The organism is Leifsonia sp. 2MCAF36 (assembly GCF_052115525.1).
Lineage (GTDB): Bacteria > Actinomycetota > Actinomycetes > Actinomycetales > Microbacteriaceae > Leifsonia.
Genome location: NZ_JBFRGV010000001.1, coordinates 339,587 through 397,257, shown reverse-complemented (window position 1 = coordinate 397,257; position 57,671 = coordinate 339,587). Strand labels below are relative to the sequence as shown.

The following is a 57,671-nucleotide window of genomic DNA, read 5'->3' as shown; positions in this document are numbered from 1 at the left end:
TTCGACGTGAACCACCGGCCCACGCTGTGGGATGCCGAGACCGCCGGTGCGGTTCTGGAGCCGATCGCGGCGCATTCGGACCTCGTGTTCGTCGGACGCGACGAGGCAGAGCGACTGTGGGGAACGGCCACGCCCGCCGAGGTGCGCGCGCTCCTGCCCGACGTCGGAGAGCTCGTCGTGAAGGACGGCGCGCACGGTGCGACGACGTTCGCGGGCCACGATGCCGTGTTCGAACCGGCGCTGCGGATCGAGGTCGTCGAGGAGGTCGGGGCGGGCGACGCCTTCGCCGGCGGCTACCTCGCGGCCCTGCTCGACGATCTGTCCGAAGGGCACTCATCCATCGACCGACGACTGCGCGCGGGGCATGCCCGTGCGGCCCTGGTCCTCGCCACCACGAGCGACTGGGTCGAAGAGGAGGAACAGGAATGACCGACTGGTTCGAGGAGACCTTCGCCCAGGCACCGCTCATGGCGATCCTGCGCGGGATGGGAGTGGAACGCTCGGTGGCGCTGTCCACGACGGCGTGGGATCTCGGCATCGACGCCGTCGAGGTGCCGCTGCAGACCGCTGCCGACGACGAGGCGCTCCGCGCGGTCGTGCGCCTCGGCGAAGAACGCGGCAAGGTCGTCGGCGCCGGCACGATCCTCACGGTGGAGCAGCTGGATGCGGCGGCCGCCGCCGGTGCGCGCTACGTCGTGTCGCCGGGCCTCGACCCCGCCGTGGTGCGCGCGGCGCAGGAGCGCGGCATCCCGATCCTGCCCGGCGTGGCGACGCCCAGCGAGGTGCAGGCGGCGCTCGCCCTCGGCCTCACCTGGCTCAAGGCGTTCCCGGCGACCTGGCTGGGACCGGGGTGGTTCGCTCACATCCGAGGACCGTTCCCGCAGGTCCGTTTCGTCGCGACCGGCGGTCTGAACGCCGCCAACGTCGGCGACTACCTCGCCGCGGGCGTTCGGGTCGCGGCCGTCGGCTCGGCGCTGGAAGACCCGGCACAGCTCGAGCTCATGGCGCAGTTGCTCGCGCGACGCTGAACCCCGGCGCCGGCGCTGTGACAGCGGAGGCCGTCAGCGGCACCGGCGCCCGCGTCGACGCGCGGGCGTTCAGCTCGGGCAGCACGTACGTGCGCTGCACCGGACGTCGGGCGCCCTCCGTCAGGCGCGCCACCATCGTCTCCACCACGAGCCGTCCGACGTGCTGACGCGGCGGGTGCAGCGCCGTGATGGGCGGCTCGGCGCTCGGCGCGACCTCGTCGTCGTACGCGATGATCGCGAGGTCGTCGGGAATCGACCAGCCGTGATCGAGCGCGTGCTGCTGCAGCAGCACGGCCTGCGGGTCGGAGTGCACGAAGAGCGCCGTCGTCGATGTCTCTCGGCAGCGCTCCAGCAGCCGGGCGATGTAGACCTGCCGGGCGTCGACATCCATCTCCTCCAGCGTTGCGGCGACGTCGACCGCGCACTCGAGCCCGAGTTCGCCGATCGCCCTGTCCCAGCCGCGACGCAGCTGCCATGAGGTGGGCGACCCGGTCGAGGTGAGGATGCCGACGCGCCGGTGACCGAGGCTCGCGAGGTGGCCGACGGCGAGCGACCCGCCGAAGACGTGGTCGGTGGTGACCCACTCCAGGCTCGTGACCGCGAGCGAGGACGGCGCGCGACGCTCGGCGAGCACCACCGGGATCGGGAGCGATTCGAGCCAGCCGAGGAGCGCCCGGCCATCCGCGCCGAGGGTCTCGGGCGCGGCGATCAGGCCGTGGAGGGTTCCGGACTGCACGAGGGTGGCGATCTGCCGTCGCTGGTCGTCGACGGAGTAGCTCGCGCCGCGCAGCACCAGCTGGACGCCCTGCTCCGTCGCTGCCGACCGGGCGCCCACGATGATCTGCGGCCAGTAGTAGCTGAGGGAGGGCACGACCATCCCGACGCGGAACCGAACGGGCGCATCCGTCGACCCGCCGACCGGGACCGTCGTGTCGAGCCGGCTGCGCAGGGTCGCCCCGCCGTGGACGCGCGTGAGGAGACCGCGGTCGGCGAGGTGGCCGATGTCCCGCCGGATGGTGAGCTCGGCGACGTCGAGCTGGCGCGCGAGATCGGAGACCCGGACGGACCCGGAGCGCCGCAGCTCGTCGAGGATGCGTTCGCGCCGCGACACGGCGAAAGCCGGCGGATCGGAGGTGTCCTTCATGGGGCGCCACGTTACCGCGGAAATGTCCGGAACAGAGCGGATAGGTGCGAATCACTGCGATTCAGATCGTTTGTGTTCGATTCGATGTCGCGCCGGTCCACCGCGTTGGAGGATGACACCCGCAGAAGGAGATCGCCTCATCGTGGAGGCGGAGAACGGAGACACAGATGTCGGAGGCGATGACGCTCCGCGCCAGGTCCAGCCGGAAGGTCCGCGGGGCCGTCCTGACCGTTGTGGTGAGCGCCGCGGTGGTCGCATCATCCGTCGGCTTCCCGGCTATCGCGCAGGCAGCGGTGACCGATCCCGTCGCCGTCACGGTGAACGGCGCAGACGTCGCCACAGCCGCCAAGAATGTCAACGGACTCACCTTCAAGGGCTTCGGCCTGCTCTCGGGCAACTCGACCAGCTCGCTGCTGATGGACTACAAGTCGCAGCATCCGGACACGTACTGGCAGCTCATCCAGACGCTCTTCGGCGGGTCCAACCCGATCATGAACACCGTCAAGATCGAGATGGGCAACGACCGCAACACCTCCACCGGCCCCGAGGCCGCGACGATGCGCACCCGCGCCGAGTACCCGAACGTGCAGCGGGAGCCGGGGTTCCAGCTCGCGGCCGACGCCCAGAAGGTCGCCGCGGGCACCGTGCACGTCAGCCTCCTGCGCTGGAGCCGCCCGACGTGGGTGGCGACCGATGCCGACCAGTACATCTGGTTCAAGAACACTGTCCTCGCCGCCTACCGCGAGTACGGCATCATGGTCGACTCGATCAACCCCGACACGAACGAGACCAGCACCCCGAACACCTCGCTGTACGAGTCGTTCTCGGGCTGGCTGCGCAACGACACCAAGGGTTATGAGGGCGCGACGGCCGGCGACCCCAACAACGGATTCGCGAGCGCCGGGGAGGCGCAGCTGTTCCACAGCATCAAGACCATCGCGGCCGACACGGTGGGCACCCCGCCTGTGTCGTTCGGCAACGCGATGACGGCGACGGACCCGGCGCTGCGCAACGCGGTCGACGTGGTCGGCTTCCACTACAGCAGCGCGGACGACTCCAACGGCAACCTGAAGAAGCTCGCGCAGCAGTTCGACAAGGAGGTGTGGAACTCCGAGGGCCAGTCCACCTTCTCGAACTCCGCAGACCGGCCCAACAACAACGCGAGCGACGAAGCAGGCGGCAACGGCACGCAGTTCGGCGGCGGCAACAGCGCGCTCGAGATGGGCAACTGGATCACGACAGGGTTCGCCGCGGCCAACCGCACCTTCAGCATCTTCCAGCCCGCGATCGGGTCGTTCTACGACGGCATGCAGTACTCCTCGAAGGAGCTCGTGAGCGCCCGCGACCCGTGGTCGGGCTGGACGTACTACGACGGCGGCCTGGACGTCCTCGCCCAGTTCACGCAGTTCGCGAAGCTCGGGTGGGAGAACTCGGACAACACCGCCGGCGTCTGGCGGGCGATCCCGCAGGCGTCGGCCAGCCAGCTCGGCACGGGCAACCCGCCGAGCGGCGCCCGCACGGGCGGGGCCTCGTACACGACCCTCGCGGCTCCGGATGCCTCCGACTTCTCGACGGTCATCGTCAACGACAGCAAGTACACGCGCACCTACAAGATCGCGGCCAACGGGCTGAACCTCGGCGACGACAAGACGATGGAGCTGTGGGAGACGCGGGCGGCGGATGCCGGCCAGGCCTACGACGCGAACTACCTGAAGCCGGTCGACGAGATCTCGCCGGCCGACGATGGGTCGTACACGTTCACGGTGAAGCCGTGGTCCACGCTGACCGCGACGACGCTCGACCACGCCACGAAGGCGGCCGACGGCTCCCCGACGCCGAAGGCGGGCTACGGCAACACGCTGCCGACCTCCACCGAGTACACGGCCGCAGACGGTGGTCGTGACGTGCTCGACACGGACTCGTCGGGCAACACGAACGGCGTGACCGACGACGCCTACCTCTACGCCGACGACTTCGACTACGCGAACGAGGGGAACGTCACGACGTACGACTCCGCGACGGGCACGCTCGTCGACAGCGGCGAGTCCTACCTCGACAGCCGAGGCGCCAAGGCGAAGCCGGCCGGAACGCCGGGTGTGTCGACAGCCGACAACGGGGCCACTCCGCGCTACACGAACGACACGAACGGCGCGTTCGAGTCCGTCGCGACGAGCGACTCGGTGCACGGTCGCGTGCTGCGGCAGCAGGTCGGCCCCGGCATGGCCGGCAGCGCCTGGAACGCCGGCGACCCGAAGACCACGATCGGCGACAGTCGTTGGGCCGACTACACCGTGTCGTCCGACGTGCAGTTCGAGGCGACGGCCTCGGGCCAGTACGCAACCATCGGCGCCCGGGAACAGGGCGGCACGGCGAACGCGCAGAGCGTCTCGGCCGCCGAACTGAAGGTCGACCCGACCGGCGCCTGGACTTTCGCGCGCTTCGGCACGACCGTCTCCAGCGGCACCGTGGCGGGCGACGCAGGCGTCGCGTTCAAGGCGGGCGCCGGGGTGTGGAACAACCTGGCGGTGACCGTCGCGGGGTCCGTCTACAGCGCATCCATCAACGGCAAGCAGATCACCACGTACACGGATGCGTCGCCCCAGGCGACCGGCCGCATCCAACTCGGATCGAGCTTCACCTTCGTCGACTTCGACAACCTGAAGGTGACGACCGTTCCCGGCTACACGCAGTACTACACGCAGCTCATCGACGGCATGCACCAGACCAGCTGGGCCAACCGCTCCACGCCGGTCCTGCAGTTCGACAGCGGCTGGAGCAACATCAACGGCCAGGGCATGTTCGAGTACCAGCGCACCGCGTCGAACAGCACGCGCCAGGGCGCCTCGATGACCTACACCTTCACCGGCACCGGACTGGACATCATCGGCACGAACACCGGTAAGCCGACGCTGAACGTCACCGTGGACGGGAAGCAGGTCGTCGCGAACGCGCCGACCGTCGCCTCCGGAAGTGAGCGCACCGCGTTCGAGTTGCGCGGCCTGAAGAACGGCACACACACCGTGGTGTTCTCGACCGCCAACGCCAGCCCCATCAACGTGGACGCGGTGGGCGTCATCACCGCGAATGCGGAATCGGCGAAGGTCGACACGACGGCCCTCGCCGCTGCGGTCGCGAAGGGCGACGCGCTCAATGCGGACGACTGGAGCACGGACTCGTGGTCCCGCGTGAGCGCGGTGCTGACGGATGCCCGAGCCGCCGTCGCCGACCCGTCGGCCTTCGGCCTCGACGCCGAGGGCGCCGCTGCGATCAGTGCCCGGCTGACGACCGCGATCGACGCACTCGTTCCAAAGGATGTCAGCACGGACGTGCGCGATCTCGGTATGACCGCTGTCACGACAGCCGGCCGCTCGTTGCCGAAGACCGTGTCGATCGACGGTTCGAGGGTGGCGGTGACGTGGGATGCCGCATCCCTCGCGAGCGTCGCGTCGACCGCCGAGCTCGGGAGCTTCACGGCGACGGGACGCACGACGGACAAGACCTCTGCCGGCGTGTACCAGCGCTTCAGTGTCGTCATTCTGATGGTGCCCGCGAACCTCGCATACTTCATCGACTCCGGCGCATCGACGTCCACCGCGCCGTCGGCGTACGCAGCGGTCGCAGGACTCGATCCGTACCTGCAGAACGCCGTCGCCGACCAGAAATGGGACGGCACGACCGCGGGCTCCACATGGGGCTACTCCACGGCAGCGACCACCGTCGCCGCCGGCACACCGACCGACTGGGGCTCCTCCTACGTCGGCGCCGACTTCAGCAAGCCGGTCACGTACCACCTCAGCCTGCCCGCTGGCAGCTACAACGTGGTGGGTGTGCAGGCACCGCGCGCCGGCCTGACGACGAACATCTACTCGAAGGTGGGCGTCCACGGAGGAACGGCCACGACGGTGACGGCGTCCTCCACTGGGACGGCGACCCCGATCGCCCAGCGCATTACGCTGGACGCGCCAGCCGTCGTCGACCTGGAGTTCGGCACGAACGGAACGAGCGGTTACAACGCCCGGCTCGCGCTCGCCTACGTCCAGACGCTCCCGCGCGACCTCGGCGTGCAGGGGACGCTTGGCCTGAAGGATGCGCTGCCCGACACGGTGAAGGTCGGCGGCGCGGACACGGCGGTCACCTGGGATGACGCGTCCGTCGCCCAGCAGCGCTCCCTGTACGGCAAGCTCTCCGTCTCGGGGACGATCGGCGCCGACAAGGTGCCTGTGGTCGCCTCGTACGAGGTGATCCCCCAGGGTCTCGTGTACTTCATCGACGCAGGCACGAACGGCGTCGCCTCGCCGGAGTACGCCGCGGTGAAGCAGTCGGTCCCGACCCTCCTCAATGGCACCGTCGACCAGGCGCAGCCGGCTGCCGACCAGTGGGGCTACGACCCCAACGGGATGGTGACGAAGTCGACGACCGATATCAACGACAAGTCCTCAACGGGGCTGTACCAGAACACGACCCGCCTGACCTATCACCTGCCGCTGGAGGCCGGCACGTACACGCTCACCGGCGGCTTCACCGAATGGTGGAACCTGTCCCGGTCGATGTACCAGACGGTGTCGGTGAACGGGACGGAGCTCGCAAAGGGGAGCATCCCGCTGTCGGGCACGAACACGCCGCTCACGGCGGACCTCACCTTCACGCTGGATGCGCCGGCCACTGTGGACTACGTCGTCACCAACGAGGGCGCGGGAAGCGAGAAGCCCGTCATCTCGTGGCTTGCCGTAGCCGACGTCACCAAGCCCGCGGCTCCCGCGGACGTGAAGGCTGTCGCCACCGGCGACACGTCGATCAGGGTCTCGTGGGCCGCGTCGTCGCCGGCGGGCCTCGGGTTCACCGGGTACCGGGTGTACGACGGGGATGCCGGCACCCCGGTGTGCACGACCTCGAAGACCTCGTGCACCATCACGGGCCTCGACCTCGGCTCGACGCACACCTACACCGTGACGGGCGTCAACCAGCTCGGCGAAGGTTCGCCCTCCGCGGCCTCGAACCCGGTGACGATGCCGGAAGTGGTGTCGAACGATGGTGCGACCTCGGCTCCGGGCAAGGCGGTGCTCTCGTCGAACGACGGGTGGGACAACGGCCTGAAGGACGGCACGTTCGACGTCACGATGAACCTGTGGTGGGGCGTCAACGGCCAGCTGCTCAAGCTCTACCAGGACGGCACGCTGGTGAAGTCGGTGCGCCTGAAGATGATGTCGCCGCTCGGCCAGCAGGCGGTCGTGCACATCGACGGCCTCACAAACGGCACCTACACGTTCACCGGCGAACTGGAGAACTCGAAGGGCACGACGGCGACCCAGCCGCTCACGGTGAAGGTGACGGATGCGTCGCCCGGCACACCCGTGCTCTCCGCGAGCGCCCAGCGTGCAGACGGCTCGTTCACTCTCTCGGCGGATCTGTGGTGGGGGACGAACGCGAGCTCCTACACGTTCCGGGAGGGGAGCACGGTGATCGGCTCGGGCAGCCTGACGGCCGCCACGCCGGGCGCCCAGCACGCGTCGGTCGTCGTCACGGGGGCAGCCCCAGGGACCCACACCTACACGGTGACGTTCGCCAACGCGGCCGGCTCCACCACGAGTAGGCAACTCACCGTCAAGGTGCACTGACCCGGAGCTGCGGGAGCTGTGGCGAAATGGGTGAGATTGTGAGACGGCCGATAGAGTTCAGTCCCGCACCTCCGCTCCTGCCAAGAGTGGCGGCGCATTCGACGACGAAGTGAGGGAGACCGATGAAGCGCCGCCTGATCATTGACACGGACGCCAAGAACGAGGCTGACGACCAATTCGCCATCGTCCATGCTCTTCTCTCGCCGTCGATCACGGTCGAGGGGATCATCGCTGCGCACTTCGGAGAGCACCGCACGTTACGGAGTCTGGAGGAGAGTCGAGAGGAGATCGACATGATCCTGAGCCTGCTCCATCTCGCCGACGACGTGATTGTGGTCAACGGGGCGGAACGCGCAATGATAGACGCTGCCACTCCTCAGGACTCCGAAGGTGCACGCTTCATCGTCGAGGAGGCTCGTCGCCCGGGACCCCTGTTCGTGATCTTCTTGGGACCGTTGACGGATATGGCCTCTGCCCTTCTGCTCGACCCGACGATCGCGGATAACTCGGAGTTGACCGTTGTGTGGATCGGTGGCACCCCGTACGACGACATCGTCGGAGCCGAGCACGGCGAGTTCAACCTGTCCAACGACATCGCCGCGGCGAACCTCGTCTTCCGCTCTCGGCTGCGTGTCTGGCAGATTCCGATGAACGTGTACCGCATGGTCTCGGTCGGCTACGCCGAACTCGAAGAGAAGGTGGCTCCCCACGGCGAGCTCGGCTCATATCTGGTCCGGCAACTCAAGGAGTTCAACGCAGAGCATGAAGATCCGGAGATCGAATACCGCTCGCTTGGCGACTCGCCGGCGGTGAGCGTGGTGCTGAACCCGCTCGGCGCTGTCTGGCGAGATCGACCTGCGCGGGTGTTCGATGAGCAGGCCCGGATGACGAACGTCGCCGTCGAAGGGAAATCGGTCCGGGTCGCCGACCACGTGGATGTGCGGTTCCTCCTCGAGGACATGTTCGCCAAGATCAAAGCTCACGCCGAAGCCGGGTCTCGCCCCGGCTCTGTCGGACGCCGATGACCGCCAACGCAATCTTAGGATCGTGAGCTAGAACGTATCCACACTTTCCGAAGTGGCAGCGCACGCCGGCGTTTCGCTTGCGACGGCATCCCGCGCACTCAACGGAAGCTCACGCCGGGTGAACGCCGAACTGTACGAGCGTGTGCTCGCTTCTGCGCGGACCCTCAAGTACAGCACCAACGTCCAGGCGCAGGCGGTCGCGCGAGGGGCAAGCAATCTGGTCGCGCTGGTCGTTGGCGATGACTCGATTCGCTGGGCGCACGCTGCTGGGGCGGCTCTCGCTCGCGGATTCGTTCCCCGAGCCGGGGGCGGAGCAAGACCGTCCCGTCGACGGTGAAGCCGGAGAGCTCGTGGACGAAGGACGTCGCCTCTCGATCGATAGCGACGTCAACGGGTCCGTAATCCGGGTGGAAGCTGTGGCCGCGCATCCACTGCCCGCCGAGGATCTGCTGCCACTCGAGTATCCCTCGGAAAGTGGTGATCGTGGCGTCCGGGTCCGGACAGGATCAAGGCATGCCTCATTCGGACTGCGGCGGCGTTCCGCGCTGTGCTGGGATGCCGTCCTGACTGGAGGAGGCAGGTGGCGGCTCCGCCCGCGGAGGCGCCGTAGCGTCACCGCCGGATGCGTCGGCCGGCTCCTCGTCGCTCGTCAGGGCGTCGCGGATGATGCGGCGGGGGTCGTACTGTCGGGGGTCGAACCTCGCCCAATCGATATCGTCGAACTCCGGGCCCACCTCCTCTCGGATTCGACCCGTTGTGTCCTGCGCGAGGTTTTTGAGAGTTCGTACGAAGCGGCCGAGGCCTGCGGCCGCGGCGGGCAGCCGTTGCGGCCCGAGGAGGAAAGCGGCGATCACAGCGATGATCACCAGTTTGTCGAAGGTGAGACCGAGCATGATGTCCCTACGAGTTCGTGGTCAGGGCCGGCTGAAGGACGGCGTCAAGGCGCCGCTGGCGCCGCCGGTCGTTCAACAGGCTCACCCCGCACGCGGCCACGTACAGCGCAATCATCGGAGCTGCCAGTAGCAGCATCGATAGGACGTCGGCTGCGGGGGTGGCGATGGCGGTGAACAGGCAGATCCCGATGAGAGCCCAACGCCAGGCGTGCGTGACAGCACGACCGGATACGACGCCCGCGAAGTTCAGCACCACCACGAACAGCGGCAGGACGAACGCCACTCCGGTGATCAAGGCCAGCTTGAGCACGAAATCGAAGTAGGCACTCGCGTCGAGGTACGAAGCCGTGAATTGGGGCGCGAAACCCGTCATCAGTTGGACGATGTGTGGCATCACCCAGATACCGGCCGCGCAACCGGAGGCGAAGAGCGGCAGCGCCGACAAGACGAAGCCGTATACGTATCGCTTCTCCTTCTTGTGCAGCGCCGGTACGAAGAATGCGAACAACTGATAGAGCCAGATCGGGCTTGAGGCGACGACCCCGACAATGATGGCGATTTCCACTCGAAGGTCGAACGCCGCTGAGATAGACGGAAAGTTCATCACCACCGCTCGGTCCTGACTCTGGGCGGAGGAGAGAACCGGCCCCCGGAGCAGGCCGAGCACGGGTTCAGCGACGAACCATCCGAAGACGGCTCCCGCTACGACGCCGAGAGCGGCACGGCTGAGCCGGCGGCGCAACTCCGAGATGTGGTCGCCGAGGCCCATCCGACGTTCTGGGTCGGGTGCAGCTGCGCTGTGCATGGTGCTCAGTTGGCGCTGGAGTCGCCTGTTGGCGCCACGTCGCCGGCGGCGACGACCGCGGGCTGAACCGCGGTGTCGCTCTTGTCCTTGCTGTGGACCTCCTTCTGGAGGATCTTCACCGACTGGCCGACACTTCGGGCCAGGGCGGGCAGCTTGGCCGCGCCGAAGATGAGCAGGACGACAGCGAGGATGATCAGGGCGTGCCACCCGGTGAGGTTTGCGAACATTGGTTAACTCCCTTGTTTCCCATGTGGTGTGGAACTAGTTTCATAAGTGTACGTCGGCGATCCCGAATCGCGCCACCGCTTTCGTGAACCCGCGGGCTCAGCGCACGAGTTCGTCGAGGAACCGATCGACGCGAGCATGGAAGATCTCGCGCTGATCCCGCCTGACGAAATGACTGGCTCCGTCGAGAACGTCCACCGCGGCCCCGTGCTCCCGCTGGATCGCCCGGTGGCTCGGCGTATTGCCGATCTTCAGCGTCCCGGTGAGGATCAGCACCGGGATGCCGCGGATCTCGAGGTCGCGAAGGAGCGTAGGCCAGCCGCGTGTCGGAATGACGTCGCCGTTCTCGACGAGTGCCACATCCATCTGCTCCTTGGAGGACGACCAACCTGCCAGTTCGTCGGCCGGCCAGGATGGATGCACGGCTGCGGCTTCGCGTCGGCGTTCCGCGTCGGAGAGGCGCTGCTGCCGCCGCAGCCACGACGCCGCACCAGCCGCAACGTCCCGGTCTTGATGCGCGGTGACGGGAAGCCGCCAGAACGGGTCCTCGAGGACGACCGCGGTGACGACATCGGGACGAGCTGCCGCCACGGCCGCTGCCGCACTTCCCCCTGCGGAGTGCCCGAAGAGGATCAGCGGCTCACCCGGGTCGACGAGATCGTCCAGTGTCTCGATGAGCTCGCCCGCGATCACATCTCCCGGATGGAGCTTCAGAAGCTCCGGTGTCCATCTGGGGGATCGGCCGTGGCCGCGCGGGTCGACCGCGTGAACGCAGAAACCACGGCTTGCCCAATGCGCTGCTGTGACCGCGAGGGACTCGGCCGATTCTGCCAGCCCAGGGATCGCCAGGATCGTTCCGTGGCGTGGTCCGAGCGCCTCTGTGGTGATGGCGTGCAGGACGTTCAACGGAGTGCCTCGGGAAAGGCGAGCGGTTCGCCCCGGGTGATCCGCTCCAGCTCGCTTCCGACTTGCTCGCCCATGCGCCGGATCTCGGCTCCCATCGACCCCGCGATGTGTGGAGTCAAGAAAACGTTCGGCAGCGCGTAGAGCTCATCGTCCGCGGGCAGGACTTCGGGATGGGTCACATCCAGGATCGCCTGGATTCGACCGGTACGCAGTTCGGTCACGAGGGCGCCTTGGTCGACGACCAGCCCACGCGAGGTGTTGATCAGGGTTGCGCCATCGCGCATCGCCGACAGCTCGGTCGCGCCGATGAGGTGGACAGTGGATGAATTCAGCGGCGGGTGCAGGGTCACGACGTCGCTGGAGGCCATCAGCTCGACAAGGCCGACCTGGCGACCGCCGAGCTTCGCGGCATCCGCGGATGATAGGTAGGGGTCGTAGACGAGGACGTCGACATCGAGATCCCCGAGTCGTTCGATCACGATCCGCCCGATCCGGGACGCGCCGACCACGCCGATGGTTTTGCCGACGTTCCCCGCTGCCGGGAACTCGACTTCGCGGTCGATGTACCCCTGGCGGTCCCGGTAGAGCCGTTGCGCCTGGAACGCCTGCTTGTTCGCCAGGATGATCATTGCCAGGGTGAACTCGGCCACAGGGATAGCGTTCACCCACCCGGCGTTCGAAACGTGGATGCCGCGGTCCCGAGCGCTGGGGGGCAGGAGCCCTCCGGCTTGACCGCCGGCGTGGAGCACGAACTTCAGGTTCGGCGCGGCGTTGAGATGATCATCACTGAGTGCGGGGGCGCCCCACCCGGTGATCAGCACATCCGCGCGAGCAAGCGCGGCCCGGGACTCATCGTCGTCGAAGGCCGAGATCGGCCGACTGTTGAGGCGGGTGGCTCCGGGGACCTTCAACGACTCCAGGTCGCGTCCGAAAAGATGCTCGGCGAGGTCGGGCGGGTCGAGGGCGACAACGAAGCAGACTGGGTTAGGCACGACCGCCTCGGCCGCGCTCGAGGTCGGAAGTACGGATGCGCTCGTCATTGAAAACCTCATCGATCGTGGTCCAGCGGCGATCGGTGTTCGGATCGTCTATCTGAAACTAGTTACATTCAATGAGAAAATCAAGATCGTGGTTGCGATGGGGGAGCTGCCGACCCGCGCCGAACGAACGTGGGCTGGAGGAGGATGCTGCGAGCGGGGATCAAACCCAGGGCGATTTCGGCGGCGCGTACGCCCACCTCGTAGAACGGAGGGTGCACCGTTGTCAGGCCAGGGGTCAGATCCCCGACGATCGGAACGTCGTCGAAGCCGACCACCGAGAGGTCCTCGGGCACACGCAGTCCTGCTTGTCGTGCTGCGCGATAGGCTCCGACGGCGATGTTGTCCGTCATCGAGACGATCGCAGTAGCACCGAGGTTCTCGGTGATCAGTTCCGCAACCGCACGTGCGCCGTCGTCCTCGTAGTTGGCCGTCGTCCGGATCAGCCGCGGGTCGACCTCGATGCCGTTGCGATCCAATCCGGAGAGGAAACCGTCGAGTCGCAGATCTGCGGTCGTCATCCCTCGCGGTTCGCCGACATACGCGATCCGGGTGTGTCCGAGTTTCACGAGTTCGTCGACGGCCATCCCGACGCCGGCCCGGTGGTCGTAGTCGACCGCGATGAGCTCGGGATGGTCGGCGACCGGCGGCCTCCCGCACAGGATCAGGGGCGCCTCGACATCGGCCAGGTCCTTTGCATACGTGAGCACTCGCCGGTCGAATTCGGGGCCGGACTCCGTGGTTCCGACCAGCAAGACGGCCCCCACCCGCTGTTCGCGAAGAGTGGCGATGATATCGACTTCGCGTTCGATTAATCCATGAGTGGTCGACATGAAGAGCAGATGGTTGTTCTCCGCGGCGACGCGCTCTGCGCCGGCCGCGAGTGAGGCGAACGTCGGGCCGATCATCGCTCGGACGACGAACGCCATCGTCCGCGGGCCGCGACCCTGCATGGCCCGGGCCAAGCCATTCACCACGTACCCAAGCTCCTCGGCGGATGCGAGCACTTTGGCGCGGGTGTCATCGTGGACTTTCGTGCTGCCCCCGAAGACGCGGGATGCCGTCGCCGGGGACACGCCGGCGTGCGCAGCGACATCCCGCAGATTCACCGCGCCCACGCGGGCGGGCCCGCGGGTGCCAGCACGACCGCGGCCGGTATTGTCGGTCGATCCCATGCTGGGATGGTACAGGTTTGCTTGACTTCCACTTGGAAGGTGGTTTATGTTGCCCGATAATGAAACTAGTTCCACAACGTTTGTGGGACATCATCGAGGAGCTCCTGTGCAACGAAGCGCTGTCGTCGCTGTTCCGAAGCGGCGCAAACCGACATCCCGTGGGACTCTCGGCTTGCTGTTGCTTGCCGTTCCCGGCGTGGTGTGGTTCCTCGTCTTCGCTTACGGACCGATGGTCGGCCTGGTCGTCGCCTTCAAAGACTTCAACATCAGCCAGGGAATCTTCGGGAGCGCCTGGAACGGCCTGGACAACTTCAAGTATTTTCTGGCGAGCGGCGATGCCCCTCGGATCGTCATCAACACCGTGGTCCTCAATACGCTCTTCCTCGGCGCCTCCCTCGCTGCGGGCCTCCTGCTGGCGCTGATGCTGAACGAGATCCGGGGGCACTTCTACCGCCGGTTCATGCAGTCGACGATCTTCTTTCCGTACTTCGTATCGCCGATCATCATCGCGATCATGCTGCAGGTCGTGCTCTCCGGAGTAGGCGGCCGCGGCGGCCTCGTGAACAACCTCCTGAGTGTCGTCGATCTGCCCCAGGTGAACTGGTACACGGAACCGGGCGCTTGGCCGTGGATCCTGACGTTCGTCAAGGTCTGGCAACTCGGCGGGTACACCTCCGTGATCTTCCTCGCCGCCATCACGTCCATCCCGGAGGAAGTGTATGAAGCCGCGGCCCTCGACGGTGCGAGTCGAGCACGAATGGCCCTCTCGGTGACGACGCCGCTCCTGCTTCCCACGGTGGGAATCCTGATCGTGTTGGGCATCGGCCGGATCTTCTTCGGAGACTTCGCCACCATCTACGCGATCGTGGGCGACAACGGCACCCTCTTCCCCACCACGGATGTGATCGACACCTACGTGTTCCGTTCCCTCCGAACCATCGGTGACTTCGGCACAACCGCCGCGATCGGGCTGTTCCAGTCCGTGGTCGGATTCGTGTTCGTCACAGCAGCGGTGCTCGTACAGCGTCGCGTCGACCGAGAAAGCAGCATCCTGTGAGCACCACGATCACCGGTCGCACCCAGACCATCACGGACCTCGACGCAGAGAGCGTGCTGGACGACGACGGTCGCCAGGGCAAGCGGCGAGTGAAGGCGTTGCGAGCCGGACGGCCGAAGAGCCGGAAGGCCGACCCGTTCACGATCGTCAGCTACATCTGCGTCACGCTCTTCGGCCTGTTCTGTCTCATCCCACTGTGGATGATCATCGCCAGCTCATTCACCGACGAGACTGCTCTTGCCAAGAACGGGTACAGCCTCTTTCCCATCCCCTTCTCCCTGACGGCGTACCAGATGCTGTTCAGCGGCGGCGCCCTCCTGACCAGCTATATCGCTTCGCTGTTCATCACCGTCGTCGGTACGGTGCTGTCGCTCTCCTGCACGGCGTCCCTCGCCTGGGTGATCGCCCGCCGGCTTCCTCGGATCAGCCGTCCGCTGACGATCTTCGCGTACATCCCGATGCTGTTCACCGGCGGGCTGGTGCCGCTGTACCTCCTGGTAACGCAGGTGCTCCAGCTGACCAACAGCTGGTTCGCCGTGATCCTTCCGGTCATGCTCGCGCCGTTCCTGATCTTCGTCGCGGTCAGCTTCTTCCGGCAGCTGCCGGAAGACATCCTCGATTCCGCCCGAATCGACGGAGCCGGGGAGCTGCGGATCTTCTTCCGGATCGTCCTCCCGCTGTCGAAACCGATTCTCGCAGTGCTGGGCCTCTTCTACGCCGTCACCTACTGGAACGAGTGGTTCATGGCGCTCCTGTTCATCTCCGAGCCGAGCCTCTATCCACTCCAGTTGACGTTGCAGAACCTGATCGCCAACGTCACGAACGCGGCCAGCCTGCCCGGTGCCACGGCGGCTCAGGCGGCCGCCCCGATCTACCAGCTGCGGTTCGCGATGACCGTCCTCACCATCGCGCCGATCCTGCTGGCCTACCCGTTCGCTCAGCGCTTCTTCGTCAAGGGCCTCACCCTGGGCGCCACGAAGGGCTAGCGAGCCCGCCCCACCCCCATCAAGAGCTGTCCAACAAAGGAGTACTCGGACATGTCAACCAACACCCTCAACCGGCGAGGCTTTCTCGCCCTCAGCGGCGCAGCCGGAATCGGAATCGGCCTCGGCCTCGCCGGCTGCACGCCTGCCGGCACGTCCGGCTCGGTCTCCGGAACGTCCCAGGCCATCCTGCCGTCGACGGCCCCCAGCAACTGGAACACCGTCCTCGCACAGGCGAACAAGCAGCTGCAGAAGGACCACGGCTTCACGCTGAACACCCAGTTCATCAACTGGCAGAACTACGGACAGCAGGCATTGTTGAAGTTCACGGCCGGTGCGAAGTTCGACACCGCCCTGCAGGCGCTCTGGCTGAATATGGCGCAGCTTCAGCAGAGCAAGTCGCTGGCCGATCTCACCAATGAGATCGACAAGTGGCCGAACCTGAAGAAGCAGCTCTCCCGTGAGCTCATCGACGCCAACGCGTGGAGCGGAAAGCTGTGGGGCATCCCCCAGGTCAACAGCGCCGCCCGGCTGCAGCATTTCAGCATCCGCAAGGACCTCGCCGACAAGCTCGGCTTCAGTGAGATCCAGGACTATGACACCCTCGAAAAGTACTTCTACGACGTCAAGCAGAAGGAGGCCGGCGTCACGCCATTCGGTGTCGCCTCCAACATGACTTTCGAACTCGTCCTCGGTACCCCGAGCGGCCTGTTCAACCAGCATTCCTGGCAGAACCCCACCGAAGCGTATGTCGCCCAGTTCGCGGGCTCCGGCCTATGGTTCGTCTTCGACGAGAAGGCCGCCGAGGGAGGCACTGTCAAGCTCGTCCCCATGTGGGAGGACGAGGGAGTGCTCGGGGCGTTCAAGAAGATCCGTCAGTACTACCAGGACGGCATCATCAACGCCGACGGACTCAACGCCGAGAACGCGACCGTCCAGAGCCAGTTCACGGCGGGCAAGTATGCCGGCGCATGGGCCATGACGGATGGGACGGCGAGCAACGCGCTCGTCGCGCTCCGCAAATCCATCCCGAACGCCGACCTCGAAGAAGTTCTGCCGTACGGCGGGTCGATCAGCTCCGTCAAGCCGCTGCAGACGTTCCAGGCGGACAATCTGGTCGTCGTCAACGCCAACGGCGGCAACGTCGAGCGGGCACTGGCCCTGCAGGACTGGCTCTCGATCGAGAAGAACCACGACCTCATCGAGTACGGCATCGAAGGCAAGGACTGGGAGGCGACCTCGGACGGCGGCATCAAGCAACTGAGCGACTACTCCTTCCCCGGTTTCGCCCTGTTGTGGCGCTCCGGCCTCGAGCGGAAGTCGTCGTTCATGACCGACTCTGAAAAGAAGGTCTTCGCTTGGGCGCAGGATTACGCCAACTTCACGAAGTCCGCGTTCGCGTCGTTCATCCCCGATGTCACGCCGGTCAAGCAGGCGGCCGCGCAAATGAACAACGTCATCACGCAGTACGCCAACCCCCTTTTCTACGGCGTCGTGGATGTCAACAGCCAGCTGGACAAGCTCAAGCAGGCCGCGGACGCCGCCGGCATCGACCAGCTGCGGTCCGAGATGGAGAAACAGGCCAACGCCTATCTGAAGGCTCAGAAGAAATAGCCGACCGCACTCCACGCACGACTCAGGCTGCGGGCAGGGAAGACCCGGCCCGCAGCCTGCTTCATTCGCTTCAGAAAGGTCGTCGTGAGCCGCGCTCGCAACCCTGTCGTCCGAGGCTTCGCTCCGGACCCGTCCGTGATCCGCGTCGGCAAGTGGTACTACCTGGCGGTCAGTTCCTTCGAGTGGTTTCCCACGATCCCGCTGTACCGATCGCGCGACTTGGCCACCTGGAGACACATCGGCTCGGTCGAGACCGCTGTGTCTCGGGGCGACCTCTTCGGTGTGCCGGACTCTGCGGGGATCTGGGCGCCATCGCTCAGCTTCGACGGAAACCTGTTCTGGGTGACCTACTCGATCGTCCGTACCTTCCACGGCCGACAGCTGGACGTCGAGACGTATATCGCTACCGCCAGCGACCCGGCTGGAGTGTGGTCCGAGCCGGCCCGTGTCAGCGGCCACGGCTTCGACCCCGCGCTGTTCCACCGTGACGGACGGCACTACCTGCTGAATGTGCAGTCCGACTCCCGACCCGGCGGGAGCAGGTTCTCCGGAATCATCCTCGCCCCACTGAACGAGGCAGGCACGGGGGTCGCCGGCAGGCCGACGGTCCTGCTGCAGCACCCGACTCTGATCGAGGGCCCCAAGATGCTGCACCACGGCGGCTGGTACTACCTGGTGCTGGCGCAAGGCGGCACCGGAGTCGAACATGGTGTGCTCATGGCCCGCAGCCGCACGCTCACCGGGCCGTACGAAGTCGACGACCGTCCGCTGCTCACATCGCGCGACGACCGGTCGCTGCGGTTGCAGAAGGCGGGACATGCAGAGTTGATCGAGGCCCCGGACGGACGGTGGTTCCTCTCGCATCTGGCGAGCCGCTGGCTGGAGACCGCTCAGGGGCGGCAGTTTCCCTGGGGCCGCGAAGTCGGCATCCAGGAGATCACCTGGATCGACGGCTGGCCGCGCCTCGCCGCAGGCGGCTGGCACCCGGCGGACACCTTCCAGACGCCCGCAGAATCCGGAGAGACCGGAGAGACGCCGGACGGGTCCGTCGAGGAGAACGTCGAGTGGTGGCCCTGGCGATCGCTGCGTGAGCCGATAGGCGCCTGGGCTGAGCGCCGCTCCGAGAACCGCGCCATCCGGCTGCGCGGTCGGCACGGAGTCGAGTCGCACTTCGGCGTGAGCATGGTGGCGAAGCCGTTGCAGGAGCGCGCGTGCATCGCCGAAACGGTCGTCCACGCGCGTCCCAACTCATTCACCCAGTCCGCTGGCCTCGCGCTCTGGTACAACAGCACCTCTTACTACTTGCTGGAGCTGACCTGGACAGAGCCGCCAGGGCAGCCCCAAACCGGCCAGCAGTGGCGGGAGGAGGGGCAACTGGTCGTCCAGGTCGTGGCGCGCGACCGTGCGGATGCCCGGGTGATCGCGCGCCGCGGCGTGGTTCCAGGCGTCCCCGTGCGACTGTCCGCCTCCATCTGCGGTCCGATCGTCCAATTCCGCGTGGACGGAGCCGAGCTCGGGCCGCAGCTCGACATCGGCATCCTTTCCGACGACTACGGCGACCTCTTGCGGTTCACCGGCTCGATGGTCGGAATCTATTGCGTGGATACGGTCGACGCCTCGTTCACTGCAGAGTTCGACGGGCTGACAATTCGGTCATCCTGACAACATCCCGTTCCGCTCATCGGTGCGGCTTGAGCGTGCGGCCCTGATTCAGATCTCCAGGTACGTCGCGGCGTGCGCCGCGACCCAGCCAGGTGCGGACGGAACCAGTGCGATCTCGCGGGTTGGGACGAGTGAGCTGATGTCGACAGGGCTGGACCGGTGGTTGACCACAATGAGTTTGTTTCCGAACCGCGCAGTCTCGACGCCCTTCGACGGCCGAAGGGGAGACCGCGGAGAGACGCCGATCGCATCTTCGACCGGCGTCCGCTCGAGAAGGACGACGGGGTGCATCTCTCGTCGCCCGTACTGCGGCGGAACGATCGGCATCGTCTCGCGGGAGTATGCGTATCCGTATTCGAAACCGATCGATAACACCTCGCCTCGACCCACCCGGGTGCGGAGCATTCCGGTTGCGCCTGACTGGATGTATGTGCCGACAGGCTCGCCGGGAGAGGTGAATGCGACGGTCGACCAGCCGTGCGGAATGACCTCCTCGCGCGATGCGATGCAGTCGAAGGGCACGGGTTCCTCCGTGATCGCGAACGCGCGCTGCGCCAGTGTGCAGCCGGCGCCATGCAAGAGGGTGCCACCGCGCTCCACAAACGAACGCACCACTGATTCCAGCTGATCGTTGTCGCCGATGTCGTAAAGCGTGTTCACGGGGACGACGAGATGCTGGTACTGATCGAGCGCTCCTGCGAGCACCTGATCAGGGTGGACGATGTCCACGTGCCAGCCCAGGTCGACGAGCTGCTGGTACCAGCCCAGGAGATCCATACGATGCCGACCGCCTTCGTCCACTTCGAGCGGTTCGAAGAAGCTCATCTCGGCGGGGAACAGCAATGCCACTTCCTTGTCCCGTGGCTGGTCCAGCAGGGGGATCACCTCGGAGGCCCACCGATTGCCGGCGGACAGTGAGCCCTTGAAGACCTCGTCCATCCGGAACATGACGCCGCCGTCATCCAGACCGCTGTAGCCGTAGACATGGAGGCGCTTCGCGCCCCCGGCGACGTGGGTTGCAATCGCCTCCGCTGGTGGCACGACCCGGTAGACATCCGAGTTGATGTGTCGCCCCAGGTACAGGCCACCGGTGTACGGGCGGTCAGCGTTGGCCGTCCGGGCGATCGATGACTCGACGCTCACGACCATTGCATCTGCACGGTTCTCTGCATTGAGGGGTGATGTGATGAAGAGGACGCTGTCGACATGCTCGGCAAGCCGGTACACGTCCAGCGCTCGCTGACCGGTCTGCCAGTCCGCCTCACCCGGCGGATTGAAGAAATAGCCCCACTGATGCAGCACGGGCTCCACGAACAGGGGCGGTTCCGTGCGCCGCCAATGCTCCTTCATGGTTGCGAAGTAGTCCGCCATGACGTCCCCGAGGTAGGACTGGTTGTCGACCCATCGGTAGAAGTCCGGCGTCCGCAGATCGAAGTCTTCGCGAATGGGGCGAGCACAGCCGACCCAGGTGAGCTCCTCGGGGCGCAACCAATACTCCCCGGGGGCGAGCTGATGGAATGTCCGGGCGCGCAGCGCGTACCTACTGTTGAGAAGGGCGACCTCGCCGTTGTACCGCTGGTCCAGCCACCCGAGATAGTTCTCCCGGCCCTCGATGTCGAAGCTCGGCTTCGCTATCGGGTCGAACATCGTCTGCATGAGCACTCGTCCGTCGGGTGTGCGACGCATGCCGGGGCCGTAGAGCCGTAGGAGCCCGTCAACGTGCTCGACCATCGACGCTTGTGCTTTCGGTGACCAGTACTTGTAGGTTCCCATCGGCTCCCCGCTCGGCAAAAGGGCTTCTTCGCCGCGAACGGGAGGGACGTCGCGAATATTCGGGAACAGGTTGTCGCCGCAGAGGTACAGCGCGAGGCATGTGTAGTCCAATCCTGCCCGGGAGGCTGCCTCCATCATCAACTCCTGCATTGCGACATAGGCGCTCGCCGACTCACCCCGGTAGCGGGCGAAGAAGTCTTCCCAGGGTTTGGAGTCGAGGTTGATGGACGTGAACCCCAACTCCGCGATGTCTGCGATTCCGCGTCGGACGGCCTCGGCGTCCGAGTAGAAGGGTTCGAAGAAGTTGCCGAACCACATGCCGATGGTCGGTCGTTCGATTTCTGTGGTCATAGCTTTCGGTTGCTCCTTGACTGCGGCGTCGCTGGCCTGAGACACTCTACAGGCCATGGAACTAGTTTCATAGAAGTCCTTGCCACACCGTCGTGAAGGAGAAACATGTCGCCCGAATTCACCCGCCGCAACCTCTTGGCTGCAGCCGCAGCGACCGCGGGAGTGGTCGCAACCCAAGCAGTGATCTGGGAAGTACCGGCATCCGCGGCCTCTCGCGCCCCCTCCGTGGCGGCGGGTGCCCGCCGGCTGAGCGGGGCCGACTCCGTGCTGGACACCATCGTCTTCGGGGACAGCGCCTCGGAAACAGTCCACGCCTTGATCGCGAGCGAATCCAGTGTCGTGGGTGGCGCCCTCGGCCAAAGCGCGCGCACGTTCATGCCCAAGGCCCAGCCGGGATGGTGGGGTGGATCCGCCCTCTTCACTGTCAACGTCGACCCTGCGAAAACCACCTATGTCACGGCGAAGCTGTGGGGTGGCGACGCAGCCGGCGCGGCCGACGACTCGCAGGATTGGCGGTTGCAGCTCTTCGTCGACGGGAAGGCTGTCGGCTGGTACGACGAGGGGCCGGTGGACAACCTCGACCTCTTGGGGCTCGATCCGCGGAGCCCTGGGCGATTCTTCCTGCATACGCTCCCGCTACCGGAGGCGTACACGCAGGGAAAGTCGAGCCTTCAGATCGAGGTCCGTTCCATGGGCCGGATCTTCGCGTACGGGGGAAGCCCGGACTCGTTCTTCTACGATCAGACAACGCCGTCGCGCCCGATCTACCGGGTCTATACCCATACCGACCCGTACTTCGAGCCGGCGGACGGCGACGAGTTCGGCACGGCGCCGACCGTGCGGACCCGTCCCAACCAGGATCAGTCGACGCTTGCGGATGTCCGGGCGAAGGTGCTCGCCCAGCACGACCAGCTGATCTACGGCGGCGGCGCCTACACCACCGACGCGTGGGGCTTCAACGAACTGGCGGAGGCCTACCAGTGGAAGGACAGCTCGGCATACCAGAACCCTGACGCGCTCGTAGCCGTGTGCGCAGCCATCGACGGCCGGCATAACGCGTGGAAGGCCGACGGGGCAGTCCTCAGCGGGTCGGACCAGCAGTGGCAAGGATTCGGACGAGTCGGCCTGACCTTGGCCTACCTCTGGGACGATCTCCAGAGTGAACTCGACAGGAACGTCTCGGCCGGCTACACGAGCCTGGTGAACGCAGGTTTCGAGCAGGGCGGAACGACGCCGCTCGGCTGGTTCGTTCAAGGCTGGGCCAGTCAGGGAACCATGTCGCGTGATATAAGCGTCTACCGCTCGGGATCCGCGTCCCTGAAAGTGGTGTCCAACGGCGGCAGTGTTGTCGTGTCTCCCAACGGGTACACCCTCGTCGGCTCCGGCGGGTTCTTCCTTTCCGGGTGGATCAAGACCGACGGAACCGCCACGTCCCCGAAACTGGATGTGCTGTTCTTCGACGACGCGAACAAGCTCGTCGGCACCGACCACAACTTCTTCGCTGCAACCGGCACATCCGACTGGCAGCAGGTGGGCGGGGCTTTCAGCGTTCCGACTGGCGCGACACGGTTCCAGATCTGGGCGGTCGTGTCGAGCGGTGAAACCGCATGGTTCGATGACATCACCTTCCAGGCGGCCGGCCCCGGGAATCTCCAAGTGGTCAATGCTGGCTTCGAGGCCGGCGGCGCCACTCCGTTCGCCTGGGCGCCGCAACCCTGGGCAAACAACGGAACCCTTGCCCGTGACACCACCCAAGCGCACAGCGGCACGGCATCGGCTCGGCTCACCTCCACCGGTGGAAGCATCGTGGTCGGACCCGCTGGACGGACGAAGGTGGCGGCGGGACAGTTCACTGTCTCCGCGTGGCTCAAGACGAACGGGCTGGCGGCCAGTCCCAAGATCGACGTGTTGTTCTGGGACGCGACGGGAAAGCTGGCAGGCGGCGACCACAACTTCTTCGCCGCCCCTGGAACGACCGGCTGGCAGCAGGTTACGGGCACTTTCACGATCCCCGACGGGGCCGTCGAGTTCGAAGTGTGGATGGTGGTCGCGAACGGCGAGAGCGCCTGGTTCGATGACATCTCGGTCACCGCGCCCCCGCCGGCCGGCTCAGCGGTCACCCGGCGCGCCGCATACACGGACATGCTGCTCTCCAGCAGGGACTACTGGAAGCAGAACATGCGCCACTACACGAACCAAGCGCAGATCACAGCCATCGGCATCTATCAGGCGAACCGCGGACTCTCGCTGATCTCTCCCTCCGACGCCTGGCCGGAGAGCCGCGCGCGACAGTGGCTCTATGAGAGCCTCGGCATGGCGGCGTGGCTCGGCCCAGAGCTGCCCGACGGCACTCGTACCAGGCCGCTCGGCGCGGACTACTACGTGGTCACGCCCAAGGGACTCACCCGTGAGCTCGGGTACGTGGGCAACTACGGTGAAGTCACCGACTGGCTCGTGATGATGTACGAATCGGTCACCCGCGGTCACGCGGCATCCGCGGCTCCTGAGATTCGAGATCAGATGCTCACGATGATCCACGCGCGCGGATACTTCCGTCATTTCGACGTCGATGCAGACGGATACCGGGTCGCGCGCCTCGAAACCGTCATCGGCTGGCGGAACGAGGTCTACCCCGGCGAGATCGCGTACGCCCAGCGCACGGCGTGGGACTCCAGCCCCGTCATGGCGCCCGCGGTCTTCGCCGACCCGAAGCTGGTCGGCTGGACGCAGGAGATGATCGCCGATGGTCAGTTTGCGCCGCAATTGAGCCTGATGCTGACGAACTCGAGTACGCGCGTCGGACTCAACGCCACCCGAATGCTGGCACGGGACCTTCCAGCTTTCGAGGCACTCGCGGCTTCCGGCGAACGGATGCCGGTGAACTGGGATGCACCGGACTTCGTGTTCACGGATGAGGCCGACGGCGCCATCGCGGTGAAGAACGGCCAGGAGATCCTCTTCGCGTCCCTGTATTGGCGAGCTCGCCAGGGCATCAACGATTGGGGCCGGGTGCACCTGGTCACGCCGACGTCCCAACTCTCGGCCACAGTGCGAGAACGTACGCAAGGTTCAGTCAGCTCGGACACCTTCACGGTCCAGGACTGGACTACGTGGGACTACGCGATCAATAACAGCGGTCAGCCCACCGGTGTGCCAGGAGGAGGATGGGCCGCCCCCGGAGACGCAGTGCACCAGGCGTACGCGGGGGAGGTGCTCCCGGTAGCTATGATCCCCGGCGACGCCCACCCGGCCTTGGGATCGACCGAACTCGGCGTCGAAGAAGTGATGGTCGGCATCGCGCCGTACTACCAACTGCAGTACGGACGCTACCTGGTCGGCATGAACACGACCAGCGATCAAACCTTCCGGCTTGCGTCGAACGCCCAGGGCACGGCCCGCGTGCTCGGGGGCGCGCCGAAGGGGTTCCACGGGAACTCGAGCCACGTGCCCCTCGCTCGGGGCATTGAGGTTCCCCCGCAGAGCACGGTCGTGCTCCACCTCAACGGCTGACCGCGTACGGGTGGGGACGGTTTCGGGACTGTCCCCACCCGTACTCGGGTCGTCCTTGCGGGGAACATACGCGGTTCAGAAGGTGTGGGCCTCGACCTGTTCGGTCGCTTTTCGCAGTACGCGGATGGCCGTCTCGAGGTCGTCGGGGTCGATGCCGACGAGGGCGACCTTCCGCACCTCCGCGAACGGGTCGGGGAGGGCGCTCCACATCGTGCGGCCGTCCGGGGTCAGGGTGACGAGTCGCTGCCGCTGATCCGTCGAGGAGGGAGCCTGCTCGACGAGCCCCTTACGCACGAGCGTCGCCACGATCCCACTGAGGCTCGCCCGTTCGACGTGCAGGGCGCGGCCGAGGTCCCGCTGCGACGTCGGACCGTCGGTCGCCAGTACGTAGAGCACCGACCACTGTGTCGAGCCGATTCCTTGTGGTCGCAGCACCCCTTCGACGGCGGCCCGGTTGGCGTAGTAGTACCGCTTGGCCCAGGCGCCGATGGTCTCTGGCTCGGGAGCGCGTTCGGTCATGCGTTCAAGTATTCACCAGGGGATGGTGGTGTCCTCCCAGCGCGTGAACGTGCCGGTCGGGCCGTCCGGACCGAGCAGGCACACGCGCACCACCTCGCGGGAGCCGTCCTCGAGGGACTCGGTTCCGGCGAAGTTGTTCAGGTTCGTGGCGGTGAAGGCCGGCGACACCAGGTTCACTTTGATATCCGTCGACTCCAGCTCGACCATCATCGCCAGCGTGATCGCGTTCTGTGCCGCCTTGGACGCCGGGTACACCGGTCCGAACATCGAGTGGTATGCGTATCCGGGGTCGGCGTTGGCTGTCAGCGAGCCGACGCCGCTCGACACGTTGACGATCCGGGCGTCCGTGGACCTCCGCAGCAGCGGCAGCATCGCCTGGTACACCGCGAGGGTGCCGAACACGTTCGTCTCCCAGACCGCCCGTACTTCATCCAGCGACACGGTGCTCGCTTTGTTCGCGGCGGCGTAGTCGCCGAGGAAATCGCCATCGACACGGCGAGCGCGGGAGATGCCGGCGTTGTTGACGAGGAGGTCCAAACGCCCGAACTCGTCTTCGATGCGCTGTGCGGCTGCGGCGATCGAGGTGGCGTCCGTCACGTCGATCTGAATCGCGACCGCGCCCTCCCCGATCTGCTCCGCCGCGGCCCGCCCGCGCTCGGGATCGCGGGAACCGACCAGCACCGTGACGCCGTGTGCGACGAGCTCCTTCGCGACCTGGAAGCCGACTCCCTGGTTGGCCCCGGTGACCAAGGCGATGCGTTCTGCTGTCATGACTACTCCTATCCATTCGGTACCGAACGATTTTCGTTCGGTACCAGACGAATGTCAAGGGAAGATGTGGCTTGGCCGCCTACGTGATCCGATACGCGGTGTATTCGACGCGGTCACGCCCGCGGGCGCAGGCGGCGACGAAGAGTTGGTCGGCCAAGGCGGGGTGCTCGGAAGACTCGATCGTCACCATCGTCCGGAAGTAATACAACGCCGGGTTCACCTCCTGCCCACGTCGCAGAGCGTCCAGGACCGCGGGAGAGCCGGTCCGGATGCCGGCGGCGCGGATGGAGAGGTAGCCGCCGTCGTCGGTTGCGGCAGAGTATCGGGAGTCGATCTCGATCGTTCCGTCCGTCCGCACGCGCTGCCAGTCGGCTCCTCCGGGAAGAATGGTGCCGACGACGTCGCCGGTGATGGTGCCGCCGAGAATCGGGATGATGCGTCGGTGTCCCGCCGCGGTCATGCCATGGTCCTCGAGCTCACCCAGCTCCACGGTCACGTGCAGGGAGGGAACCAACTGCGGGATCGGAAGTGGGACGCTCATCGCGCACCCGCCTGCGAGCCCATGCGGGCATCGGCCAGGGCCGCCTGGAGCCGCTCGAGCGCAGGCACCGCGGCCTCCAGCGCAGCCTGATCTTTCGGGTCGAGACCGGCGACGGCGACGGCGACCAGGCGAGCGCTGGCATTGTCGTACTGCTCGAAGAGCCGCAGCGCGCGCGGGCTGGCGAGCACTTCGACTCGCCGTCGATCGTCGGGACTGCTGCGGCGCACGAGGAGCCCTGCCGACACCATCGCGGTGACCAGGTTGCTCGTGGTCGACCTGCTCAAGCCGAGGAGCGCGGCCAGGTCTGAGGGAGTGCTGATCACCCCGCGTGGGAGTGCTCGCAGCACTTCGATCTGCGAATCGGGGAGCTCCGGAAGACTCTGGTCGGCGCGAGTGGCCGCAAGCAGGCTACGCCGCAGGGGCGAGATCACCGCGGCAAGACGGTGTTCAGAATCCACGATTCCCCCTCGGGACGGTGAGTGACGGGCGAGCGTTGAGCGATTCCGGTAAGAATCCGGCAGCCTGCTTGTAGCCGTTCGCGATGCTGTCCAGCTCGTCGGGCGGGATGACGTCGTGGATGTGGTGGAACCCCTGCGGCGCTCGTTGCCGCGCCAGCACCATCACCCGCTCCGGACCCTGCTGTCGGGTGAGGCCGAGGAGCTGGGTCATGGCTGGACGCCGAGCCTGGTCGTAGCCGGCAAGCGCCGCTTCAAGGTTCGGTGCTGTAGCGAGAAAGTATGCGAGTGTCCGTGCGTCGAGGATCGCCTGCGACGCGCCGTTCGACCCGTTGGGATACATGGCGTGGGCGGCATCCCCGAGGAGGGCCGTGTTCCCCGAGATCCACGAGGGGAGGGCGTCCCGGTCCACCATGGGATACTCGAGAATCTCGTCCGCAGCCAAGATCATCGCCGGAACATCGAGCCAGTCGAACCTCCATTCATCGAAGAGATTCGCGACAGGCTCGACCGGCACTCGTCGGTTCCAGTCCGCGGTCTGTGATCGTGCGCCGTCAGAGCGTTGCTCCGCGATCAGATTCACCGTGAGCGACCCATCGTCGTTGACGCCGAGGGGATAGGCCACGAACTTCAACTGGTCGTCGCCCACCATGATCATGGTGGAACCGTCGAGGAACCGGGGCACGTCGGCAGTGCCGCGCCACAGCGTCAAGCCGTTCCAGATCGGTGCTTCTTCGCGCGGGTGCCACAGCCCGCGAACGGCCGAATGGATGCCGTCCGCGCCGACAAGGAGATCCGCGCGAACCTCTGACACGGCTCCCTCTACGTCAAAACGTGCCAAGACGGCGCCTTCCTGCGATTCCACACCCGTGAGCGTGTGTCCTACCTGGACAGCATCCGGACCCAGCCGTTCACGCACGGCATCCAGTAGCGACATCTGGAGCCGGCCCCGGTGCACGGAGAGCTGCGGCCACTGGTAGCCGGCCTCGATACCTCTCGGCTCCTCCCAGATCGGCTGCCCGTGACGGTTGAAATAGGCCAGACGTCGGGGAAGTGAGGCAATGCTCTCGATCGAGTCGCGAAGACCCAGCTCGGTGAGCTCGCGGACAGCGTGTGGCAGCAGGTTGATACCGACGCCGAGCGGGCGCAGTTCTCGAACGCGTTCGTACACCCGAACGTCGGTGAATCCCACGCGTTCCAGGCTGAGTGCGGTCACCAGACCGCCGATGCCGGCTCCAATGATGGCGATCGCCATGACGACTCCCTTGTCGATGTGATTTATCCCCATAGTACGGAAACAAAACCATCTGCGCCAGGGGTCGTCGTCTCAGCAGAATCCGAGGGAGCCGTCCGGTCGGAGCGGCACCCTCCGCTCCGGTTCGTCAGGCTCGGCTGACGGTTCTACAGCTCGACGTCGTCGAGCACAGCGCGATGCTCGGGGGAGAGCGTCAGTGCCACACCGTCGAGGGCACTGTCGAGCTGCTCGAGCTTGCTGCCGCCGAGGATCGGCCTGATCTGGGGCGCCCCTCCGCTCAGCCACGCCAGCACAACCTGCCCACGCGACGCGCCCGACTCTGCCGCCACCTCGTCGAGCGCCGCCAGCTTGCGGGTCGTCCCCGGGTGCTCGTGGGCCTCGGGGATGGGCTTGGCCGGGTTGTCATAGGCGCCGCTGAGCAGCGAGGTGTACGCCCACAGCTCGAGGCCGTTCTCCACCGCGTAGTCGACCTGCTCGTCGCTCATCATCCCGAACCGGTGGTTCTGGCCTGCGGGGACAGCGCCGGGGCGCGGAGCGAGATAGCTGCGGCTCAACTGCAGTGCGGAGAACGCCGCACCACCGGTGGCATTCGCGTGCGCCCGAGCACGTTCCACACGCCAGGCCGGGTGGTTGGAGGCCCCGATCCTGTCCACGGCGCCTGATCGAACGAACGTGGACAACGCGTCGATGGTCTCCTCGATCGGCACCGACCGGTCCTCCATATGCGCCCACAGCATCTCCACCCGATCGGTGCCGAGCCGGTCGAGGCTGCCATCGAAGGCGTCATGGATGGCCCGGCCGGAGAGCCCCTCGCGATTGGCCGGCCACTCGCCGGGACCCGTCGGCTCTGCGCCGAGTTTCGTGGAGATCTTCACCCGGTCCCGGATGCCGGGGCGCGCCCTCAGCCAGCGACCGACGAGCGCTTCGCTGTCCCCGCCTCGCCCGTTGTCGCTGGCCCAGAAGCTGTAGCAGTCCGCCGTGTCGATCCACGTGCCGCCCCGTTCCACGAAGCGGTCGAGGAGCGCGAAGGAGGTGCTTTCGTCGATGGTGACGCCGAACATCATGGCGCCGAGGATGAGAGGAGATTCTGTCATGACTCGAGAGTGCCTCCTGGAGTGCACTCCAGATCAAGGCCATCATGTGACGATGACCGATTTCAGTCCCGCAGAGGTCGCCGAGAAGACCGGCTTCACCCTCGACACCCTCCGCTACTACGAGAAGGAAGGCCTCCTCGGCGACATCGAGCGCACCCCGGGAGGGCGGAGGCGTTACCGGGAGGCCGACGTGGAGTGGCTCGGCTTGGTGCGCTGTCTGCGGGACACCGGCATGCCCATCGCCGACCTGAAGGAGTACAGCAGGCTGTCGGAGGATTCGACGACGCTGCGTGAGCGGCTCGCGCTCCTCGAGTCCCACGACGCGAAGGTGCAGGCCGACATCGACCTCTTGAGGGCGCAGCAGGACAGACTGAGGGAGAAGATCGCCTGGTATCGCAGCCAGCTGTGACGTTCTTCAACGCCGGCGAAAAGGCGAGAACACCCTGATCGGAGCTATCGGCCGCCGAGCAGCGCCGCGAGCTGTGTCGCGATCTCGTCCATCACGTCATCGACGGACGTCTCCGGGTTCGCGGCCGTAGCCATGCTGAGGAACAGGATCGCCGTGATGATGCGAGCACGGACGGGAGCCTCGGCGGGGGGGATCCTTTCGTCTCTGAGCAGTGTCGCACTCAGCAGTTCCTCGGTCCGGGCGACGATGGAGAGGGCCTCGCGGTGGTGGGGTTCCTCGGCATCGCCGAACGCCAACTCGCGCAGGTAGGTCCGACCGTTGTCGACCTGCACCCTGTTGCAGGCGACGATCGGACGGGCGATGCCGAGTACGGCCTGCAGGGTATCCGGTGTGGCCTCGGCCGCAGCGCGGCCCTCTTCGAGGGCGTCGGCATAGTGGGAGTTCTGGACGAGCAGGAGCAACTCGCTCTTCGACTTCGCGTAGAGGAACAGCGTCCCGGTTCCGATGTCCGCGCGATCGGCGATCTGCTGAGTCGTGACGTCGTCGATGCCGTGCACAGCGAACAGTTCCGAGGCTGCGGCGGTGATGCGTTCCAGTTTGGCCCGCTTGTTCCGCTCTCGGCGACCGAGTTCGGCGGTGACGTCGGGCATGACCAGCTCCTCGGGTCTCATCTGACTGCGCTCAGATATGAGCATAGCTACGGCGGCGCGCGGACGGGGGCTACGAGCCCAGGAACGCGACGGCGACGGGAGCGAACTTCTCGTGGAACTGGAAGATGGCGCCGTGGCCGGAGTCCGGGTAGATGATGAGTTCCGATCCGGCGATGCGGCGGTGGAGGTCCTCGGAGAGAATCGAGGGCACCATGCGGTCGTTGTCGCCATTGGCGATGAGCGTGGGCTGCGTGATGCGCGAGAGGTCCGACGGGGCCGACCGGCCGTACCTCTGGATGGCCCGGAGCTGGGTCTGGAAGGCGGGCAGTGCGATGTCCTTGTCGCGCGCGACCGTGCGCTCCTTGAGGCGCTGGATGAAGGCTTTCGCCGCACGCTTGCCGATCGCGTTCCGGTTGAAGAACAGGAACTCCTTCGGGTCGGAGTGAGTCAGCGTGGCGCGGACGATGTCCCAATAGGTGGTGGCGAGCACCTTGTCCATATCCTTGCCGCCGCGGGGGCCGGTTCCCGTGAGGACCAGCCTGCGAACGAGCTCCGGGTGTTTCAGGATGAGGTCCTGCGCGATCATGCCGCCCATCGAGAATGAGAAGACGTCGACGAGGTCGTGGCCGAGAGCTCTGATGAACGCGTAGGCGTCGTCGGCTGCTTCCTCGAGCGTTCTCGGGACCTTTCCGGAGGATTCGCCGACACCGCGTTGGTCGAAGGTGATGACGTGGCGGTGTTTCGCGATCGGGTCGACGATCCGAGGGTCCCAGTTGTCGAGGGTGCCGGCGAGGTGCACGAAGAAGACGACAGGGACGCCTCCCTGTGGCCCGAGCTCTCGATACGCGTAGGTGGTGTCGCCGACGGCGATGGTGCGCGTGGGCGCCTTGTCGTAGGTGGTGACGATCGGCTGGGTGTTCATGGTGTTCTCCTTGAGGGTTGCGCGTAGCGGTCAGTGACCGGTGCGGGGTGTGGTGGATGTGATGGTGGCGACGGTCTTGCCGCGCACGCCGCGGCCCAGCGCTCCGAGCTCGGCCGGGATGCGTTCGAACGGGACGACGCGACCCACGACCGGCCGGATGACCTGCTCGTCGACGAGGGCGGCGATCTGTCGCAGCTGCTCGCCGTCGGCGTGCATGAACAGGAATTCGTAGGTCACGCCGAGGCGTTTCGCCTGCGAGCGGATCGTTCTGCTCAGCCCGGCGAAGGCGACGCGGAGCAGCGGGTTGAGGCCGATCCGCCGTGCGAAGGCGGGGTCCGGCGGCCCGGCGATCCCGATCGCTTTGCCGCCGGGCGTGAGGATGCGCAACGACTTTTCGAGGTTCTCGCCGCCGAGGCTGTCGAGGACGAGATCGTAGCCGGACAGCTCGGTTTCGAAGTCGCCCGTGCGGTAGTCGATCACGACATCGGCGCCGAGTTCGCGGACGAAGTCCGCATCGGCCGCACTGACGGTGGTGGCGATGGTCGCGCCGAGGTGCTTCGCGAGCTGGATGGCGATCGAACCCACTCCGCCGGCGCCCGCGTGGATGAGGACCCTCTCGCCCGCCTGCAGCCGCCCTCGTTCGACGAGTGCTTGCCACGCCGTCAGCGCGACCAGCGGGAGCGAGGCGGCTTCGATCATGTCCACGGAGGCGGGCTTCAGCGCAAGATCGCTCTCGGCGACGGCGATGCGTTCGGCGAACGTGCCGACCCGTCCGTCGCGTGGGCGGCCGTAGACCTCGTCGCCGGGTGTGAAAGCGCGGACCTGAGCCCCCACTCGGATGACCGTGCCGGCCAGGTCATGTCCGAGGGCCTGTGGCAGTCGCAGGGGCAGGATCGGCTTGAACTGTCCCCGCCGGATGCCTTCGTCCAACTGGTTGAGGCCGGCTGCGTGCACGTCGACGAGAACATCGTTGGGCCCCACGACGGGCTCGGGGACGTCAGCCTGCTGCAGCGGCTGCTGGTAGGCGGTGATGGTGATCGCATCCATGGGGACAAAGCTCCTTGTCGTCTAAACCTGAGTGATCTCAATTATGAGTGTAGTCAGGTTTAAAGTCAAGCGGAGTCTGAACGGGCGCTTGCACATCCGAACTTTTATCGGTATCAATAGGACACTCGATTAACTGTTATCGAGAACAGTCACAACCCCAAAGGAGAGGTTTTGAACTCATCCACCGTGCGGCGGACGGTCGTCGGTCTGATCGCCGCTGCGGCTCTCGTCGCCACCACCGCCATCTCAGCGCAGGCATACAGTCCGACGCCGCGGACCATCTATCAGTTGCCCTCGAGCCAGGCCTGCCTGAAGGGCCGCGGCAACTGCGCCATCTACCCCAAGGCCGCCCAGCTGCCGAGCGGACGCCTTGTCGCCTCGTTCGAGCAGTCCACGGTGCCGTCCTCCGGAAGTGCGGTCGGACAGACGTTGCCCGTCTACAAGAGCGACGACGACGGCACCACATGGCAGTTGCTCTCGCAGGTGCAGGCCCCGGCGTACGCATCGACCGACCCGTCGGTGGCCAAGTACACCAGCGCCTGGACGAACCCCTACCTGTACGCGCTCCCGCAGCAGGTCGGCAGCCTCGCCGCGGGAACGTTGGTGATGGCAGCGGTCGTCTCAGGAGACGACTACTACTACCTGGAGCAGAAAGCGGCCAACCCGAACTGGACCCCGAGCAACGACGGCGACCGAAAGGACGTCGCGATCGCCCTGTACTCGAGCACCGACAGCGGCGCCAGCTGGAACTTCCTCAACATCCTGACCGCCGGTAGCTGGCAGGGCGGCAGCGCCGGAGCGATCGGGCAGAACGTCGCGGCGGCCAACACGTCCAAGCAAGTGGACCCGGTCTGGGAGCCCTACCTGATGGTCTATAACGGGCAGCTGGTCGCCTACTACTCCGATGAGAACGACTACACGGGGTACAACGCGAGCACCGGAGCGCCGACCATCGACCCCAGCAACGCGACGGCCACCGATTCGGACGGCCAGATCCTCGCTCACCGAACGTGGGATGGCACGAGTGCCGGCTGGAGCAGCCCCGTCGTGGATGTGACGGGCACCACGGTCACCATGGCCGGCGGAAAGACGGAGATCGGCGGCGGACGCCCGGGTATGGCGAACGTCGTGCAGACCTCGGACGGCAAGTGGATGCTGACCTACGAGTACTGGGGCGGCGGTGACAACGTCCGGTACAAGCTCGCGAGCGATCCTCTGCACTTCTACTCGACCGGCGGTACAGCCGGTACCGGGATCACCGGCCTCCCGGTGACCACCGGATCCGGAGCGCTCGCCACCGGGGGCAGCCCGGTGATCATCAGGCTGCCCGACGGCCGCATCCTCTTCAACGCCGCCGGGAGCGGCAACGTGTGGATGAACAGCTCCGGAAGCAGCACCGGATCGTGGACGGCGTACCAGACGACGCTGCCCGCGGCGTACAGCCGGAACCTGACCTACGACGCGACCACCGGCCGGGTCGTCATCCTCGCCAACCAGGGGACGTCGACGATCGTCGGCGGTGACGTCGACTTCGGTCATTCCACGGGCACCTACTACCAGATCGTCAACAAGCTCACCGGCCAGGTGATCGGGACGACGAACAACAGCACGGACGCGAACATCGGCAATGCGGATGTCCCCGACGTCCGGTTGGAGGCTGCGGGATCGGCCGGGAACCCGGACACGCAGCTCTGGCACATCACCACCAAGCCCGACGGCAACGTCACTCTGCTGAACAAGTCGGGAGGGCGGGCCGCCGAGATCTGGACGGGCAACGCGACCCAGGGTCAGAAGATCGCGCAGTGGGTCGACAACGTGTCGAACGGCCTCTTCACGATGGTGACCAAGAGCAACGGGTACGTCTACTTCCGAAGCGTGCAGACTCCGACGCTCTACCTGACCGGAACGGCCGCTGGGGCCTCCCTGACGTTGCAGCCGTCCGACAACGGCGCAGGGTCGCAGGACTGGCAGCTGGTCGCCAAATAGAAGCCCATGTACACGAGGGTGCCGGCTCCGAGGCGCACGGACGACGTCCGCGTCGCGTGCGTCCTCAGGGCCGGCGCACTCCGACCGGGCCGGTGGAGTCCCGCATCACCAGCGTGGGCGGCGGCAGGAAGCCGGGGCGGTCGGCGCCCTCTCCGATCTCGTTCAGCAGCGAGACGAGTGCGTTCTTCCCCTGCACCCGGAAGTCGAGGCGGACCGTCGTCAGCGCCGGAGTGAAGTACGCGGACTCCGGAGTGTCGTCCACTCCCGTCACGCTGACGTCGTCGGGGACGCGGAGGCCACGCTCCGCGAGGGCGTGGATGGCTCCGAGGGCCATCTGGTCGTTTCCGGCGACGATCGCGGTGGGCAGCGACTCCGCCGGGAGGGCCATGACCGCTTCGTAGCCGGAGCGCGCGGACCAGTCGCCCTGTGCCGTTCCGGCGGCGTGCAACCCGAAATGGCTGAGCGCCGCGTCGAACGCGCGCTGACGGTTCCTGGCAGCCGAATACACTTCGGGACCCGCGATATGAAACAGGCGCTCGTGGCCCAGGCCGACGAGGTGCGAGACCAGCTGGCCGACGCCAGGGCGGTCGAAGGACGATTCGACCTGGAAGTCCTCTTCTTCGGCCGCGATCAGGGCGGGCACGCCGAAGTCCATCTGCTCGAAGACGGCCTTCACGCTGTCCGTCGACGCGAAGGCCAGAATGCCGTCGAGGTCGTACTGCAGGAGTTGGCTGAGGGCCTCGTCGAGTTCGTTCGGGTCCGCCATGTCCAGGGCGATCACATCCAGCAGGTAGCCGGCCTCGCGCGCAGCGGTTGTGGCGCCCTGGATGATCAGGCCGGGCCCGTACTGGTTGACCTCGTGGGTGAGTGCGCCGATGCGGTGGGAGCGGCCGGTGATGAGCGCCCGGGCGGAGAGGTTGGGGCGGTAGCTGAGGGTCTCGAGCGCCTTCTCGATCTTCGCTTTGGTGGAGGCTCGCATGTCGAGTCCGCGCATGTAGCGACTCACCGACTGGTGCGAGACATCCGCGGCCCGCGCGATGTCGTAGATCGTCGTGCTCCGCCGTGCCGGTGCGGAGTCGGCTCGGCCGGCGTCGCGCGCGCCGGCTGTCGGCTCCGTTTCCGCGAGTTGCTCCTCCACGCCGTGCCCCCCGTCGGTGTCCATTCGGTCAATTCTCGTGCGTGACCATCATGGCACTTGCAATTGCCTACTTTTATCGGTAACAATGTACCGCATCCAGAAACTGTTATCGGAAACAGTTCGGAATCCACACACGACGGAGTACCCGCACCAATGCCCGCAACGACGCCCGCCCTCCCCCCGGAGATCCTGTTCGGGGTGGCCTACTACCCCGAATACCACCAGTCCGATCGGCTGACGCAGGATCTGGACCTCATGGTCGGTGCGGGGATCACGGTGATCCGTGTCGGCGAGTCGGTGTGGTCGACGTGGGAGCCCCGTGACGGTCACTTCGAACTCGAGTGGATGGCGACCGTCCTCGACGAGGCCCACGCCCGCGGCATCCGCGTGATCCTCGGGACGCCGACGTATGCCGTGCCGCCGTGGCTGCAGACCGCGTACCCGGAGATCGCCGGAGAGCGCGCGACAGGAGAACGCATCGCCTGGGGTGCACGGCAGGAGATCGACTACTCGCACCCGGCGTTCCGGTTCCACGCCGAACGCGTCATCCGGCGGATCGTCGGCCGGTACGCGGTCCACCCGGCCGTGATCGGCTACCAGGTCGACAACGAACCCGGACTCGAGCTCCTCCACAACCACGGTGTGTTCACCGGCTTCGTGCGGTCGCTCCGGGAGAAGTACGGCGACGTGCAGACGCTGAACCGCGAATGGGGCTTGACCTACTGGTCGCACCGCATCGACGACTGGAGCGAGCTCTGGCGCCCCGATGGGAACTCGTTCCCGCAGTACGACCTCGCCTGGCGCCGCTACCAGGCCGAGGTCACCACCGACTTCATCTCCTGGCAGGCCGGAATCGTCCGCGAGTACGCCCGCGACGACCAGTTCGTGACCACGTGCCTGCAGTATCCACGTCGCGGAGTCGACGACCGCACGGTGTTCCGCGGGCTCGACGTCGCCTCGGGCAACCCCTACTACGGGATGCAGGGCCGGCTCGATGCCTCCAAAGAACTGGACAGGCTCAACTACTGGACCACGACCGGCGTCGCCGGGCTGTTTCGCCAGGCCGATCGGCTGTACTCCTCGAAGCAGGCGCGCTACCTGATCACCGAGACCAACGCGCAGTCCATCGACGGGCCGACCTGCAACTTTCCGCCGTACCCCGGCCAGTTGCGGCAGGCGGCCCTCGCCTTCATCTCCCGCGGCGCGGCGATGATCGAGTACTGGCACTGGCACACCCTGCCGTTCGGCGCCGAGACCTACTGGGGCGGCGTGCTCCCGCACAGCCTCGTGCCGGGCCGCGTCTACGCCGAAGTCAGCGAGATCGGAGCACAGCTCAAGCAGCTGGGGTCGTCGCTCGACGGTTTCGTGCCCGACGCGGAGGTCGCCGTCCTGTGGTCGAACCCGAGTCGGTACGCGTTGCAGTTCATGCCGCCCTTCGGTCTGGGCGAGGCTGACGACTCGTACGAGCACCTGGTGGATGCGTTCTACCGCGGAGCGCTCGACGCGGGACGACAGGTCCGCATCCTGCACGTCGAGCAGGCGCGGGAGGCCGGAGTCCGCGAGCTCGTCCGCCGGTTCCCCGTGCTCATCGCCGCCGGGATGTACATCAGCACCGACGAGGACGTGGCACTGCTCCGCGACTACGCGGCCGCCGGCGGCCACCTCATCCTCGGCCCGCGGACGGCGTACGCCGACGACGAGGCTCGCGCCCGCGTCGAGGTCGCGCCGGCCGGGCTCGCGGAGGCCGCCGGGGTGAGGTACGAGGAGTTCTCCAACCTCGAAGCCCCGGTCGACATCGAGTCTCATCCCGAGTCGGGGATCCCCGCCGGAGCCCACGGCACGCTGTGGGTCGACGGGCTCATCCCGACCGGCGCCGAGCCGGTCGCCCGGTACGCGCATCCACGGTTCGGCGACTTCGCGGCCGTCACGAGCGCCGTTCACGGGGAAGGGCGCATCACCGTCGTCGGAACCGTGCCCGACGCCGCCCTCGCGGCGAGCGTCGTCACCGCTGCGGTGACCACGCCGCTGCGGTCGCCGTTCCGGCAGTCGGGCGGCGCGCTGACCGTGTCGTCCGGGACGGTGCAGGGAGCCCGCATCTGGTTCGTCTTCAACTGGGGCTGGGAGCGGCGATCACTCGTCGTCTCGTCGCCGGTCGTCGACGCCGTCAGCGGTGCGGAGATCACCGGTGGGACCGAACTGGAGTTGAACGCGTGGGACGTCCGTGTCCTTCGCGAGGAGTTTGAGGAGGCACGCGCATGACGGCCATTCAGGAACAACGACGCAGTGGTGTCGCAGCCACTGCCCTGACGACACCCAGGAAGGCGAAGCGGGAGTGGACCGGCTGGCAGTTCACTGCACCGTTCGCGGCCGTCTTCGTCCTGGTGTTCATCGCCCCGCTGGGGTACGCCCTGTACCTGAGCCTGTTCCAGAACAAGCTCATCGGCGGGAACGCCTTCGTCGGCCTCGAAAACTACGTTCACGCGCTGAGCGACCCGCAGTTCTGGGACGGGTTCGGCCGCGTCCTGCTGTTCCTCGTGGTCCAGGTGCCGATCATGCTGATCCTGGCCCTGGTGGCGGCACTCGCGATCGACGGTGCGCGGCTGTATGCGAGCGGCCTGTTCCGGATGGTCATCTTCCTTCCGTACGCGGTCCCGGCCGTTGTCGCCGTCCTGCTGTGGGGCTTCATGTACGGCAACAACTTCGGCCTGACGGCGAACATCAACCACTTCCTGGGGAGCGACGTGCTGCAACCGCTCAGCGGGCAGTGGATCCTCGCCTCGATCGGCAACATCGTCACGTGGGAGTTCGTGGGCTACAACATGCTCATCTTCTACTCGGCGCTGAAGACCATCCCGGCCGAGCTCTACGAAGCAGCCGAGATCGACGGCGCCGGACGACTCCAGGTGATCCGGGCGATCAAACTGCCGGCCGCGCGCGGCGCCATCGCGATCGCGACGATCTTCTCCATCATCGGCAGCTTCCAGCTGTTCAACGAGCCGAATGTGCTGAAGCCGCTGGCCAACAACGCCATCTCGTCGTACTTCACCCCGAACCTGTACGCCTACAACCTCTCGTTCGCCGGGCAGCAATTCAACTACGCAGCCACCATCGCCATCGTGATGGGCGTCATCACCGCGGTGATCGCCTACGTCGTGCAGCTGCGCGGCACCCGGAAGGAAGACCGATGACCACCACGCTTCGCACCATCTCGCCGAAGGCCCGGAAGGCGTACTCGTTCGCGCGCCCCCGGAAGTCGATCGTGCTGACGATCATCATGCTGCTCTTCCTGGTGTACGCCCTGGTCCCGCTGATCTGGCTGGTGATCAACGCCGGCAAGACGCAGGCAGACCTGTTCAGCACGTTCGGTCTCAGCTTCGGCAGCAAGTTCGCGCTCTGGGACAACATCGTCGAGACGTTCACGTACAAGGACGGCATCTTCCTGCGCTGGCTGGGCAACACGCTGCTCTACGTCGCCGCGGGTGCCGGGGGAGCGACGCTGTTGGCGACCCTGGCCGGATACGGCCTGGCCAAATACAAGTTCCCCGGCAAGAAGGCCTACTTCGCCGTCGTGCTCGGCGCGGTCGCCGTCCCCGGCACGGCGCTCGCGGTGCCGACCTTCCTGCTCTTCAGCCAGATGGGACTGACGAACACGCCCTGGTCGATCATCATCCCGTCGCTGATCACCCCGTTCGGGCTCTACCTGATCTGGGTCTACACGATCGACTCGGTGCCGACAGAGCTTCTGGAGGCGGCGCGCCTCGACGGCGCGAGCGAGCTGCGCACGTTCTTCACGATCTCCCTCAAGCTCCTCACCCCCGGGGTGGTCACCGTCGCGCTGTTCTCCATCGTCGCAACGTGGAACAACTACTTCCTGCCCCTGATCATGCTCAGCGATCCCACCTGGTACCCGCTCACCGTGGGCCTCAACCAGTGGAGCGCTCAGGCCAGCGGGGTCGGCGCCCAGCCGATCTACAACCTGGTCATCACCGGATCGCTGATCACCATCATCCCGATCGTCCTGGTCTTCCTCTTCTTGCAGCGCTTCTGGCAGTCCGGCCTGAGCGCTGGAAGCGTCAAGCAGTGACCCGAGAACACTGCGCGATGCCGCACTGATCCCTTCTCGAACAGCGAGGGACCTGCCCCTCCACAACGAAGTGAAAGGAAACACATGTTCACCATCAAGAAAGGCACACGCCGCGGTCGTGCCGTCGCAGCACTCGCGGTCGCCGCGCTGTCGGCCGTCGCACTGTCCGCCTGCAGCTCGGGTTCCACCGGCACGGGCGGGTCGGCATCCGACCTGGACTCCGCCCTCAAGAAGGGCGGCGACCTGACGTACTGGACCTGGACTCCGTCCGGCCAGGCCCAGGCCGACGCGTTCATGAAGGAGTACCCGAAGGTGAAGGTGAAGGTGGTCAACGCCGGAACCGCGACCGCCGAGTACACCAAGCTCCAGAACGCCATCAAGGCGGGCAGCGGCGCGCCCGACGTGGCGCAGATCGAGTACTACGCCCTCCAGCAGTTCGCCCTCTCCGACGGACTTCGCGACCTCAACTCCTACGGGCTCGGGGACCTGCAGGGCAAGTACACCGCTTCCACCTGGAGCGCCGTCAACATCGACAAGGGCCTCTACGGCCTCCCGCAGGACTCCGGGCCCATGGTCCTGCTCTACAACAAGGCGGTCTTCGACCAGTACGGTCTGACGGTCCCGAAGACCTGGGACGAGTACATCGCCGACGCGGCCAAGCTCCACCAGGCCGACCCGTCGAAGTTCATCACGAACGACGCGGGCGACCCCGGCTACGCGCAGCCGCTGATCTGGCAGGCCGGCGGACACCCGTACAAGACCAACGGTTCCAACGTCACCATCAACCTGCAGGACGAAGGCACCAAGAAGTGGGCCGACACCTGGAACAAGCTGGTCGAGCCCGGACTGGTGTCGCCGATCCCCACCTGGAGCGATGACTGGTTCAAGGCGCTCAACAACGGCACGCTTTCAACGATCGTCACCGGAGCGTGGATGCCCGGCATCATGGAGAGCTCCGTCAAGGACGGCGCGGGCAACTGGCGCGTCGCTCCGCTGCCCAGCTACGACGGCTCGCCGATCACCTCGGAGAACGGCGGAAGCGCCCAGTCCGTCACCAAGCAGTCGAAGAACCCCGCTCTCGCGGCCGCATTCCTCCGCTGGCTGAACAGCTCGGACTCCAGCATCGACGTGTTCCTGAAGAGCGGCGGCTTCCCGTCCACCACGGCGCAGCTCAACGCGGACAGCTTCCTCAACGAGGCTCCCTCGTACTTCGGCGGCCAGCAGATCAACAAGGTCCTCGTCGACGCGTCCAAGAACGTCGCAAAGGGCTGGGAGTACCTGCCGTTCCAGGTCTACGCCAACAGCGTCTTCGCGGACACGGTCGGTAAGTCCTACGCAGCCAAGAGCGACCTCAACGCCGGGCTGAAGGCCTGGCAGGACAACCTCTCCGCCTACGGCAACAGCCAGGGATTCACGGTCAACAAGTAGCTCCCCTGTGGGCGCCGGTTCGGGACCCGGCGCCCACAGCGGGTAACGCGCAGTTACCCGCATCGCTTTTCCGCTTCATCGACAGAAGGAACATTCATGGCCGAGAGCCGACACGCGTCACGCTGGATCACCTCGCCGACGGGCCGGCCCCGGCTCCTCTTCGGCGCGGACTTCAACCCCGACCAGTGGGAACGCGACGTCTGGCTCGAGGATGTCCGCCTGATGCGAAAGGCGAAGGTCAACATCGTCTCCGTCGCGATCTTCTCGTGGTCTCAGCTCCAGCCCTCCGCTGACGAGTGGACGTTCGAGTGGCTCGACGAGGTACTCGACCTCCTCCACGAGAACGGCATCTCGGTGGACCTGGCGACGGCGACGGCGTCACCGCCGCCGTGGCTGACCACCCGGCACCCGGAGATCCTTCCCGTCAACGAGCGGGGCGAAGTTCTCGCACCCGGAGGCCGCCAGCATTGGCGCCCGACCTCCCCGATCTTCCGGGAGTACGCACTCGCGCTGGTGACCAGGCTCGCCCAGCGCTACGCCTCGCATCCCGCCGTCGTGGCCTGGCACGTCAACAATGAGATCGGCTGCCACAACGCCTGGGATCACTCGGCAGACGCCACCGCGGCGTTCCGGAGCTGGCTGGCCGAACGCTACGGCGACATCCAGACCCTCAATCAGGCCTGGGGCACCGCCTTCTGGTCGCAGCGCTACTCGCGGTTCGACGAGATCCTCACCCCCCGGCTGGCGGCGGCCCATCCGAATCCCTGCCAGCAGCTCGACTTCAAACGATTCTCATCGGACGCCTTGAAGGCGCACCTCCGCGCAGAGCGCGCGGTCCTGCGCGAGTGGAGCCCCGACATCCCCGTGACCACGAACTTCATGGTCATGGAGGACATCACGGCCATGAACTACGCCGACTGGGCGGCCGACGTCGACTTCATCTCGAACGACCACTACGTCACGGTGAAGCCCACAGCGCGCGATGAGCTCTCGTTCTCCGCCAACCTGACGAGCGGGCTGGCCGGAGGGAGCCCGTGGTTCCTGATGGAGCACTCCACCGGCGCCGTGAACTGGCAGCCGGTCAACCTCGCGAAAGCGCACGGCGCTCTGGCCGCCGACGCCCTCACTCACGTCGCCCACGGCGCCGACGCGGTCTGCTACTTCCAGTGGAGGCAGTCCCGCGCCGGCGCCGAGAAGTTCCACTCCGCGATGCTCCCGCACGCGGGAGAGGACACCGAGATCTTCCGCGACGTCGCACGGCTCGGCGACACCCTGTCCGCGCTGGACAGCGTCGCCGGAAGCCGCCGAAAGCCGGCCGCGGTGGCCATCCTCTTCGACTGGGAATCCTGGTGGGCGAGCGAGCAGGACTCCCACCACACGAACCGCTTCCGATACCGGGACGAGGTGCTCGCCTGGCACCGCGCGGTGCTGGACGCCGGGCATCGCGTCGACCTGCTCCCCGCCGCGAGCCCGCTCACCGACTACCAGGTCGTCATCACGCCCGCCCTGCACGTCATGCCCCACGCCCTCGGACAGCGTCTGATCGAGTTCGCCACCGACGGCGGCCAACTGCTGGTCACGTTCAACTCCGGCATCGTCGACGAGAACGACCACGTCTGGCTCGGTGGCTACCCGGGGCTGCTCCGCGAGCTGCTCGGGATCCGTGTGCAGGAGATCCGGCCGTTGCTCGAGGGTCAGCGCACGCTCCTGGATGACGGCGCCCACGCGACGGTGTGGACCGAGCGGGTCGACGTCACCGACGCGGCGGTGGAGGTTCTCGCCCGCTACAGCGAAGGCGAACTGAGGGGACACCCTGCCATCACCCGGCGTGCCGCCTCGGCAGGCACCGCGACGTACGTCTCCGCGGACCTGGACGCACGCAGCAGGGCCGGCCTGATCGAGCGCCTCACGGCGGACGCCGGCATCGAGAGCGAGTTGCCGCATGAACTCCGCGGGGAGGTCGAGCTGGCGGTGCGTACCGACGGCGTCACCGAGACGGCGTTCCTGATCAACCGGTCGTCCCACCCGGTGGACGTCGGTGCGTACGGCCTGCCGCACACCATCGTCGGCTCCGCCGCGGACGAGCGAAGCTCCGTCCTCCCGTTCCCCGGCGTCGCGCTCGTCTCGACGACAGCGCCACTCGCCCGCCGGATCGCTGAGGACGGTGACCGGCAAGCCGTACCCGCCTAGCTCCACCCCACAACAAGACACGAGAAGGGAACAACGATGTTCATCACGGGTAAATCACTGAGAGCGGTGATCGCCGTCGCGACGACGGCGGCGGTCATCGCGCTGGGAAGCATAGGAGCGTCGGCGTCCGCGCAGACCAGCGCTCCCGCCACGGTGTTCGCACCGAGCGGTTCGGGCTACGAGGCGCCAGGCACCCTGTATCCGCGCGAAATAACGCTCCACCACAACGGTGACGCCAACGGGACCATTCTGGCGACCTGGGAGAACTACACCACGAGCACCCCGTACTTCCCGATCTACCAGAGCACCAACGGTGGCTCGTCGTGGTCGTCGCTGTCGCGGGTCACGGACACGGTGAACGGCTACGGGATGCGGTGGGAGCCGTTCCTCTACGAACTCCCTGCGGCGGTCGGCAGTCTGCCTGCTGGGACGATCCTCGCCGCGGGGCTGTCCGTCCCCGCCAACAAGGCCTCCACGGAGATCCTGCTGTTCGACAGCACGGACCGAGGGGCGACCTGGTCGTTCCTGAGCTCGGTCGCCAAGGGCGGAGCCGGACTGACCGATGATCCGAACACCCCCGTGTGGGAACCGTTCGTCATGTACTACCAGGGCCAGATCGTGGTCTACTTCTCCGATCAGCGGCAGAACTCCACCCACTCCCAGCTTCTGGATCACGAGACGTCGACGGACGGTATCACCTGGTCGGCGCCGGTCAATGACGTGGTCTACCCGTCCCAGGCGGCCCGCCCGGGCATGACGACGGTCGCCGCCATGAACAACGGCAAGTGGATCATGACGTACGAGCTGTGCCAGACCACGGGCGGCCCCTGCCCGGTCTATTACAAGATCGGTACGGACCCGCTCAACTTCAACTCAGTCGCAGGGCAGCAGCTGTCGCCGACCGATGGCTCCCACCCCTGCTGCCAACCGTACGTGGCGTGGACGCCGACCGGCGGAACGAACGGAACCATCGTCGTCAGCGCCGGCGGGCAGACGCCGCTGCTCATCAACACGGCGGGCGGAGCAGCCGGCTCCTGGCAGTCCGAGGCGTCGAACGCGCCGTACGGCTACAGCCGGTCGCTGATGGTGACCCCGGACGGCGGGTCGGTGATGACGATGAGCGGTGGGTCTCACGACAGCAGCACCCTCAACTCCGTCCAGTACGCCCTCGACAACATCGCCCCCGCGGTGTCGGTCGGGGCGACCTACACGCTGTCCAACGCGAGCTCGCACCTCGACCTGGCCATCGGTGGCGCGTCGACCGCAGATGGTGCGCAGGCCATCCAGTGGTCCGCCACCGGGGGAGCGGAACAGAACTGGCGCTTCGACCGCCAGGCGAACTCGTACTTCACGCTGACGAACGCCAATAGCGGAAAGGTGCTCGCGGTTGCCGGCGCGTCCGCGAGCAACGGCGCCCTCATGCAGCAGCAGGCCCGGGTAGCGGGCTCGGCGGCTCAGGAGTGGGCCGTCGTGCAGGGCACGGACGGAACGTTCACGATCACCAACCGCAAGAGCAACCTGCCGCTGGAGGATCCATCCTTCTCGACCGCCAACGGTACGGCCATGGACCAGTGGACGGACAACGGCGGGGCCAACCAGCACTGGACGCTGACGCAGACGGCGCTTCCCACACTCACCACCGGGAAGTTCACACTGCAGAACGGATTGGGCAAGTACCTCGAGATCCCGGGCGGGTCGACGGCCGCGGGCACGCAGGCGGACCAGTTCTGGTACACCAACCAGGACTGGCACCTCTGGACCTTCACCGCGGTGACGGGCGGCTACGAGATCGTGAACGCGAACTCCGGCCTCGCCCTGACCGACGAGTACACGGGTGGCAGCAGTGTGGTCGTCGACCAGCAACCTGTGACCGGCTCGGCGAAGCAGCTCTGGACTCTGGTGCCGAGCGCGTCGACGTATCTGGTCAAGAACGTCGGCACGGGTCGTTACCTGGCCACCGCGGGCGCATCCACCGCCGATGGTGCCCCGACCGTCTCGTGGACCGCGACCGGCGGCCCGGAGCAGGCCTGGACGGTACGGCGCATCAACTAGGGCACGGTGCGGGGTGCGGGCGATCCACGCTCGCGCCCCGCACTGTGTGATGCGGCGGCGCCCTTGCTGGCGCGAAACGTGAAGTTAATACGAGGGAAATCCCGGGGCAACCGCGGGGGTCGAGCATTACATCAATGCACCTGTCGCTCGACAGGTATCGGATGCTCCACCTGCGAAAGGTGTTCCCTTGAGTACTCTCGATCCACAACCGCTTCCCCCGTCGGGCTACGCGCAGGAACTGCGTCGCGGCATCGGCTCCTTCGCGTCCTTCGCGGCCGGCTTCTCGTTCGTCTCCATCCTCACGACCGTCTTCCAGCTCTTCGGGCTGGGCTTCGGCTTCGGTGGCGCCGCGTTCTTCTGGACGTGGCCCCTGGTGTTCGCGGGCCAGCTGCTGGTCGCTCTGAATTTCGCCCAGCTCGCCGCGAGCTGGCCGATCTCGGGCGCGATCTTCCAGTGGTCCAGCCGGATGGCGGGCACCACCTTCGGCTGGTTCACCGGCTGGGTGATGATCATCGCCCAGATCCTCACCGTCGCTGTCGCAGCGATCGCGGTGCAGGCGGTGCTTCCCTCGATCTGGGACGGGTTCCAGATGGTCGGCGGCCCAGGTGCCGACCCCTCGCTGACCTCTGCCACCGGCGCTCAGAACGCCGTCGTGCTCGGACTCATCCTGCTCGCCATCACGACTCTGGTGAACATCATCAGCGTCCGTCTGATGGCGATCACCACGAGCGTCGGTGTACTCGTCGAGATCGTCGGCGTCATCGTCGTCGTGTTGGCGCTGTTCTTCCTCCCGGAGCGCAGCCCGTCCGTCGTCTTCACGACCCAGGGGGCCGCGCCCAGCGACAGCCCGTACATCTGGGCGTGGCTCGCGTCGTCACTGATGGCGGCGTATGTGCTCGTCGGGTTCGACTCGGCGGGCGAGCTGGCGGAGGAGACGCACGCTCCGCGCAGAACGATCCCTAAGACGATCGTGCGCGCCGTGGTGGTCTCGGGACTCGGCGGAGCCCTGCTGATCGTGGCGACGCTGGTCTCAGCACCCAGCCTGACGGACGGCAAGCTCGCCACCGGCGGAGTCGCCTGGGTGCTCACCGAGCGACTCGGACCGGTCTTCGGCCGCCTCGTCCTCATCGCGGTCGTCGTCGCCGTCTTCGCCTGCACTCTCGCTGTGCAGACGTCGGGCTCGCGGATGCTGTACTCGATGGCGCGTGAGCGGTCCCTGCCGTTCTGGCGCACCCTCGCGCGGGTGTCGCCGCGCACCGGTACCCCGATCGCCACCAGCATCGTGGTGGGCGTCGGCGCCGCCCTGGCACTGGCCGTGAACTTCGGCCAGAGTGCGATCTTCACCGCACTCTCCAGCCTCTGCATCGCGATGCTCTACATCGCCTATCTCGGCGTGACGGCGCCGTTGCTCATCCTGCGTCTTCGCAGGGGAGGCCGCGGGATGCCCTCTGGGGTGGACGAGACCGGCAAACGAACCTTCTCGCTCGGTCGCTGGGGTGTGCCGCTGAACATCGTCGCCGTCGCCTACCAGGTCGGGATGATCGTCAACCTCGCCTGGCCCCGCCCGGAGATCTACGACCTGACCGGCAAGACCTGGTGGCTGCAGTGGAGCGCCGTGCTCTTCATCGGCGTCACCGTCGTGATCGGTCTGGTGGTCCACCTGCGCAACCGCGGCCGTGACGGCGCGATCCAGCTCAGCCACCTGCCGGTCACAGCCGAAGTGCCCATCCTCGGTGACGGCCCGGCGTCCACAACCAGCGTCTCCGGCTCGCTGGCCTGATCCGTCCCGCACCAGAAGGAGAGCACCCCACCATGCCCTCGACCGCAGAAGTGCACCGGACCGACAGCGTCCGCGCATCGCGAGAGGATGCCAGAGCCCAAGCTGCTCGGACGTCCGACTACCGGCCCTTCCGGCCGGCCTCGAGTTCGCCGCGCATCCCGGACGGCGTCGACCCGGACCTCCTCACGTGGGCGGAGACCGTGGCCCCGGGCGGGTACGCACACAAGGTGCTCGCGCGCGGCACGAGGATCCGCTTCGACGACCCGACCGGGCTCGCCTGCGCTCACGTCATCGTCTACAACGCGCTCGAACCCGGCGAGCGGCTCAATGTCGCGGACACCGTCAAGATCCCCTGGCAGGCCTACCTCGGTGCGGGCCATCCGCTGCTCTCGGGTGACGGGCGGGTCCTTACGACGATCTCGGGCGACACCTCCGGGCGGCACGATGCGTTCTGCGGGAGTACGACGGACGCGTTCAGCACGCACAAGTACGGCACGTCCGCACCCCAGGGGCCGGCACCCTCCGGGCGTTCGCTGTTCACGCTGGCCGCGGCGAAGCACGGTCTGACACCACGCGACCTGCCGCCGAGCGTCTCCTTCTTCCAAGGCGTGCGTGTGGAGGAGGACGGCACGCTCTCGTTCGTCGGGTCCGCCGGCGGCGGAACGTTCGTCGAGCTGATCGCGGAGCTCCCGCTCCTGATCCTGGTCGCGAACGCTCCGCACCCTCTCGACCCCTCGGACGACTACGTGGTCGGACCGCTCCGCATCCACGCGTGGCGCGGAGAGCCGACCGGGCCGGCCGATCCCCGGTTCACATCGTCCCCTGAGCTGCACCGGGCCTACCTGAACTCGATCGACTACGCGGAGGCGCGCGGACTATGACGCTCACCACGACCACCCAGCGCTCGGGCACCCGGACGCTCGAGACGACCGTCCCCGTCGGGCCGGCCTTCGCCGAGGGCACAGTGCTCGACCCGTCCGGCCCGGCCGTCCCCGGGAGGATCGTCCTGGATGACACTGTCGCCCCGCTGGCGCCCTGGTCGGGCATCGTGCGGGCCGGCCAGGTGCTGACCATCGTGGATGTCGGCGGCAACCAGTCAGCGGACTGCCTGATCTACGACGCGACCGACACCGCCGAGCGCTACTCCGTCCCGGACACGCTCGCCTGGCAGGGCAACGCCTACATCCGCCAGGGGTCGGTGCTGAGGTCGAACCTCGGCCGACCGCTCATGACCGTGGTCGCGAATGAGATCGACCGTCAGGACACCATCGGCGGCGCCTGCTCCAAGGAGTCGAACACCCTGCGCTACGGACAGCACACCGAGTTCCAGCACGGCTGCCGTGAGAACTTCCTTGCCGAGGCCGCCAGGTACGGGCTGGGTGTCCGCGACCTCGTCTCGAACCTCAACTGGTTCATGAACGTGCCCGTGGAGGCGGACGGAGCACTCGGCATCGTCGATGGCCTCTCCGCGCCCGGCAAACGCGTCGCGGTGCGCGCGGAGCGGGACGTCCTCGTCATCGTCTCCAACTGTCCGCAGATGAACAATCCCTGCAACGACTTCAACTGCACCCCGCTGCGGATGATCGTCACCGAGACGACCGACGGAACGGACGACGAATGAATGCCTTCGATACTCTCCTGATCGCGAACCGCGGAGAGATCGCCCGGCGCATCATCCGGACCGCCCGCGGCCTGGGGCTGCGATCGGTCGCGGTCTACTCCGACGCAGACCGCGCGGCCCCGCACGTGCGCGAGGCCGACGAGGCTGTCCGCCTGGGACCTGCGCCGGCGCGCGAGTCGTACCTCGACGTCGACGGAATCCTCGACGCCTGCCGGCGCCTGGGCGTCGGCGCCATCCACCCCGGCTACGGGTTCCTCTCGGAGAACCTGGACTTCGCCCATCGTGTCGAGGAGGAGGGCATCGCCTTCATCGGGCCGACCCCGCGGCAGATCGCGGCGTTCGGCGAGAAGCACACGGCGCGCGAGCTCGCATCGCTGGCCGGCGTGCCGATGCTGGCGGGCACCGGGCTGCTCGCCGACGCCGACGAGGCGGTCGCGGAAGCGGAGCGCATCGGGCTGCCCGTCATGCTGAAGGCCACCGGCGGCGGAGGCGGTATCGGAATGCAGGCCTGCGCCACGGCGGACGAAGTGCGCGACGCGTTCGAACGCGTCGCGCGGCTGGGCGAGAAGAACTTCGGCTCCGCCGGCGTCTTCCTGGAGCGGCTGGTGCGGCCCGCGCGTCACGTCGAGGTGCAGCTGTTCGGCGCGGGCGACGGCAGGGTCGCGGTGATCGGCGACCGCGACTGCTCCCTGCAGCGCCGCAACCAGAAGGTCATCGAGGAGGCTCCTGCTCCGGCACTCCCCGACCGCGTCCGTCAGCAGTTGCACGAGTCGGCCCGCGCGCTGGCGGCCTCGGTGGACTACCGGTCGGCGGGCACCATGGAGTTCGTCTACGACCCGATCCGCGAGGAGGCGTCGTTCCTCGAGGTCAACACGCGTCTGCAGGTGGAGCATCCGGTCACCGAGGCGGCCTATGGGGTCGACCTGGTCGAGCTGATGCTGCGCCTGGCCCGGGACGGCGCCGACAGCCTCGACCCCGGCCTCTTCACCGCGACCTTTTTGCCCTCGAGTTCGGCGGTCGAGGCTCGTGTGTACGCCGAAGACCCGTCGAATCACGGCCTCCCGAGCTCCGGGCTCGTCACCCAGGCGGTGTTCCCCGGTCAAGGGTCGCCCGCACTGGATGGCGTGCGGGTCGACGGCTGGATCGAGACCGGCCTCGAAGTCTCGCCTTACTACGACCCCATGCTCGCGAAGGTCATCGCCAGCGGTGAGACCCGTGAGGACGCGCTCGACCTGCTGCGCGAGGGTCTGGAAGCGAGCCGCGTCGACGGAATCGTCACCAATCTCGGGCTGCTGCGCTCACTGACCGACGACACTGCGCTGCGTTCGGCCACCCACTCGACCTCCACGCTCGACGTCACGGCGGATCCCGACCCGCGCATCGAGGTCGTGGAAGCCGGCGCCATGACGACGGTGCAGGACATCCCGGGTCGGGTCGGCTACTGGCAGATCGGCGTGCCCCCGAGCGGTCCGATGGATTCCGTCTCCCTCGCCGAAGCGAACCTCGTCGTGGGGAACCCGCCCGGTGCACCGGGTCTGGAGATCACCGCGACCGGGCCGACCCTGCGCTTCACCGCCCCGGCTCTCGTCGCACTCGCCGGCGCTCCCCTCCCCGCGTTCCTGGACGGCGAGCCCGTCGAGCTGTGGGAGCCGATCGCCATCCCGGCCGGCTCCACGCTGGAGCTCGGGATCATGCCCGGCCCGGGACTCCGCACCTACCTCGCCGTGCGCGGCGGCATCGATGTGCCGCTCTATCTCGGCAGCGCCGCGACGTTCACGCTCGGCGGTTTCGGCGGTCACGCCGGCCGAGCCCTCGTGCCCGGCGACGTGCTCCGCCCCGGATCGCCCGACGCGGACGCGCCGCATCCCGCCCTCGCCGCCGGTTCCCGCCTGAGCACGATCGGGGGGCCGACCCCGCCCGAGCGGCGGCCCGCCCTCACGTCCAGCTGGCACGTCGGCGTGACGGAGGGGCCGCACGGCGCTCCCGAATTCTTCACCCGTCGCGACCTGGACGAGTTCTACGCCAGCGACTACGAGGTGCACTACAACTCGGCCCGCACCGGGGTGCGTCTCATCGGGCCGCAGCCGGAGTGGGCGCGGAGCGATGGCGGCGAGGCGGGGTTGCACCCCTCCAATATCCACGACACCCCCTACGCCGTCGGAGCGATCGACTTCACGGGCGACACACCGATCATCCTGGGGCCCGACGGGCCCTCGCTCGGCGGGTTCGTCTGCCCGGCCGTCGTGGCGAGCGGCGAGCTGTGGAAGCTCGGCCAGCTTCGCCCGGGCGACACGGTGCGCTTCGTTCCGGTCCGCGAAGCGGATGCCGCGGACCTCGACCGTCGGCGGGCATCGCCGCTGCTCCTCAGCTCGGGCGGCGACGGAGACGACGGCGTCATCGGGCGGATGGAGGCGACCGGGCAGCGGCCCAGCGTCACCTACCGGCGCGACGGGGACGACAACCTCCTGGTCGAGTACGGCGACATGACGCTCGATCTCGGGCTGCGGATGCGCGTGCACGCACTCATGACGACGCTCCAGGAGAACGCACCGCGGGGGATCATCGAGCTCACGCCCGGCATCCGCTCGCTTCAGATCCACACCGACTCGTCTCAACTGAAAGCCACGGCGCTCGCCGGGCTGCTCCGGGAGCTGGAGGAGGCGATCCCGCCGACAACTGAGCTCGTCGTACCGTCCCGAACCGTGCGGCTTCCTCTTTCGTGGGACGACCCCGCCACCCATCTCGCGATCGAGCGGTACATGAACGGTGTGCGCAGCGACGCACCGTGGACACCGTCGAACATCGAGTTCATCCGCCGGGTGAACGGCCTCGACGATGTGGAGGACGTCTACCGCACCGTCTTCGACGCCAGCTACCTCGTCCTCGGCTTGGGCGACGTCTACCTCGGGGCGCCGGTCGCGACACCGCTCGACCCACGGCACCGGCTGGTGACCACCAAGTACAACCCGGCCCGCACGTGGACCGCCGAGAACTCCGTGGGCATCGGGGGCGCCTACCTCTGCATCTACGGGATGGAGGGACCGGGCGGCTATCAGTTCGTCGGCCGGACCGTGCAGGTCTGGAACCGCTTCCGCCGCGGAGGCCTCTTCGCCGAGAGTCCCTGGGCTCTCCGGTTCTTCGATCGCATCGAGTGGTACCCGGTCTCGGCGGAGGAACTGCTCGACCTCCGCGCGGAGACGGACGCCGGCCGCGGCCGGTTCGAGACAATCGACGGCACGTTCTCGATCGCCGAGCACGAAGCCTTCCTCGCCGAGAACGCGGAATCCATCGCAGCCTTCCGCACCCGCCAGACTGCGGCATTCGAAGCGGAGAAGGACCGGTGGCGCGCCTCGGGCGAGTTCGACCGTCAGCACGACTCCGCGGTCGCCACGCCGGTCGACGAGATCGTCGTCCCCGACGGTTCCGTCCCGGTGTCGGCGCCGTTCACCTCCACCGTCTGGCAGATCTCCGTGGAGCCGGGGACCGTCGTCAGCGCGGGCGACAAGCTGATGGCCCTGGAGGCGATGAAGATGGAGTCTCCGGTCGTCGCCCCGATCGACGGCGTCATCTCCGGCGTGTATGCCACCGCGGGCGACCAGGTGTCGCCCGGCCAGATCCTTCTCTCGATCGGAGCCCACACATGAGCGCACTCGCGCGCGTCCGCGCCGCATACGGCCGCCTCCTCGAGGCGGATCGTCCCGAAGTCTGGATCAGCCTCCGCGACCAGGAGTCGGCCGAGGCCGAGGCCCGCGACATCGACGCCCGGGTGGCCGGGGGAGAGGCTCTCCCTCTCGCGGGCCTGGTGGCGGCGGTGAAGGACAACATCGACGCGGTCGGCTTTCCGACGACCGCCGGCTCGCCGAGCTACGCCTACCTGCCCGAACGGGACGCGACCGCTGTGGCTCGGCTGCGGGCACACGGCGCGATCGTGATCGGCAAGACGAACCTCGACCAGTTCGCGACCGGGCTGGTCGGCGTCCGCAGCCCGTACGGCGCCGTCCGCAACGCCTGGGACCCCGAGCGGATCTCCGGCGGCTCCAGCTCCGGATCCGCGGTCGCGGTGGCGCTCGGCATCGTGGATCTCGCCCTCGGCACGGACACCGCAGGTTCCGGCCGCGTGCCGGCCGCCCTGAACGGGATCGTCGGAGTGAAGCCGACCCGGGGTCTCATCCCCGCCACCGGAGTGGTTCCTGCCTGCCGCAGCTTGGACTGCGTCACCGTCTTCGCTCGCGATCTCGCGCTCGCCCGGCGCGCCACCGAGCTGCTCTCGGGTGATGACGGACTCGACCCGTTGGCCCGCTCCGCCTCCGAGATCGCCGCAGGCAGGGTCGACACCCCCGCGGCTCGACCTCGCGTCGCCGTTCCCGTAGAGCGTCACCTCGCCGGCCTCGCCGACGGCTGGGCTGAAGCCTTCGGTGCCGCCGCGGACCGTCTCGCGCAGGCCGGAGTCGAGATCGTCGAGATCGATATCGACCCTCTGCTCGAAGCGGCAGCTCTGCTCTACGAGGGTGCCTTCGTCGCCGAGCGGTACGCGGCGGTCGGCGCGCACATCGAGGCGCACCGTGACCTGATCGGTCGGGGTCTGGACCCGAGCGTCGCGAGGATCATCCTCGGCGGGTCGGTCCCGACGGCCGCCGAACTCTTCACCGACATGGAGAAGCTGGACAGGCTGGCCATGCTCGGTCGCGCCCGCCTGGAGGGCTTCGACGCCCTGCTCACCCCGACGACCACCTGGCACCCGTCGCTCGCCGACCTGGCCGCGGATCCGATCGGCGCCAACAGCCGAATGGGCCGGTTCACCAACTTCGCGAACCTCCTCGACATGTCCGCGCTGGCGATCCCGTCGGGAACCGTGGCTGGGCTCCCGTTCGGCGTGATGCTCACAGCGGACGCCTTCCACGATGTTGCGCTGGCCCGCATCGCCGAACTGCTCCTCTCCCCAGCGGTCGACGTCCTGGTGGTCGGCGCACACCTCGCGGGTCAGCCGCTCAACGGGCAGCTGGTCTCGGCGGGCGGCTCCTTCGCAGGGGCTGTGACCACCACGCCGGACTACCGGCTGTTCGCGCTCTCCACTTCTCCCGCCAAGCCAGGAATGGTCCGTGTCTCGACGGGAGGTCAATCGATCGCCGGTGAACTCTGGACGCTGCCGGCCGCCGGTTTCGCCCGCTTCGTCGCCGGACTGCCCGCGCCGATGACCATCGGCCGGGTCACCTTGGCCGACGGCCGCGATGTTGCCGGCTTTCTCTGCGAGCCGATCGCGACGGAAGGCGCCGTCGACATCACCGGATACGGCGGTTGGCGCGGATGGCTGGGCCGCCCGTCGGACCACCCCGTCGGGTTGGTGCCACAATCGATGGCATGAGTTCGTCGCCCGCCGGCCCGAGCCGGCCCGGACGCCCGCGCGTTGCCGCCGACGGCACCGCCCCCTCCACGTCGGGGCGCGACCAGATCCTCGACGCCGCAGCAGCCCTCTTCGTCGAGTTCGGGTTCTCGGGCACCTCGACCCGCGCGATCGCCGACCGGGTGGGCATCCGGCAGCAGTCGCTGTACTACCACTTCGCGGGCAAGGACGAGATCCTGGTCGAACTGCTCAGCAATTCGGTGCGGCCGAGCAACGACTTCGTCCGTTCGATCGAATCGCGGGTGCCCCACGACGCGAGTGCGGCGGGAGCGCTCTACGCGCTGGCCAGCGTCGACGCTCGGACGCTCCGGCGGACACCGCACAATATCGGTGTGCTCTACCTCCACCCCGAGGTCCGGGACGAGCGCTTCGACGCCTTCCGCCAGGAACGCGCACAGCTCCGGGCGGCGTACGGCCGCCTCGGGGCGGCGGCCGCGCGCCCCGACCTGCTGGCGTCCATCGACGAGTCCCGTCTGGGGATGCTCCTCATCCAGCTCGCCGAGGTGGTCATCCAGCTGCGCCGCGACGGCGAGACCGATGCACAGGATGACGCGTCCGTCGCGGGCTCCTGCCTCCGGCTGGTAGGGCTCACCTCGACCGAGATCGAGTCCGCCCGGGCCGAGGCCACCGGTCTCATCCGGCTCGCCGAGAACAGCGGAATGGTCCTCTCGGCGAGTTAGGAAACCCCTCCTGGAGACTGCACCGACCCGCGCCGGATGATCGGCATGGTGACCAGGTGGCGTCCGCCTTCGCTCGTTCCGGAGAGAGCGAGCGACATCGCCCGGCGACCCATTTCTTCGTAGGGCAGTCGCGCGGTCGTCAGCTTCGGGCGGAGGTAGGTGGCGATCTCATCATCGTCGAAGGACGCGATGGACACGTCCTGCGGGATCCGAACGCCCGCCTCCTGCAGGGCCTGATACGCGCCGAAAGAGACGTTGTCCGTCAGGCAGACCAGTGCCGTGAACGGGACACCGGACGCAAGGGCCCGTTTGGTCGCTTGGTAGCCGTCTTCGGGAGCCCACCACTCGAAGGCCTCCTCCCACGCCCACGCGAGTCCGTTGGCGGCCATCACCCCATCGAGGCCGGCGAACCGGTCGGAGATCGTCACTGACACCTCAGGCGGCAAGTCTTCGTCGTACCGTCTGCCGATGAGCGCGATCCGTCGGTGCCCGCCGTCGATCAGAAGTTGCGCGATCGCAGCCCCTGCAGTGCGTTCATCAGGCAGAACAACCGGGTAATCCACCGATGTAGTGGCATTGACCATGACGACAGGAAGACCGGGCGGCAGCGCCGGAAGATCGACTTCGCGGGCAGCCATCGAACCGAAGACGAGACCCGAGACCCGTCGGTCCAGCATCGCGTCGAGAGCGCCGGACAGCCGCTCGGGATGATGTCCGGTCTCTGCGATGAGGACGGTGTGATCGTTCTCCTCTGCGACGTCGAGGATGCCGCGAATCATCGCGGTGGCATAGCGCGTGAGTGTGACATCATCCGACACGAACCCGATGGTGGGCGCGGTCCCGACCCGGAGGGCACGAGCGGAAGGGTCGGGCCGATAGTTGAGGCGGTGGGCGATCGCGCGCACGCGTTTGGCGGTCTCTACCGACAATCCGGTGCCGGGGCGATCGTTCAGGATCATGCTCACGGCCGTCTTGGAGAGGCCCGCCTCCGCGGCGACATCGGCGATGGTGACGCGTTTGCCGACCACTTCAGATCCTTCTGCCGGGTGCGGACGCTTGTTGCATGGACACAAGCATAGTGTTACCGTCGTGCCTACTAAACGCATTTAGGTAGCGACCTAAATGCATTTAGTTCCAGTGAAGGCGGACGACCGCTTTCGGTGATCACAGTCCAACGGAGGATCAATAGTGAGAATCAGAACTCGCCGGGCGCTTGTCGCTACGGCGGTCATCGCTGCCACAGCCGCTGTATCGCTGACGGGCTGCGCAAAAGCCGGCGGAGGATCCGGCACCGCCGGCGGCGATCTGGTGATGTGGACCCACAACGCGGGAAACAAGGCCGAGCTCGGAGCCGTGCAGAAGATCGTCGACGACTTCAACGCGAGCCAGAAGAAGTACACAGTGAAGGTGCAGGCCTTTCCCCAGGACTCCTACAACCAGTCAGTAACCGCAGCAGCCGCATCCAAGAAACTGCCGTGCATTCTGGACATCGACGGCCCGAACGTTCCGAACTGGGTATGGGCCGGGTACCTGTCTCCGCTGACCGGGCTCGACAGCCAACTTGCCAAGTTCCTTCCATCGACGGTCGGCAAGTACGAGGGCAAGACATACTCCTACGGCTTCTACGACGTCGCTCTCGGGATGTTCTCCCGTAAGTCCACGCTCGACTCGGTCGGGGTGCGCGTGCCGACGATCGACCAGCCGTGGACCAAACAGGAGTTCGCCGACGCGCTCGCCAAGCTCAAGGCCACTGGCAAGTACGACTACGCCGCCGATCTCGGCACCGGTTCGACTGGCGAATGGTGGCCCTACGCGTATTCGCCCTTCCTTCAGAGCGCCGGCGGCGACCTCATCAACCGGGACGGCTACAAGTCGGCCGACGGAGTACTGAACGGTGCAGACGCAGTCAGCTGGGCTAAGTGGTTCCGCGGCCTCGTCACCGACGGGTACATCGCAGGCAAGTCCGGCGCAGATCCGGCAGCGGACTTCAGCAACGGCAAGACCGCCATCCTCTACACGGGCAGCTGGGCGGCGGACAGCCTGCGCCAGAAATTCGGCGATGACGTCGTGTTCCTGCCATCGGTCGACCTCGGCAAGGGACCGAAGATCGGTGGCGCCTCCTGGCAGTGGGGCGTCTCGCAGACCTGCTCCAACCAGGCTGGTGCGATGGCCTACATGAAGTTCGCGACCAGCGACAAGAACGTCGCTGGGGTGGCGAAGGCCGCAGGCACCATTCCTGCCACCGAAGGTGCCGCAGCGCTGGTCCCCGGCTACCAGGAGGGCGGCGAGAACGCCCTCTTCCGCGAGTACGCGAAGAAGTTCGCCGAGGTCCGGCCGGTGACTCCCGGTTACCCGTTCATCGCGACGACATTCACGAAGGCGGCGCAGGACATCCTCAACGGCGCCGACCCCAAGTCGACCCTCGACCAAGCGGTCAAGGACATCGACGCCAACCAGAAGTCGAACCACTACTTCAAGTGATGCGACGGGGGCCGGTCCGTGCCCGGATCGGCCCCCGCCCGTCGCAAGGGACACCCATGACTACGCTCGCCAAGTCGAACGCGCGGATCACATCCACCGCTCGCCGAACCGTCGCAGGGCCGACCAAGGAAGCCGCCACCGCCTTCCTGATGTTCGCCCCCGCGGCCGTCTTGATCCTTACCTTCCTGCTGGTGCCGATCGGCCTGACCTTCGTGCTCGCGTTCACCAACGCGCGGTTGATCTCGCCCGAACCGGCTCAGTTCATCGGGGTGGACAACTTCGTCAACCTCTTCACCGACGACACGTTCTGGGCCTCTTTACGCAACACGATCATCTTCACCATCGTGATCGTCCCCCTGCAGTC

45 protein-coding genes (2 of these 45 running past the window's edge) are annotated in these 57,671 nt (G+C 66.9%); 26 read left to right on the top strand and 19 right to left on the bottom strand.

The window, feature by feature from the left end; all coding sequences use genetic code 11:
- Both AB4079_RS01785 and AB4079_RS01780 read left to right on the top strand, forming a co-directional pair.
- On the top strand, positions 1 to 429 hold the end of the coding sequence (locus AB4079_RS01785) for a sugar kinase (protein ID WP_441785900.1). It extends 468 nt beyond the left edge of the window; the window shows 429 of its 897 coding nt (coding positions 469-897); the start codon falls outside the window, past its left edge; it ends in the stop codon at positions 427 to 429.
- Positions 426 to 1,028: a bifunctional 4-hydroxy-2-oxoglutarate aldolase/2-dehydro-3-deoxy-phosphogluconate aldolase gene (locus AB4079_RS01780; protein ID WP_441785562.1), complete on the top strand. Its 603-nt coding sequence runs from the start codon at positions 426 to 428 to the stop codon at positions 1,026 to 1,028. Before AB4079_RS01785 ends, AB4079_RS01780 begins: the two co-directional genes overlap by 4 nt.
- Here AB4079_RS01780 and AB4079_RS01775 read toward each other — a convergent pair.
- On the bottom strand, positions 1,000 to 2,172 hold the full coding sequence (locus AB4079_RS01775) for a substrate-binding domain-containing protein (RefSeq protein ID WP_441785561.1): 1,173 nt from the start codon (positions 2,170 to 2,172) through the stop codon (positions 1,000 to 1,002). The two genes, AB4079_RS01780 and AB4079_RS01775, sit on opposite strands and share 29 nt — an antisense overlap.
- Before the next feature lie 167 nt (positions 2,173 to 2,339).
- Between AB4079_RS01775 and AB4079_RS01770 the strand changes: the two genes are divergently transcribed.
- The 3 genes from AB4079_RS01770 (at position 2,340) to AB4079_RS01760 (ending at position 9,149) form a co-directional block, all read left to right on the top strand.
- A complete protein-coding gene (locus tag AB4079_RS01770; RefSeq protein ID WP_441785560.1) occupies positions 2,340 to 7,787 on the top strand; it encodes a fibronectin type III domain-containing protein in 5,448 nt (1,815 codons plus the stop codon).
- A 122-nt stretch (positions 7,788 to 7,909) separates the two neighbouring features.
- Complete coding sequence (locus AB4079_RS01765) at positions 7,910 to 8,812, top strand: nucleoside hydrolase (protein ID WP_441785559.1); 903 nt, start codon at positions 7,910 to 7,912, stop codon at positions 8,810 to 8,812.
- Between the two features lie 52 nt (positions 8,813 to 8,864).
- Positions 8,865 to 9,149 carry a LacI family DNA-binding transcriptional regulator gene (locus tag AB4079_RS01760; protein ID WP_441785558.1) on the top strand — a complete coding sequence of 95 codons (285 nt, stop codon included), beginning with the start codon at positions 8,865 to 8,867 and terminating at the stop codon, positions 9,147 to 9,149.
- A gap of 181 nt (positions 9,150 to 9,330) precedes the next feature.
- Here the strand turns inward: AB4079_RS01760 and AB4079_RS01755 are convergent, their stop codons facing one another.
- The 6 genes from AB4079_RS01755 to AB4079_RS01730 all read right to left on the bottom strand — a co-directional run bounded on the left by AB4079_RS01755 (position 9,331) and on the right by AB4079_RS01730 (position 13,853).
- On the bottom strand, positions 9,331 to 9,705 hold the full coding sequence (locus tag AB4079_RS01755) for a twin-arginine translocase TatA/TatE family subunit (protein ID WP_441785557.1): 375 nt from the start codon (positions 9,703 to 9,705) through the stop codon (positions 9,331 to 9,333).
- 7 nt (positions 9,706 to 9,712) lie between these two features.
- Positions 9,713 to 10,510 (bottom strand): twin-arginine translocase subunit TatC, encoded by a 798-nt coding sequence (gene tatC / locus AB4079_RS01750; RefSeq protein ID WP_441785556.1) that lies wholly within the window; start codon positions 10,508 to 10,510, stop codon positions 9,713 to 9,715.
- Between the two features lie 5 nt (positions 10,511 to 10,515).
- Positions 10,516 to 10,737: a twin-arginine translocase TatA/TatE family subunit gene (gene tatA, locus AB4079_RS01745; RefSeq protein ID WP_441785555.1), complete on the bottom strand. Its 222-nt coding sequence runs from the start codon at positions 10,735 to 10,737 to the stop codon at positions 10,516 to 10,518.
- Between the two features lie 97 nt (positions 10,738 to 10,834).
- Complete coding sequence (locus tag AB4079_RS01740) at positions 10,835 to 11,641, bottom strand: alpha/beta hydrolase (RefSeq protein WP_441785554.1); 807 nt, start codon at positions 11,639 to 11,641, stop codon at positions 10,835 to 10,837.
- Positions 11,638 to 12,681, bottom strand: coding sequence for a hydroxyacid dehydrogenase (locus AB4079_RS01735; protein ID WP_441785553.1), 1,044 nt, complete (start codon positions 12,679 to 12,681; stop codon positions 11,638 to 11,640). The genes AB4079_RS01740 and AB4079_RS01735 overlap by 4 nt, the downstream gene beginning before the upstream one ends.
- Positions 12,682 to 12,761: 80 nt before the next feature.
- Positions 12,762 to 13,853, bottom strand: coding sequence for a LacI family DNA-binding transcriptional regulator (locus AB4079_RS01730; RefSeq protein ID WP_441785552.1), 1,092 nt, complete (start codon positions 13,851 to 13,853; stop codon positions 12,762 to 12,764).
- A gap of 106 nt (positions 13,854 to 13,959) precedes the next feature.
- Here AB4079_RS01730 and AB4079_RS01725 point away from each other — a divergent pair, with 106 nt between their 5' ends.
- From AB4079_RS01725 to AB4079_RS01710, 4 genes are all read left to right on the top strand, one after another.
- Positions 13,960 to 14,910 carry an ABC transporter permease subunit gene (locus AB4079_RS01725; RefSeq protein WP_441785551.1) on the top strand — a complete coding sequence of 317 codons (951 nt, stop codon included), beginning with the start codon at positions 13,960 to 13,962 and terminating at the stop codon, positions 14,908 to 14,910.
- Positions 14,907 to 15,896, top strand: a complete 990-nt coding sequence (locus AB4079_RS01720) for a carbohydrate ABC transporter permease (protein ID WP_441785550.1) — start codon at positions 14,907 to 14,909, stop codon at positions 15,894 to 15,896. The genes AB4079_RS01725 and AB4079_RS01720 overlap by 4 nt, the downstream gene beginning before the upstream one ends.
- A gap of 51 nt (positions 15,897 to 15,947) precedes the next feature.
- The gene (locus AB4079_RS01715; RefSeq protein ID WP_441785549.1) at positions 15,948 to 17,507 is read left to right on the top strand and encodes an ABC transporter substrate-binding protein; all 1,560 of its coding nucleotides are present in this window, start codon (positions 15,948 to 15,950) and stop codon (positions 17,505 to 17,507) included.
- A gap of 84 nt (positions 17,508 to 17,591) precedes the next feature.
- Positions 17,592 to 19,169, top strand: a complete 1,578-nt coding sequence (locus AB4079_RS01710) for a family 43 glycosylhydrolase (protein WP_441785548.1) — start codon at positions 17,592 to 17,594, stop codon at positions 19,167 to 19,169.
- Between the two features lie 48 nt (positions 19,170 to 19,217).
- Here AB4079_RS01710 and AB4079_RS01705 read toward each other — a convergent pair whose 3' ends face one another.
- Positions 19,218 to 21,470: a beta-galactosidase trimerization domain-containing protein gene (locus tag AB4079_RS01705; RefSeq protein ID WP_441785547.1), complete on the bottom strand. Its 2,253-nt coding sequence runs from the start codon at positions 21,468 to 21,470 to the stop codon at positions 19,218 to 19,220.
- Here AB4079_RS01705 and AB4079_RS01700 point away from each other — a divergent pair.
- A complete protein-coding gene (locus AB4079_RS01700) occupies positions 21,399 to 24,803 on the top strand; it encodes a hypothetical protein (protein WP_441785546.1) in 3,405 nt (1,134 codons plus the stop codon). The two genes, AB4079_RS01705 and AB4079_RS01700, sit on opposite strands and share 72 nt — an antisense overlap.
- A 75-nt stretch (positions 24,804 to 24,878) precedes the next feature.
- Here the strand turns inward: AB4079_RS01700 and AB4079_RS01695 are convergent, their stop codons facing one another.
- From AB4079_RS01695 to AB4079_RS01670, 6 genes are all read right to left on the bottom strand, one after another.
- Complete coding sequence (locus tag AB4079_RS01695) at positions 24,879 to 25,322, bottom strand: MarR family winged helix-turn-helix transcriptional regulator (protein WP_441785545.1); 444 nt, start codon at positions 25,320 to 25,322, stop codon at positions 24,879 to 24,881.
- Positions 25,323 to 25,334: 12 nt separating this feature from the next.
- Positions 25,335 to 26,093 (bottom strand): SDR family NAD(P)-dependent oxidoreductase, encoded by a 759-nt coding sequence (locus AB4079_RS01690; RefSeq protein ID WP_441785544.1) that lies wholly within the window; start codon positions 26,091 to 26,093, stop codon positions 25,335 to 25,337.
- 79 nt (positions 26,094 to 26,172) lie between these two features.
- Positions 26,173 to 26,634 (bottom strand): DUF3237 domain-containing protein, encoded by a 462-nt coding sequence (locus AB4079_RS01685; protein WP_441785543.1) that lies wholly within the window; start codon positions 26,632 to 26,634, stop codon positions 26,173 to 26,175.
- Positions 26,631 to 27,092 carry a MarR family winged helix-turn-helix transcriptional regulator gene (locus AB4079_RS01680; RefSeq protein WP_441785542.1) on the bottom strand — a complete coding sequence of 154 codons (462 nt, stop codon included), beginning with the start codon at positions 27,090 to 27,092 and terminating at the stop codon, positions 26,631 to 26,633. Before AB4079_RS01680 ends, AB4079_RS01685 begins: the two co-directional genes overlap by 4 nt.
- Positions 27,082 to 28,344 (bottom strand): flavin-dependent oxidoreductase, encoded by a 1,263-nt coding sequence (locus AB4079_RS01675; RefSeq protein WP_441785541.1) that lies wholly within the window; start codon positions 28,342 to 28,344, stop codon positions 27,082 to 27,084. Before AB4079_RS01675 ends, AB4079_RS01680 begins: the two co-directional genes overlap by 11 nt.
- A 146-nt stretch (positions 28,345 to 28,490) precedes the next feature.
- Entirely contained in the window at positions 28,491 to 29,438 is a 948-nt protein-coding gene (locus AB4079_RS01670) for an aldo/keto reductase (protein ID WP_441785540.1), read from the bottom strand.
- A 52-nt stretch (positions 29,439 to 29,490) separates the two neighbouring features.
- Here AB4079_RS01670 and AB4079_RS01665 point away from each other — a divergent pair, with 52 nt between their 5' ends.
- Positions 29,491 to 29,847: a MerR family transcriptional regulator gene (locus AB4079_RS01665; RefSeq protein WP_441785539.1), complete on the top strand. Its 357-nt coding sequence runs from the start codon at positions 29,491 to 29,493 to the stop codon at positions 29,845 to 29,847.
- A gap of 44 nt (positions 29,848 to 29,891) precedes the next feature.
- On the opposite strand, the gene AB4079_RS01660 is transcribed toward AB4079_RS01665, so the two are convergent.
- From AB4079_RS01660 to AB4079_RS01650, 3 genes are all read right to left on the bottom strand, one after another.
- On the bottom strand, positions 29,892 to 30,497 hold the full coding sequence (locus AB4079_RS01660) for a TetR/AcrR family transcriptional regulator (RefSeq protein WP_441785538.1): 606 nt from the start codon (positions 30,495 to 30,497) through the stop codon (positions 29,892 to 29,894).
- A gap of 70 nt (positions 30,498 to 30,567) precedes the next feature.
- Complete coding sequence (locus AB4079_RS01655) at positions 30,568 to 31,419, bottom strand: alpha/beta fold hydrolase (protein WP_441785537.1); 852 nt, start codon at positions 31,417 to 31,419, stop codon at positions 30,568 to 30,570.
- A gap of 30 nt (positions 31,420 to 31,449) precedes the next feature.
- A complete protein-coding gene (locus AB4079_RS01650) occupies positions 31,450 to 32,466 on the bottom strand; it encodes an NADP-dependent oxidoreductase (protein WP_441785536.1) in 1,017 nt (338 codons plus the stop codon).
- Between the two features lie 171 nt (positions 32,467 to 32,637).
- Between AB4079_RS01650 and AB4079_RS01645 the strand changes: the two genes are divergently transcribed.
- Entirely contained in the window at positions 32,638 to 34,452 is a 1,815-nt protein-coding gene (locus AB4079_RS01645) for an RICIN domain-containing protein (protein ID WP_441785535.1), read from the top strand.
- Positions 34,453 to 34,516: 64 nt separating this feature from the next.
- Here AB4079_RS01645 and AB4079_RS01640 read toward each other — a convergent pair whose 3' ends face one another.
- Positions 34,517 to 35,614, bottom strand: coding sequence for a LacI family DNA-binding transcriptional regulator (locus tag AB4079_RS01640; RefSeq protein WP_441785534.1), 1,098 nt, complete (start codon positions 35,612 to 35,614; stop codon positions 34,517 to 34,519).
- 129 nt (positions 35,615 to 35,743) lie between these two features.
- On the opposite strand from AB4079_RS01640, the gene AB4079_RS01635 reads away from it, so the two are divergent.
- The 12 genes from AB4079_RS01635 to AB4079_RS01580 all read left to right on the top strand — a co-directional run bounded on the left by AB4079_RS01635 (position 35,744) and on the right by AB4079_RS01580 (position 54,826).
- A complete protein-coding gene (locus tag AB4079_RS01635; protein ID WP_441785533.1) occupies positions 35,744 to 37,849 on the top strand; it encodes a beta-galactosidase in 2,106 nt (701 codons plus the stop codon).
- A complete protein-coding gene (locus tag AB4079_RS01630; RefSeq protein ID WP_441785532.1) occupies positions 37,846 to 38,778 on the top strand; it encodes a carbohydrate ABC transporter permease in 933 nt (310 codons plus the stop codon). Before AB4079_RS01635 ends, AB4079_RS01630 begins: the two co-directional genes overlap by 4 nt.
- Entirely contained in the window at positions 38,775 to 39,674 is a 900-nt protein-coding gene (locus AB4079_RS01625) for a carbohydrate ABC transporter permease (RefSeq protein WP_441785531.1), read from the top strand. The genes AB4079_RS01630 and AB4079_RS01625 overlap by 4 nt, the downstream gene beginning before the upstream one ends.
- Before the next feature lie 84 nt (positions 39,675 to 39,758).
- Positions 39,759 to 41,102, top strand: a complete 1,344-nt coding sequence (locus AB4079_RS01620; protein ID WP_441785530.1) for an ABC transporter substrate-binding protein — start codon at positions 39,759 to 39,761, stop codon at positions 41,100 to 41,102.
- 96 nt (positions 41,103 to 41,198) lie between these two features.
- Entirely contained in the window at positions 41,199 to 43,292 is a 2,094-nt protein-coding gene (locus AB4079_RS01615) for a beta-galactosidase (protein WP_441785529.1), read from the top strand.
- 36 nt (positions 43,293 to 43,328) lie between these two features.
- On the top strand, positions 43,329 to 45,344 hold the full coding sequence (locus AB4079_RS01610) for an RICIN domain-containing protein (protein ID WP_441785528.1): 2,016 nt from the start codon (positions 43,329 to 43,331) through the stop codon (positions 45,342 to 45,344).
- Positions 45,345 to 45,531: 187 nt separating this feature from the next.
- Positions 45,532 to 47,124, top strand: a complete 1,593-nt coding sequence (locus AB4079_RS01605) for an APC family permease (RefSeq protein WP_441785527.1) — start codon at positions 45,532 to 45,534, stop codon at positions 47,122 to 47,124.
- Between the two features lie 32 nt (positions 47,125 to 47,156).
- A complete protein-coding gene (locus AB4079_RS01600) occupies positions 47,157 to 48,005 on the top strand; it encodes an urea amidolyase associated protein UAAP1 (RefSeq protein ID WP_441785526.1) in 849 nt (282 codons plus the stop codon).
- On the top strand, positions 48,002 to 48,745 hold the full coding sequence (locus AB4079_RS01595) for an urea amidolyase associated protein UAAP2 (RefSeq protein WP_441785525.1): 744 nt from the start codon (positions 48,002 to 48,004) through the stop codon (positions 48,743 to 48,745). Before AB4079_RS01600 ends, AB4079_RS01595 begins: the two co-directional genes overlap by 4 nt.
- Positions 48,742 to 52,389: an urea carboxylase gene (gene uca, locus AB4079_RS01590; protein ID WP_441785524.1), complete on the top strand. Its 3,648-nt coding sequence runs from the start codon at positions 48,742 to 48,744 to the stop codon at positions 52,387 to 52,389. The genes AB4079_RS01595 and uca overlap by 4 nt, the downstream gene beginning before the upstream one ends.
- On the top strand, positions 52,386 to 54,107 hold the full coding sequence (gene atzF / locus AB4079_RS01585) for an allophanate hydrolase (protein ID WP_441785523.1): 1,722 nt from the start codon (positions 52,386 to 52,388) through the stop codon (positions 54,105 to 54,107). Before uca ends, atzF begins: the two co-directional genes overlap by 4 nt.
- Positions 54,104 to 54,826, top strand: a complete 723-nt coding sequence (locus tag AB4079_RS01580; protein ID WP_441785522.1) for a TetR/AcrR family transcriptional regulator — start codon at positions 54,104 to 54,106, stop codon at positions 54,824 to 54,826. The genes atzF and AB4079_RS01580 overlap by 4 nt, the downstream gene beginning before the upstream one ends.
- On the opposite strand, the gene AB4079_RS01575 is transcribed toward AB4079_RS01580, so the two are convergent.
- Entirely contained in the window at positions 54,823 to 55,854 is a 1,032-nt protein-coding gene (locus AB4079_RS01575) for a LacI family DNA-binding transcriptional regulator (RefSeq protein ID WP_441785521.1), read from the bottom strand. The two genes, AB4079_RS01580 and AB4079_RS01575, sit on opposite strands and share 4 nt — an antisense overlap.
- A 160-nt stretch (positions 55,855 to 56,014) precedes the next feature.
- Here AB4079_RS01575 and AB4079_RS01570 point away from each other — a divergent pair, with 160 nt between their 5' ends.
- Together AB4079_RS01570 and AB4079_RS01565 are read left to right on the top strand one after the other, a co-directional pair.
- Positions 56,015 to 57,307: an ABC transporter substrate-binding protein gene (locus tag AB4079_RS01570; RefSeq protein ID WP_441785520.1), complete on the top strand. Its 1,293-nt coding sequence runs from the start codon at positions 56,015 to 56,017 to the stop codon at positions 57,305 to 57,307.
- A gap of 56 nt (positions 57,308 to 57,363) precedes the next feature.
- On the top strand, positions 57,364 to 57,671 hold the start of the coding sequence (locus AB4079_RS01565) for a carbohydrate ABC transporter permease (RefSeq protein WP_441785519.1). Its footprint extends 625 nt past the window's final position; only the first 308 of its 933 coding nucleotides appear in the window; the start codon lies at positions 57,364 to 57,366; the stop codon falls past the right edge of the window.

Excerpts from the sequence above, each read along its gene's own strand:
- AB4079_RS01660 (WP_441785538.1), bottom strand. The coding sequence starts at position 30,497 with ATGCCCGACGTCACCGCCGAACTCGGTCGCCGAGAGCGGAACAAGCGG.
- AB4079_RS01600 (WP_441785526.1), top strand. The coding sequence starts at position 47,157 with ATGCCCTCGACCGCAGAAGTGCACCGGACCGACAGCGTCCGCGCATCG.
- AB4079_RS01685 (WP_441785543.1), bottom strand. The coding sequence starts at position 26,634 with ATGAGCGTCCCACTTCCGATCCCGCAGTTGGTTCCCTCCCTGCACGTG.
- AB4079_RS01700 (WP_441785546.1), top strand. The coding sequence starts at position 21,399 with ATGTCGCCCGAATTCACCCGCCGCAACCTCTTGGCTGCAGCCGCAGCG.
- tatC (WP_441785556.1), bottom strand. The coding sequence starts at position 10,510 with ATGCACAGCGCAGCTGCACCCGACCCAGAACGTCGGATGGGCCTCGGC.
- AB4079_RS01770 (WP_441785560.1), top strand. The coding sequence starts at position 2,340 with ATGTCGGAGGCGATGACGCTCCGCGCCAGGTCCAGCCGGAAGGTCCGC.
- AB4079_RS01735 (WP_441785553.1), bottom strand. The coding sequence starts at position 12,681 with ATGACGAGCGCATCCGTACTTCCGACCTCGAGCGCGGCCGAGGCGGTC.
- AB4079_RS01765 (WP_441785559.1), top strand. The coding sequence starts at position 7,910 with ATGAAGCGCCGCCTGATCATTGACACGGACGCCAAGAACGAGGCTGAC.
- AB4079_RS01620 (WP_441785530.1), top strand. The coding sequence starts at position 39,759 with ATGTTCACCATCAAGAAAGGCACACGCCGCGGTCGTGCCGTCGCAGCA.
- AB4079_RS01655 (WP_441785537.1), bottom strand. The coding sequence starts at position 31,419 with ATGAACACCCAGCCGATCGTCACCACCTACGACAAGGCGCCCACGCGC.
- AB4079_RS01635 (WP_441785533.1), top strand. The coding sequence starts at position 35,744 with ATGCCCGCAACGACGCCCGCCCTCCCCCCGGAGATCCTGTTCGGGGTG.
- AB4079_RS01695 (WP_441785545.1), bottom strand. The coding sequence starts at position 25,322 with ATGACCGAACGCGCTCCCGAGCCAGAGACCATCGGCGCCTGGGCCAAG.
- AB4079_RS01715 (WP_441785549.1), top strand. The coding sequence starts at position 15,948 with ATGTCAACCAACACCCTCAACCGGCGAGGCTTTCTCGCCCTCAGCGGC.
- AB4079_RS01625 (WP_441785531.1), top strand. The coding sequence starts at position 38,775 with ATGACCACCACGCTTCGCACCATCTCGCCGAAGGCCCGGAAGGCGTAC.
- AB4079_RS01595 (WP_441785525.1), top strand. The coding sequence starts at position 48,002 with ATGACGCTCACCACGACCACCCAGCGCTCGGGCACCCGGACGCTCGAG.
- AB4079_RS01780 (WP_441785562.1), top strand. The coding sequence starts at position 426 with ATGACCGACTGGTTCGAGGAGACCTTCGCCCAGGCACCGCTCATGGCG.
- AB4079_RS01755 (WP_441785557.1), bottom strand. The coding sequence starts at position 9,705 with ATGCTCGGTCTCACCTTCGACAAACTGGTGATCATCGCTGTGATCGCC.
- tatA (WP_441785555.1), bottom strand. The coding sequence starts at position 10,737 with ATGTTCGCAAACCTCACCGGGTGGCACGCCCTGATCATCCTCGCTGTC.
- AB4079_RS01610 (WP_441785528.1), top strand. The coding sequence starts at position 43,329 with ATGTTCATCACGGGTAAATCACTGAGAGCGGTGATCGCCGTCGCGACG.
- AB4079_RS01670 (WP_441785540.1), bottom strand. The coding sequence starts at position 29,438 with ATGACAGAATCTCCTCTCATCCTCGGCGCCATGATGTTCGGCGTCACC.
- AB4079_RS01690 (WP_441785544.1), bottom strand. The coding sequence starts at position 26,093 with ATGACAGCAGAACGCATCGCCTTGGTCACCGGGGCCAACCAGGGAGTC.
- AB4079_RS01675 (WP_441785541.1), bottom strand. The coding sequence starts at position 28,344 with ATGGCGATCGCCATCATTGGAGCCGGCATCGGCGGTCTGGTGACCGCA.
- AB4079_RS01640 (WP_441785534.1), bottom strand. The coding sequence starts at position 35,614 with ATGGACACCGACGGGGGGCACGGCGTGGAGGAGCAACTCGCGGAAACG.
- AB4079_RS01580 (WP_441785522.1), top strand. The coding sequence starts at position 54,104 with ATGAGTTCGTCGCCCGCCGGCCCGAGCCGGCCCGGACGCCCGCGCGTT.
- AB4079_RS01615 (WP_441785529.1), top strand. The coding sequence starts at position 41,199 with ATGGCCGAGAGCCGACACGCGTCACGCTGGATCACCTCGCCGACGGGC.
- AB4079_RS01650 (WP_441785536.1), bottom strand. The coding sequence starts at position 32,466 with ATGGATGCGATCACCATCACCGCCTACCAGCAGCCGCTGCAGCAGGCT.
- atzF (WP_441785523.1), top strand. The coding sequence starts at position 52,386 with ATGAGCGCACTCGCGCGCGTCCGCGCCGCATACGGCCGCCTCCTCGAG.
- AB4079_RS01775 (WP_441785561.1), bottom strand. The coding sequence starts at position 2,172 with ATGAAGGACACCTCCGATCCGCCGGCTTTCGCCGTGTCGCGGCGCGAA.
- uca (WP_441785524.1), top strand. The coding sequence starts at position 48,742 with ATGAATGCCTTCGATACTCTCCTGATCGCGAACCGCGGAGAGATCGCC.
- AB4079_RS01730 (WP_441785552.1), bottom strand. The coding sequence starts at position 13,853 with ATGGGATCGACCGACAATACCGGCCGCGGTCGTGCTGGCACCCGCGGG.
- AB4079_RS01630 (WP_441785532.1), top strand. The coding sequence starts at position 37,846 with ATGACGGCCATTCAGGAACAACGACGCAGTGGTGTCGCAGCCACTGCC.
- AB4079_RS01665 (WP_441785539.1), top strand. The coding sequence starts at position 29,491 with ATGACCGATTTCAGTCCCGCAGAGGTCGCCGAGAAGACCGGCTTCACC.